This is a genomic window from Sphingobium sp. SJ10-10, assembly GCF_036038995.2.
Lineage (GTDB): Bacteria > Pseudomonadota > Alphaproteobacteria > Sphingomonadales > Sphingomonadaceae > Sphingobium.
Genome location: NZ_CP158132.1, coordinates 1 through 57,671, shown reverse-complemented (window position 1 = coordinate 57,671; position 57,671 = coordinate 1). Strand labels below are relative to the sequence as shown.

At 64.6% G+C, this 57,671-nt stretch carries 43 protein-coding genes and 1 tRNA gene (1 of these 44 running past the window's edge); 24 read left to right on the top strand and 20 right to left on the bottom strand.

The genetic code is table 11. The features are described 5' to 3' along the window. The 3 genes from VVT58_RS00220 to VVT58_RS00210 all read right to left on the bottom strand — a co-directional run. Positions 1-2,255 carry the 5' portion of a molybdopterin cofactor-binding domain-containing protein gene (locus VVT58_RS00220; protein ID WP_327752866.1) on the bottom strand. The gene continues 16 nt to the left of window position 1, outside the view, so the window shows 2,255 of its 2,271 coding nt (coding positions 1-2,255); it begins with the start codon at positions 2,253-2,255; the stop codon falls past the left edge of the window. Positions 2,256-2,294: 39 nt separating this feature from the next. After that, the gene (locus VVT58_RS00215; RefSeq protein ID WP_327752867.1) at positions 2,295-2,729 is read right to left on the bottom strand and encodes a CoA-binding protein; all 435 of its coding nucleotides are present in this window, start codon (positions 2,727-2,729) and stop codon (positions 2,295-2,297) included. Between the two features lie 173 nt (positions 2,730-2,902). Continuing rightward, positions 2,903-3,670 carry an Mrp/NBP35 family ATP-binding protein gene (locus tag VVT58_RS00210; RefSeq protein ID WP_327752992.1) on the bottom strand — a complete coding sequence of 256 codons (768 nt, stop codon included), beginning with the start codon at positions 3,668-3,670 and terminating at the stop codon, positions 2,903-2,905. A gap of 335 nt (positions 3,671-4,005) precedes the next feature. Between VVT58_RS00210 and hflK the strand changes: the two genes are divergently transcribed. The 8 genes from hflK (at position 4,006) to VVT58_RS00170 (ending at position 13,675) form a co-directional block, all read left to right on the top strand. Next, positions 4,006-5,133 carry an FtsH protease activity modulator HflK gene (gene hflK / locus VVT58_RS00205; protein WP_327752868.1) on the top strand — a complete coding sequence of 376 codons (1,128 nt, stop codon included), beginning with the start codon at positions 4,006-4,008 and terminating at the stop codon, positions 5,131-5,133. Then, entirely contained in the window at positions 5,133-5,978 is an 846-nt protein-coding gene (locus VVT58_RS00200) for a protease modulator HflC (protein WP_327752869.1), read from the top strand. The genes hflK and VVT58_RS00200 overlap by 1 nt, the downstream gene beginning before the upstream one ends. A 284-nt stretch (positions 5,979-6,262) precedes the next feature. After that, on the top strand, positions 6,263-7,783 hold the full coding sequence (locus VVT58_RS00195; RefSeq protein WP_327752870.1) for a Do family serine endopeptidase: 1,521 nt from the start codon (positions 6,263-6,265) through the stop codon (positions 7,781-7,783). A gap of 118 nt (positions 7,784-7,901) precedes the next feature. Beyond that, complete coding sequence (locus tag VVT58_RS00190) at positions 7,902-9,530, top strand: helicase HerA-like domain-containing protein (protein WP_327752871.1); 1,629 nt, start codon at positions 7,902-7,904, stop codon at positions 9,528-9,530. Positions 9,531-9,551: 21 nt separating this feature from the next. Continuing rightward, positions 9,552-9,950 (top strand): hypothetical protein, encoded by a 399-nt coding sequence (locus tag VVT58_RS00185; RefSeq protein ID WP_327752872.1) that lies wholly within the window; start codon positions 9,552-9,554, stop codon positions 9,948-9,950. Between the two features lie 131 nt (positions 9,951-10,081). Continuing rightward, positions 10,082-11,386 carry an MFS transporter gene (locus VVT58_RS00180; RefSeq protein WP_327752873.1) on the top strand — a complete coding sequence of 435 codons (1,305 nt, stop codon included), beginning with the start codon at positions 10,082-10,084 and terminating at the stop codon, positions 11,384-11,386. Continuing rightward, positions 11,383-12,300, top strand: a complete 918-nt coding sequence (gene cysK / locus VVT58_RS00175) for a cysteine synthase A (protein WP_066559863.1) — start codon at positions 11,383-11,385, stop codon at positions 12,298-12,300. The genes VVT58_RS00180 and cysK overlap by 4 nt, the downstream gene beginning before the upstream one ends. Positions 12,301-12,331: 31 nt before the next feature. After that, on the top strand, positions 12,332-13,675 hold the full coding sequence (locus VVT58_RS00170; RefSeq protein ID WP_327752874.1) for a cell wall hydrolase: 1,344 nt from the start codon (positions 12,332-12,334) through the stop codon (positions 13,673-13,675). A 9-nt stretch (positions 13,676-13,684) separates the two neighbouring features. Here the strand turns inward: VVT58_RS00170 and VVT58_RS00165 are convergent, their stop codons facing one another. Continuing rightward, positions 13,685-14,779 (bottom strand): helix-turn-helix transcriptional regulator, encoded by a 1,095-nt coding sequence (locus VVT58_RS00165; RefSeq protein ID WP_327752875.1) that lies wholly within the window; start codon positions 14,777-14,779, stop codon positions 13,685-13,687. Between the two features lie 124 nt (positions 14,780-14,903). Between VVT58_RS00165 and VVT58_RS00160 the strand changes: the two genes are divergently transcribed. Further along, positions 14,904-16,118 (top strand): MFS transporter, encoded by a 1,215-nt coding sequence (locus VVT58_RS00160; RefSeq protein WP_352000003.1) that lies wholly within the window; start codon positions 14,904-14,906, stop codon positions 16,116-16,118. Here the strand turns inward: VVT58_RS00160 and VVT58_RS00155 are convergent. Continuing rightward, the gene (locus VVT58_RS00155; RefSeq protein WP_327752877.1) at positions 16,098-18,398 is read right to left on the bottom strand and encodes a TonB-dependent receptor domain-containing protein; all 2,301 of its coding nucleotides are present in this window, start codon (positions 18,396-18,398) and stop codon (positions 16,098-16,100) included. The genes VVT58_RS00160 and VVT58_RS00155 overlap by 21 nt on opposite strands. A 419-nt stretch (positions 18,399-18,817) precedes the next feature. On the opposite strand from VVT58_RS00155, the gene rpoB reads away from it, so the two are divergent. From rpoB to VVT58_RS00140, 3 genes are all read left to right on the top strand, one after another. Beyond that, the gene (rpoB, locus tag VVT58_RS00150) at positions 18,818-22,981 is read left to right on the top strand and encodes a DNA-directed RNA polymerase subunit beta (RefSeq protein ID WP_327752878.1); all 4,164 of its coding nucleotides are present in this window, start codon (positions 18,818-18,820) and stop codon (positions 22,979-22,981) included. Positions 22,982-23,060: 79 nt separating this feature from the next. Next, positions 23,061-27,317, top strand: coding sequence for a DNA-directed RNA polymerase subunit beta' (gene rpoC / locus VVT58_RS00145; RefSeq protein ID WP_066559877.1), 4,257 nt, complete (start codon positions 23,061-23,063; stop codon positions 27,315-27,317). A gap of 235 nt (positions 27,318-27,552) precedes the next feature. After that, positions 27,553-27,626 (top strand) — tRNA-Gln (locus VVT58_RS00140). Between the two features lie 67 nt (positions 27,627-27,693). Here the strand turns inward: VVT58_RS00140 and VVT58_RS00135 are convergent. Beyond that, the gene (locus VVT58_RS00135) at positions 27,694-28,062 is read right to left on the bottom strand and encodes a thermonuclease family protein (protein ID WP_087575273.1); all 369 of its coding nucleotides are present in this window, start codon (positions 28,060-28,062) and stop codon (positions 27,694-27,696) included. Positions 28,063-28,685: 623 nt separating this feature from the next. On the opposite strand from VVT58_RS00135, the gene VVT58_RS00130 reads away from it, so the two are divergent. Next, positions 28,686-29,681: a DUF2279 domain-containing protein gene (locus VVT58_RS00130; RefSeq protein ID WP_327752879.1), complete on the top strand. Its 996-nt coding sequence runs from the start codon at positions 28,686-28,688 to the stop codon at positions 29,679-29,681. 130 nt (positions 29,682-29,811) lie between these two features. Here the strand turns inward: VVT58_RS00130 and VVT58_RS00125 are convergent, their stop codons facing one another. The 4 genes from VVT58_RS00125 to VVT58_RS00110 form a co-directional block, all read right to left on the bottom strand. After that, the gene (locus VVT58_RS00125) at positions 29,812-30,204 is read right to left on the bottom strand and encodes an energy transducer TonB (RefSeq protein ID WP_327752880.1); all 393 of its coding nucleotides are present in this window, start codon (positions 30,202-30,204) and stop codon (positions 29,812-29,814) included. Positions 30,205-30,626: 422 nt separating this feature from the next. After that, positions 30,627-32,249, bottom strand: a complete 1,623-nt coding sequence (locus tag VVT58_RS00120; RefSeq protein ID WP_327752881.1) for an NAD(P)/FAD-dependent oxidoreductase — start codon at positions 32,247-32,249, stop codon at positions 30,627-30,629. Positions 32,250-32,406: 157 nt separating this feature from the next. Beyond that, the gene (locus tag VVT58_RS00115) at positions 32,407-34,443 is read right to left on the bottom strand and encodes a TonB-dependent receptor (RefSeq protein ID WP_327752882.1); all 2,037 of its coding nucleotides are present in this window, start codon (positions 34,441-34,443) and stop codon (positions 32,407-32,409) included. 41 nt (positions 34,444-34,484) lie between these two features. Beyond that, positions 34,485-34,892, bottom strand: a complete 408-nt coding sequence (locus VVT58_RS00110) for a DUF2946 family protein (protein ID WP_066559890.1) — start codon at positions 34,890-34,892, stop codon at positions 34,485-34,487. A 370-nt stretch (positions 34,893-35,262) separates the two neighbouring features. Between VVT58_RS00110 and VVT58_RS00105 the strand changes: the two genes are divergently transcribed. The 3 genes from VVT58_RS00105 (at position 35,263) to VVT58_RS00095 (ending at position 39,168) form a co-directional block, all read left to right on the top strand. After that, positions 35,263-35,670, top strand: a complete 408-nt coding sequence (locus tag VVT58_RS00105) for a MerR family DNA-binding transcriptional regulator (protein WP_327752883.1) — start codon at positions 35,263-35,265, stop codon at positions 35,668-35,670. 36 nt (positions 35,671-35,706) lie between these two features. Further along, entirely contained in the window at positions 35,707-37,509 is a 1,803-nt protein-coding gene (locus VVT58_RS00100; RefSeq protein WP_327752884.1) for an acyl-CoA dehydrogenase C-terminal domain-containing protein, read from the top strand. Between the two features lie 366 nt (positions 37,510-37,875). Next, positions 37,876-39,168: an amino acid permease gene (locus tag VVT58_RS00095; RefSeq protein ID WP_327752885.1), complete on the top strand. Its 1,293-nt coding sequence runs from the start codon at positions 37,876-37,878 to the stop codon at positions 39,166-39,168. A 31-nt stretch (positions 39,169-39,199) separates the two neighbouring features. Here VVT58_RS00095 and dnaJ read toward each other — a convergent pair whose 3' ends face one another. Both dnaJ and dnaK read right to left on the bottom strand, forming a co-directional pair. Next, positions 39,200-40,336, bottom strand: a complete 1,137-nt coding sequence (gene dnaJ, locus VVT58_RS00090) for a molecular chaperone DnaJ (protein ID WP_327752886.1) — start codon at positions 40,334-40,336, stop codon at positions 39,200-39,202. Between the two features lie 63 nt (positions 40,337-40,399). Then, a complete protein-coding gene (gene dnaK / locus VVT58_RS00085) occupies positions 40,400-42,298 on the bottom strand; it encodes a molecular chaperone DnaK (protein ID WP_327752887.1) in 1,899 nt (632 codons plus the stop codon). A gap of 176 nt (positions 42,299-42,474) precedes the next feature. Between dnaK and VVT58_RS00080 the strand changes: the two genes are divergently transcribed. From VVT58_RS00080 to VVT58_RS00070, 3 genes are all read left to right on the top strand, one after another. Then, positions 42,475-42,942 carry a copper chaperone PCu(A)C gene (locus VVT58_RS00080; protein WP_327752888.1) on the top strand — a complete coding sequence of 156 codons (468 nt, stop codon included), beginning with the start codon at positions 42,475-42,477 and terminating at the stop codon, positions 42,940-42,942. Continuing rightward, entirely contained in the window at positions 42,939-43,403 is a 465-nt protein-coding gene (locus VVT58_RS00075; protein WP_327752889.1) for a vgr related protein, read from the top strand. The genes VVT58_RS00080 and VVT58_RS00075 overlap by 4 nt, the downstream gene beginning before the upstream one ends. 272 nt (positions 43,404-43,675) lie before the next feature. Further along, positions 43,676-44,029 carry a hypothetical protein gene (locus VVT58_RS00070; protein WP_327752993.1) on the top strand — a complete coding sequence of 118 codons (354 nt, stop codon included), beginning with the start codon at positions 43,676-43,678 and terminating at the stop codon, positions 44,027-44,029. A gap of 27 nt (positions 44,030-44,056) precedes the next feature. On the opposite strand, the gene VVT58_RS00065 is transcribed toward VVT58_RS00070, so the two are convergent. Together VVT58_RS00065 and VVT58_RS00060 are read right to left on the bottom strand one after the other, a co-directional pair. After that, positions 44,057-45,064, bottom strand: a complete 1,008-nt coding sequence (locus tag VVT58_RS00065; protein WP_327752994.1) for an LD-carboxypeptidase — start codon at positions 45,062-45,064, stop codon at positions 44,057-44,059. 20 nt (positions 45,065-45,084) lie between these two features. Next, complete coding sequence (locus VVT58_RS00060) at positions 45,085-45,528, bottom strand: cupin domain-containing protein (protein WP_066559906.1); 444 nt, start codon at positions 45,526-45,528, stop codon at positions 45,085-45,087. Positions 45,529-45,693: 165 nt separating this feature from the next. Between VVT58_RS00060 and dapE the strand changes: the two genes are divergently transcribed. Further along, positions 45,694-46,836: a succinyl-diaminopimelate desuccinylase gene (gene dapE / locus VVT58_RS00055; RefSeq protein WP_327752890.1), complete on the top strand. Its 1,143-nt coding sequence runs from the start codon at positions 45,694-45,696 to the stop codon at positions 46,834-46,836. Positions 46,837-46,864: 28 nt separating this feature from the next. Here dapE and VVT58_RS00050 read toward each other — a convergent pair whose 3' ends face one another. The 4 genes from VVT58_RS00050 to VVT58_RS00035 form a co-directional block, all read right to left on the bottom strand. Continuing rightward, positions 46,865-48,541, bottom strand: a complete 1,677-nt coding sequence (locus tag VVT58_RS00050; RefSeq protein ID WP_066559911.1) for a bifunctional diguanylate cyclase/phosphodiesterase — start codon at positions 48,539-48,541, stop codon at positions 46,865-46,867. A gap of 91 nt (positions 48,542-48,632) precedes the next feature. After that, the gene (locus VVT58_RS00045; RefSeq protein ID WP_327752891.1) at positions 48,633-49,163 is read right to left on the bottom strand and encodes a Smr/MutS family protein; all 531 of its coding nucleotides are present in this window, start codon (positions 49,161-49,163) and stop codon (positions 48,633-48,635) included. A 12-nt stretch (positions 49,164-49,175) separates the two neighbouring features. Further along, a complete protein-coding gene (locus VVT58_RS00040; RefSeq protein ID WP_327752892.1) occupies positions 49,176-50,447 on the bottom strand; it encodes a murein transglycosylase A in 1,272 nt (423 codons plus the stop codon). Continuing rightward, entirely contained in the window at positions 50,444-51,100 is a 657-nt protein-coding gene (locus tag VVT58_RS00035) for a Tim44/TimA family putative adaptor protein (RefSeq protein ID WP_066559918.1), read from the bottom strand. The genes VVT58_RS00040 and VVT58_RS00035 overlap by 4 nt, the downstream gene beginning before the upstream one ends. Positions 51,101-51,290: 190 nt before the next feature. Here VVT58_RS00035 and secB point away from each other — a divergent pair, with 190 nt between their 5' ends. The 4 genes from secB (at position 51,291) to VVT58_RS00015 (ending at position 55,392) form a co-directional block, all read left to right on the top strand. Then, positions 51,291-51,788: a protein-export chaperone SecB gene (gene secB, locus VVT58_RS00030; RefSeq protein ID WP_066561959.1), complete on the top strand. Its 498-nt coding sequence runs from the start codon at positions 51,291-51,293 to the stop codon at positions 51,786-51,788. Between the two features lie 142 nt (positions 51,789-51,930). Beyond that, positions 51,931-53,523, top strand: a complete 1,593-nt coding sequence (murJ, locus tag VVT58_RS00025; RefSeq protein ID WP_327752893.1) for a murein biosynthesis integral membrane protein MurJ — start codon at positions 51,931-51,933, stop codon at positions 53,521-53,523. A 15-nt stretch (positions 53,524-53,538) separates the two neighbouring features. Further along, positions 53,539-54,543, top strand: coding sequence for a tryptophan--tRNA ligase (gene trpS / locus VVT58_RS00020; protein ID WP_327752894.1), 1,005 nt, complete (start codon positions 53,539-53,541; stop codon positions 54,541-54,543). Between the two features lie 198 nt (positions 54,544-54,741). Further along, a complete protein-coding gene (locus tag VVT58_RS00015) occupies positions 54,742-55,392 on the top strand; it encodes a DUF4136 domain-containing protein (RefSeq protein ID WP_327752895.1) in 651 nt (216 codons plus the stop codon). Between the two features lie 225 nt (positions 55,393-55,617). Here the strand turns inward: VVT58_RS00015 and VVT58_RS00010 are convergent, their stop codons facing one another. After that, positions 55,618-56,223: a peptidylprolyl isomerase gene (locus VVT58_RS00010; RefSeq protein WP_327752896.1), complete on the bottom strand. Its 606-nt coding sequence runs from the start codon at positions 56,221-56,223 to the stop codon at positions 55,618-55,620. Between the two features lie 32 nt (positions 56,224-56,255). Continuing rightward, positions 56,256-57,671: a chromosomal replication initiator protein DnaA gene (gene dnaA / locus VVT58_RS00005; RefSeq protein ID WP_327752897.1), complete on the bottom strand. Its 1,416-nt coding sequence runs from the start codon at positions 57,669-57,671 to the stop codon at positions 56,256-56,258.

The window sequence follows — 57,671 nt, the reverse complement described above, 5'->3', positions numbered from 1 at the left end:
AGGGGCAGGGTGCGGTACCGTTGCCCAGTGGTGGTGAACAGCGCATTGGCAACCGCCGGGGCCACCAGCGGCGCGCCCAGATCGGTCAACCCGGCGGGCGGCGCGGTGCTGCGGATCAGTTCCACGGTCACTTCCCCGACATCCCCCAGGCGCGGCAAACCCATGCGGCCCAATATCGCCCGCGTGGGCATGCCCTTCGCATAGGGCACGGACGCCCCCATGGCGAGCGCCAGGCCATGGATCAGGCCACTTTCGATCTGCTGCCGGGCGATATCGGGATTGACCTGCTCCCCACCATCCACGGCGGCGATGATCCGCCCGACCTGCAACTTGCCCTCCGATATCCCCGCTTCCACCATGATCGCAATGAAGGCGCCGTTCATGACATGCGCGGCCAGCCCCTGCCCACTTCCCTCGATGCCGCCCTGCCAGCCGCCCATGGCGCCGACGGTGGTCAGGCAATGCGCAAGCCGGGGATTGCCGCCCAGCATCTGGATGCGGAAGGACATGGCCTCCATCTGCGCCTGATGCGCCAGCTCGTCCATGAAACTTTCGGTGAAGAAGGCGCCGTGCAGATGCGCGTTGCCCCGCGCAAAACCCAGCGGCAGGCCGACATCGGCGGGGAAATGATCCACCGCCCAATTGGGCACCGCATAGGGCAGTTCCATGCCCGCCACCGCCAGCCGGGTCGAAACGCCCGCAGATTCAGCGCTGGCTTCATGCGGCAGCTTGCCATGAGCGATGCGCGCCCAGCTCTGACTCATGGCGCAGGGGGCCGCGATCTTCGCGGACCACCCTTCGATCGCGCCGTTGCGGCCAAGCTTCCCTGCCATGCGCGCATGTGCGGGGGCGCTGGGGCGATCCTGGATCACATCCTCCAGCCGCGACCAGAGCAGTTGCACCGGCCGCCCCATGTCGCGGGAAAGAAGCGCCGCCTGCACGCCCGCCTCGAAATCCATCCGGCGGCCATAGCCCCCACCCGCATGCAGCGGATAGAGCGTCACCGCCTCCGCCGACAGGCCCAGCGCCTTGGCGATGGCGGCGCGGGCCAGGCCGGGCGCCTGGGTCGCCATCCACACTTCCGCGCCGTCGTCACTGATCCGCGCCGTGGCGCACATGGGCTCCAGCGCCAGATGCAGACCCGGCCCCACCCGATATTCGCTGGCAAGGATGGTCGCATCCTGAAACAGCGGCTTCAAATCCCCGCGCGCATAAAGCCGCTCCCCGGAGGAACCGGCAAAGGCCTGCTCCAGCGCCGCCTCGATCCCGGCGCTATCCACCGGCCTGCCGGATAGTTCGAACACCGGATCGGCCAGGTCCAGCGCCTTGTTCGCCGCCCACCAGTTGCTGGCGACCACCGCCACCCAGCGTTCCTGCCGGACCAGCTTCAGGAAGCCGGTGACGGATTTCGCCGCACCCTCATTGACGCTTTTCAGCACGGCGTCCCCGATCGGCCCCTGCCGGATGGAGGCGAAGACCATGTCGGGCAGGCGGATGTCGGCGGTGAAATTATGGCTGCCGTCGATCTTGGACGGGGTGTCGAGCCGCGGCAGTTCCTGCCCCGCCAGCCGGTCCACATCGCCCTGACGGAAGGGCAATATGTCGGGCAGGTCGAAGGTCGCGGCGTCCTCCACCACCTCGCCCAGCTTCAGCCTGCGCTGCCCGCCGTCGGAGATGATGCCGTTCTGGATGTCGCAGCTTTCCCACGCCACGTCCCAGCGCGCAGCCGCCGCCTTGCACAACAGCACCCGCGCCGCCGCGCCCGCTTCCCGATAGGCCTGGTGGAACATCGGGATCGAGGTGCCCGCCCCGGTCAGCATCAATGCGCGCCGGGTCGCATATTGATCGATGGTCCAGTCGCCCGCTTCGCCCGCCAGCCGGCTCCAGTCATTGGCCAGCCATTCACGCGCCAGCAGGCTATTGGCGTAAAGCGGGCTGACCGGCGCGCTCTGCACCCCCACAGTGCGCCAGTCCGCGCCCAGCTCGTCAGCCAGTATCTGCGGCAGCAGGGTGCTGATCCCCTGCCCCATCTCCGTCTGCGGCACGATGACGATGACCTGTCCGGACCGGTCGATCTTGAGGAAGGCGTTGAAGGCGGTTTCACTCGGCGCGGTGTTGAGATTGGGGCGATAGGCTCGCGGCCACACCGCCCATGCCAGCAGCAGCCCTGCCGTCGCGCCCCCGCCGATCAGCAGCGTGCGCCGGTTCAAACCCTTTTCCGTCTGCTGACCCTGCTTCCGCGGTGCGCGCCCCATAGCTCAGCTGATAAAGAGGCTTGCAAGCTCTGGAAAGCCCTATTGCGAGCCGACCGGCTCAAGCTGGAGGCGGCGTATCTCGATCGCCGGACAACGGTCCATCACCACTTTGAGGCCAGCCGCCTCCGCTCGGGCCGCCGCGGCATCATCGATCACGGCCAACTGCATCCAGACCGCCTTGGCGCCAGCGGCTATGGCATCGTCCACCGCGTCCCCAGCGGCCTCGCTGCGGCGGAAGATGTCGACCATATCGATCGGCACGCCGATGTCGGACAGTCTCGCCCAGACGAACTCGCCATGGACATGCTCCCCCGCGATCTGGGGATTGACCGGCAGGACGCGATAGCCGTGGTCCTGCAGGGTTTTCATCACGCCATAGCTCGGCCGGTCCGGTCGATCGGAAATACCGACCAGCGCTATGGTGCGGGTTTCGTTCAATAGATCGGCAATATCCTGCGCGGCGGTAAGTGGCATGTAACGGCCCTCCATATTCCTCGGACATGGGAAGGACGCGGGAGGGACACAAGCCGTTCCCTCGAAGTCCGTCATCCCAGCGAAAGCTGGGATCTCAGGCGGTAGGGCACGGAGTAGCCTCACGAGATCCCAGCTTTCGCTGGGATGACCGAAGAAGGGATGGCGGGAAGACTTCAACGCTCACCCCTCAGCCACGCCGCCACCTTCTCCGCGATCGCGCGGAAGGCGGCGCCATGCACGTCATCCCCCGCCGCCGGAGGATCGCCCGCATCCGAGCGGCGGCGAATGTCGATGGCGAGCGGAATGCGGCCCAGGAAAGGCATTCCCATCTCGCCGGCGGCGGCTTCCGCGCCGCCTTGACCGAAGGGATCGGACGACTCCCCGCAATGGGGGCAGACATAGCCCGCCATATTCTCGACCAGCCCGATCATCGGCACATGGGTCTGCTGGAACAGGCTGACCGCCCGCGTCGCATCGATCAGCGCCAGATCCTGCGGCGTCGAGACGATCACGGCCCCGGCGGGCTTATGCTTCTGAACCATCGACAACTGCACGTCGCCGGTGCCCGGCGGCATGTCGACGATCAGCACCTCCGCATCGCCCCAATCCGCCTCTATCAACTGGGCGAGCGCATTGCCCGCCATCGGCCCGCGCCAGGCCAGCGCCTTGCCCGGCTCGACCAGATGACCCATCGACAGCATCGGAATGCCGAGCGGGCTTTGGACAGGGATCAATTGCTTGTCCTTGGCCTGCGGCTTCCTGTCCTCGCTCGCCATCAGCCGCGCCTGCGAGGGGCCGTAAATATCGGCGTCGACCAGCCCGACCTTCACCCCCAGCCGCTGGAGCGCCACGGCGAGATTGGCCGACAGCGTCGATTTGCCCACCCCACCCTTGCCGGAAGCGACGGCGATGATCTTCAGCGGCTTGCGCTCCGCGGTCATGGCGATGCGCACGTCGCTGACGCCCGGCACGGTCAGCGCGCCTTCGCGGATGGCGGCGGCCACGGCATCGCGCCGCTCGGGCGACAGGCCCGCCACGTCCAGCGCCAGCGTCATCACGCCATCCTTGACACGCGGCGCACTGGCGCGGCCATCGGTCAGCGTTTTCAGGCGGGCGGCGAAATCTTCAAGCTCGGTCATGGGAGCGCCATCTAATGGCTTTCGACATCCGGCGAAACCGGCCCAACCCCTTTTTTGTGCCGCAGCGACATCATTCGAAACAATAATCGTTGCGAAGGGCACTGTTTTTCGCCGGAAAGCCTTCCTATAGAGGAGCGATGAAGAGAATTTTCGGGTGGATGCCGGGCATTGCGAGCGCCATGGCCCAGGGTCCCTGGGGCGGCAAGAGCGACGGGCCGGACGGCAATGACGGCCAAGGCAAAGGGGGCGATGGCGGACGCGAAGGCGGCCCGCGCAATCCCTGGACGCAACCCGGACGCCCCGGCGCCAAGGGGCCTTCCGCGATCGAGGAACTGCTCCGCCGCAGCAAGGAAAGCTTCGGCCAGGGCGGCGGCGGCTTCGGCAACCTGCCACCCCGCCCCTCCGGCAAGGCGCTGTGGCCCGCCGCGATCGGCATATTGGTCGTGCTGTGGCTGGTGCTGACCTGCTTCCACCGCGTCGGCCCGCAAGAGCGCGGCGTCGTCACCCTGCTCGGCAAATATAGCCGCACCCTCTCGCCGGGCATCAGCCTGACCCTGCCCGCGCCGCTGGAAAATGTGACGACCGTCGACGTGGAGGAAATCCGCACCATCGATGTCGGCTCGACCCGCGCGGAAAGCGAGAATCTGGTGCTGACCGGGGACCAGAACATCATCGACCTCGCTTATTCGGTGCGCTGGAACATCCGCAGCCCGGAACTCTACCTGTTCCAGTTATCCGATCCCGACGCCTCGGTCCGTGAAGTCGCGGAAAGCGCGATGCGATCGGTCGTCGCCAGCGTCAGCCTGGAGGATGCGCTGGGCGCGGGCCGCACCGAGATCGAGCAGCAGGTCGAACAGCGGATGCAGGAAATCCTCGACGGCTACAGGTCGGGCATCCGCGTGCAGGGCGTCGCGATCAAGCAGGCCGACCCGCCCACCGCCGTCAACGACGCGTTCAAGGCCGTGTCCGCCGCGCAGCAGACCGCCCAGACCTATCTCAACGAAGCCCGCGCCGCCGCGCAGCAGGTGACGGCCAAGGCACAGGGCGAAGCCGCCGCCTTCGACAAGGTCTATGAACAGTATAAGCTCTCGCCCGACGTGACCCGCCGCCGCATGTATTATGAAACCATGGAGGGCGTCCTGTCGAACGTCGACAAGACCATCGTCGAAAGCGGCAATGTGACGCCGTTCCTGCCGCTGCCCGAACTCAAGCGCCGGGCGCAGGCCAGCACCGCGCAGGGCACCACCACCGGGGAGGGCCAGTGATGCAGGGTCTGATCCGCCATCCCGTCGCGCTCGCGCTGCTCGCCATCGCCGCGCTGCTGCTGATCGGCAGCACCATCGCCATCGTGCCCGAAACCAAGCAGGGCGTGATCGTGCGCTTCGGTGATCCCAAGAAGATCATCAACCGCTACCGCCCGAACGAGGATTTCGGCAAGACCGGCGCGGGCGTCATCCTGCGCTGGCCGTTCATCGACCAGGTGGTGTGGATCGACAAGCGCGTGCTGTCGGTGGAGATGGAGCGCCAGCAAGTCCTCTCCACCGACCAGTTGCGCTTGCAGGTCGACGCCTTCGCCCGTTACCGCATCGTCGATCCGCTGCGCATGTATATCGCGGCGGGCAGCGAGGAACGCGTGTCCGACGCGCTGCGGCCCATTCTCGGCTCCGCGCTGCGCAACGAATTGGGCAAGCGGCCCTTCGCGGCGCTGCTCAGCCCGGAGCGCGGGCAGGTGATGGACAATATCGAGGCGGGCCTGAACCGCGTCGCCCGCCAATATGGCGCGCAGATCGTCGACGTGCGGATCAAGCGCGCCGACCTGCCCGACGGCGCGCCGCTGGAAAGCGCCTTCACCCGCATGCGCACCGCGCGCGAGCAGGAAGCGCTCACCATCCGCGCCCAGGGAGCCAAGCAGGCCCAGATCATCCGCGCCGAAGCCGACGCCAACGCCGCGCGCATCTATTCGGACAGTTTCGGCAAGGATCCGCAATTTTACGATTTCTATCGCGCCATGCAGGCTTATCGCTATACTTTCTCGCCTGACAAGCAGGGGTCGACCTCCATGGTCCTCTCCCGCGACAATGATTTCCTGAAACAGTTTCAGGGACGTTGATGACTATTTCGCTTCCCATCCAAATGAACCATCGGTCGGGCGGGGCGCCATTTCGTCCAGATGGAGCCGAGAAGGGTGATATTCGAGCACCGGAGCGCAGCGTACTTCAGTACGTGAGCACCGGAGCGCAGAATATCGCGCTTCGCAGGCCCATATGGGCGGAATGGCGGCCTGCCCGACAGGAACCAGCGCCATTCAAAGTCGGTTAAGGCAAGGCGGCGCATCCCGCTCTCTTCGCAGAGTCCCGCCTTTCCTTCGCCCAGTTCATGAGAGGACCGTCACGAGTGCGTTACGCTTATGCCATTACCGGCGCCCTGCTGCTCGGCGGCACCGCCATCGCCGTCACGACCAGCTCCAATGTCGGCGCGCAAGTCGCGCAAAATGAAGGCATGCAGGCCGCCGCCCCCGCTGGCGCCCCGGCCAGCCTGGCCGACATGGTCGAAAAGCTGCAGCCCGCCGTGGTCAACATCTCGACCCGGCAGCGGGTGCAGGTGCAGAATCCCTTCGCGGGCACGCCCTTTGGCGACCTGTTCGGCCAGGGCCAGGCACCGGGCGGCAAGCCCCAGACCCGGCAGGCCCAGTCGCTGGGGTCCGGCTTCATCATTTCGGCCGACGGCTATATCGTCACCAACAATCATGTGGTGTCGGCGGGCGCGGAAGGCGCATCGGTGGATTCGATCACCGTCACGCTGACCAACCGCGAGGAATATCCGGCCAAGCTGATCGGCCGCGATCCGGCGACCGACATCGCCGTGCTGAAGATCGAGCCAAAAAAGGCCCTGCCCTTCGTGAAGTTCGGTGACAGCACCAAGGCGCGCGTGGGCGACTGGGTGATCGCCATCGGCAACCCCTTCGCCCTGTCGGGCACGGTGACGGCGGGCATCATCTCCGCCGTGCATCGCGGCACCGGCGGCACCTACGACAAGTTCATCCAGACCGACGCGTCGATCAACCAGGGCAACTCCGGCGGCCCGATGTTCGACATGCGCGGCAATGTGATCGGCATCAACAGCCAGATCCTCTCGCCTTCAGGCGGCAATGTCGGCATCGGCTTCGCTATCCCGTCGGAACAGGCCGCGCCGATCGTGGACACGCTGCGCAAGGGACAGGCCGTCAAGCGCGGCTATCTGGGCATCCAGATCAGCCCACTGGGCGAAGATCTGGCCGATTCGCTAGGCCTTGCCAAGAATCGCGGCGAGTTCGTCCAGGGCGTCGAGCCCGGCAAGGGCGCCGACAAGGCCGGGATCAAGGCAGGCGACGTGATCGTCAGCGTGGCGGGCCAGGAAGTGACGCCGGACCAGAATCTCTCGTCCATCGTCGCCAACCAGCCCATCGGTGGGCGCGTCCCCATCGTGCTGCTGCGCAACGGCCAGCGCCAGACGGTGACCGCCATAGTCGGGGAGCGTCCTTCCGAGGACGAACTGAATGCCTTCGCCCAGCAGCAGGATGACGATTTCAGCCAGCAGCAGCAGGACGACCAGTCCAGCAGCGGCCAGGCGACGCAACAATCGCTCGGCATTTCCGCCATCCCGCTGACCTCGACCATCATCCGCCAGCTCGGCATCGCGGCCGACACGCGCGGCATCGTGATCACGGCGGTGGACGGCTCGACCGATGCGGGCGCCAAGGGGCTGCGCCGTGGCGACGTCATCATCACCGCCAACAATCGTCCGGTCGCCACCCAGGCGGAACTCGACGCGCAGGTCAAGGCCGTGTCCTCGCAAGGCCGCAGTGCGATCCTGCTCCAGGTGCTGCGTCGCGGCCAGCCTGCGGTGTTCCTGCCGGTGCGGCTGCGCGACAAATAAACCGCTGATAATCAGCGGATCGTTACGGGCCGCGCTTGCCGGGAACCCTGCCTCCCCTCTACACTGAGGCGACAGACTCCGGCGGGCGTGGCCCGAAGCTTTTGGGGAGCATGACGGAATGAGCGACGGCATTTTCATCGGCCTTGGCGCACCGGACAAGGATGGCGGCATCCCCCAGACGCTGAACCTGCGCAGGGCCAATCGCCATGGCCTGATCGCGGGCGCGACCGGCACAGGCAAGACCGTAACGTTACAGGGCATTGCAGAGAGCTTTTCGGCGCTCGGCGTCCCCGTCTTCCTTGCGGATGTGAAGGGCGACCTGTCGGGCATTTCCATGGCCGGCTCCCCCACCGCGAAAAATGCCGACAAGCTGGTCGCCCGCGCCAAGGAGATCGGCCTCGAAAATTACAGCTATGGCGATAATCCCGCCATTTTCTGGGATCTGTACGGCGAGCAGGGCCATCCCATCCGCACCACCGTCAGCGAAATGGGACCGCTGCTGCTCTCCCGCCTGATGGACCTCAACGAAACGCAGGAGGGCGTGCTCTCCATCGCCTTCAAATATGCCGATGAGCAGGGGCTGCTGCTGCTCGACCTGGGTGACTTGCAGGCGATGCTGGCCTATTGCGCGGAAAATGCCGACAGCCTGTCCGCCCAATATGGCAATGTGACCAAGGCCAGCGTCGGCGCGATCCAGCGGCAACTGCTCCAGCTCGAAAGCCAGGGCGGCGCGCATTTCTTCGGTGAACCCGCGCTCGACATTCACGACATGCTGCAGGTCGACGACAAGGGGCGCGGCTATGTCAACGTGCTGGCCGCCGACAAGCTGATGCAGAGCCCCAAGCTCTACGCCACCTTCCTGCTCTGGCTGCTGTCCGAACTATTCGAGACGCTGCCCGAAGTGGGCGATCCGGACAAGCCGGTGCTCGTCTTCTTCTTCGACGAGGCGCATCTGCTGTTCGACGACGCGCCCAAGGCGCTGACCGACAAGATCGAGCAGGTCGTCCGCCTGATCCGTTCCAAGGGCGTCGGCGTCTATTTCGTGACCCAGAACCCGATAGACATTCCGGAGGATGTGGCGGGCCAGCTCGGCAACCGCGTCCAGCATGCCCTGCGCGCCTTCACGCCCCGCGATCAGAAGGCGATCAAGGCGGCGGCCGACACTTTCCGTGTCAATCCCGACCTCGACGTCGAAACCGCCATCACCGAACTCAAGGTCGGTGAAGCGCTGGTATCGCTGTTGCAGGAGGACGGCTCGCCCGGCATCGTCCAGCGCACGCTGATCGCCCCGCCCCGCTCCCGCCTCGGCCCGGTCGATGCCAAGGAGCGGGCGATCATCCAGTCCATTTCGCCCTGCGCGGGCAAATATGACACGACCGTAGACCGCGAATCCGCCGAGGAAATCCTCGCCGCGCGCGGACAGGCTGCCGCTGCCGCCGCGCAGGCGTCCAAGGCGCAGGCGGAAGCCGACAAGGCGGCCGCCGCCCAGGCCAAGATCGAGGCCAAGCAGCGCGAAGCGCAACTCAAGGAACAGGCCCGGCAGGACGCCGCGGCGGCCCGTGACGCCGCCAGGCCATCCGGCATCGACAAGGCGATCCAGTCCGCCACCCGTTCCGCCGCCTCATCGGTCGGCCGTCAGGTCGCCAATGAACTGGGCCGGGCGGTGTTCGGCGGGTCCAGCCGCAAAAGCTCGGGCGGGATCGCGGGGCAGTTGGTGCGGGGCATATTGGGCAGCCTGTTCAAATAGGCTGCGGGAGAGGAGAAGGTCATGCAAAAGGCGCTTATCGCCACTCTGGGTCTGGCGCTTGCCATTCCCGCTCATGCGCAGGATTATCGCGACCTCCACCGCGCCGCCGATGCCGCAATCGCCAGCGACATCGCCAGCGACCGCCAGGCCGAGCGAGACGCCAAGCGCCAGCCCTATGCCTCGCCCGGCTATGGCCCAATCCATACAGTCACGGCGGCCCGCAACGCCTGCGCCGCCAAGGCACGGGAAGAGGCTGGGCCCGGCACGAAAATCCTCGGGCGGATCGCCGCCAGCACCATGTCCACCGGCTGGGAAGTGGAAGGCGAAGTCGGCCCCTTTGGCAACCAGCGCTCCGTGCCCTTCGTCTGCTCGGTTCGCAACGGGTCGGTGAGCGGGATCATGTTGCAGCCCGATCGCTAGGGATTACTCACACGGCGCAATTCCATCTGCGATCCAACGTAAAGCCAGACCATCAACACCCCAAATATTGCTGCGCCTTTTCTCTACCGATCAGATTGCGAGAGTCATTGTGCAGGCGCTAAGGAGGGCCGATGCATAGCCCTTCCATCCCCAGCCATCCTCTGCGCTTCGGCAATTTCCGGGCCTATCTGCTGGGGCGGCTGACGGCGGTGCTGGCGCAGTACAGCATGATGATCGTCCTCGCGTGGCAAGCCTATAATGTCGCCCGCGAGACGATGAGCACGGGCGCCGCCTCGGCCCAGCTCGGCCTCATCGGCCTGGCCCAGTTCCTGCCCCTCTTCTTCCTGACCCCGGTAACGGGCTGGGTGGCCGACCATTTCGACCGGCGCAAGATCACTCGCTTCACCCTGATGCTGCTGGTGCTGGCGTCAGGAACGCTCGCCTTTGCGACCTATGAAGGCCGGGTCAGCTTGCCGCTGATCTTCGGCATCGCCGCCATCGTCGGCATTGCCCGCGCCTTCAACGGCCCGGCCTATAGCGCGCTCGCCCCCAATCTGGTGCCGCGCGAAGTGCTGCCCAACGCCATCGCCATTTCCAGCGTCGTCTGGCAGACGGGGATGATCGCAGGCCCGGCGCTGGGCGGCTATGCTTATGCGATCCAGCCCTGGGGCGCCTATGCGCTGGCATCGGGCCTGTTCGCCGTGGCGTTCCTTTGCATGCTGCTGATCGGCCCGGTGCCTCAGCCGCCCCGTGACACCAGCCGCCATCCGGTGCGTCAGATGATCGACGGCCTCACCTATGTCCGCGGCAATCGGCTCGTTCTGGCGACCATCACGCTCGACCTGTTCGCGGTGCTGCTGGCCGGAGCGACAGTGCTTCTGCCGGTCTATGCCCGCGACATATTGCATGTGGGATCGGCGGGGCTTGGCCATCTCGCCGCCTCCCCCGGCATCGGCGCGGGCATCACCGCCCTCTTCTTCTCCTTCCGTCCGATGAAGACCGAGGTCGGCCTCAAGATGCTGGGCGCGGTCATCCTGTTCGGCATCGCCACCATCATCTTCGGCGCCACCGCCTTCCTGCCGCGCAGCATCGCGCCGGAAGTCGGCATCGGCGCGCTGATCCTGCTGGGATCGGCGGATATGGTTTCCGTCTATGTCCGCCAGTCGCTGATCCAGCTCCACACCCCCGATGAGATGCGAGGCCGCGTATCCAGCCTGTCGCAGCTCACCATTTCCGCCTCCAATGAACTGGGCGAGGCGGAATCCGGCTTCCTCGCCGCGCTGGTCGGGCCTGTCGCAGCGGTGATCGGCGGCGGCATCGGCGCCATCGTGATAACCCTAATCTGGGCACGGCTCTTTCCAGAACTCCGCCTTGCCCGTACCTTCGACCCACCCGAAAACAGGGCGGCCGAGCCCATGCAGGAGAAAGCGCAATGAAGGCATCCAGCATTTTGGAAACCATCGGCAATACGCCGCATATCCGCGTCAACCGGCTGTTCGGTGATGCCGAAGTGTGGATCAAGTCCGAACGTTCCAACCCCGGCGGGTCGATCAAGGACCGAATCGCCCTGTCCATGATCGAAGCGGCCGAAGCCTCCGGCGATCTGAAACCCGGCGGCACCATCATCGAGCCGACATCGGGCAATACCGGCGTGGGCCTGGCCATGGTCGCGGCGGTCAAGGGTTACAAGCTGGTTCTGGTCATGCCCGAGAGCATGAGCCTGGAGCGCCGACGCCTGATGCTGGCCTATGGCGCCAGCTTCGACCTGACGCCACGCGAAAAGGGCATGAAGGGCGCGATCGAGCGCGCCTTGGAACTGGTCGAGCAGACGCCCAATAGCTGGATGCCGCAGCAGTTCGAGAACCCGGCCAATATCGATGTCCATGTCCGCACCACCGCGCAGGAAATCGCGGTCGACTTCGCGGACAGCCCGATCGACGCGCTGATCACCGGCGTCGGCACCGGCGGCCATATCACCGGCGTGGCGCAGGTGCTTAAAACACTCTGGCCCCACCTCAAGGTCTATGCGGTCGAGCCCACCCTGTCCCATGTCATCAGCGGCGGCCAGCCCGGCCCTCATCCGATCCAGGGCATCGGCGCGGGCTTCATCCCGGCGAACCTCCATACCCAGTTGCTGGACGGCGTGATCCAGGTCGATCCCGCCGACGCCAAGGAGTTCGCTCGTCGGGCGGCGCGGGAGGAAGGCGTGCTGGTCGGCATCTCCTCCGGCGCGACACTGGCGGCGATCGCGCAGAAGCTGCCGGAACTTGCCGAGGGTAGCCGCGTTCTGGGTTTCAACTATGACACCGGCGAACGCTATCTGTCGGTACCCGATTTCCTGCCCGAATAAGGCCCAGAAACAGGCAAGAGCCGGACCGGGCATGACCGACGAAACCTCCAATGGCCAGCCGCATCGCGCGATGTGGCTGCTGTGGCTCGCGCTGTTCGTCGGCCTGCCCGCTCTGGTCGCTGCATGGGAGGCGCGGGCGCCTTCAGGCAAGCCGCAACTCGACGCCGTCGCCGCCGCCCGGTTCAAGCGCCCGACGACCCCGCCCCCGGCGGTCGCGCCCGTCCGGATCTATGCGCTCGACCGCAGTGAGGCGGAGGCGTTCAACGCCGCCATTCCCTTTTCCCGCCTGCCCAATCCGGCGGCGCGACCCTTCATCTTTTCGGGGTCGCAAACCGACCTCGCCCGCGCCACGGACTGCCTGGCCGCAGCGCAGATCTATGAGGCGGGCGACGATGCCGTGGGCGAGCGGGCCGTGGCGCAGGTGGTGCTGAACCGGGTGCGGCATCCGGCCTTCCCCAAGACCGTCTGCGGCGTCGTCTTCCAGGGGCAGGAACGCGCGACCGGGTGCCAGTTCACCTTCACCTGCGACGGCGCGCTCACCCGCACGCCGACCCAGGCGGCGTGGGAAAGGGCGCGGGACATCGCGAAATCGGCGCTGGCGGGCAAGGTCTACAAGCCGGTCGGCTATGCCACCCATTATCATACCGACTGGGTCGTGCCCTATTGGAGCAGCAGCCTGGACAAGATCTCTTCCGTCGGCACGCATCTCTTCTTCCGCTGGCGGGGCTGGTGGGGGACGCCGCCCGCTTTCCGCCGGACGGGGGAGAATGGCGAACCGCTGGTCGAGCGCATCGCGCGCCTGTCAGCCGCGCATCAGGGTGGAGCGGACGGCGCCGCCGGTCTGTCGCCGCTGACCCTGGCCGGCGGCACGGTGGCCGATCTCGCCGCCCGGCCGCAGCAGATGATCGGCGCGGATTCCCTGGGCCATATGATGGCGGGCGTGCGGCTGATCGCCATCGCGCCGGGGGCGAAGAGTTTCCTCGTCGAGCTGGGCCGGACCACCATGCCCGACAATTGGCCGGCGATGGCGCAGACCTTCTGCGCCGGGCGGCCCGAATGCCGGATCATGGCATGGCGAGCCGGAACCGCACCGGCCGGCCTGCCACTGTCGGGCGATCAGATGGAAAGCATGGCCTTCGCCTATATCCACAACAGCGCGACGGGGTTGCAGCGGTCGCTGTGGAACTGCATCCAGACACCGCGAGCCAACAAGGACGAATGCATGCGCCAGCGGATTCCGGCGGCGACCGCCACTGCGCCGCCCGCTGCCGCTCCGGAGTTGGCCGGAGTCCGGCGTAAGGAGCGGTTCGAGGTGGTGAAGATCGCGCCGCCTGCAACGCCACCCCAAGTCATGGTGCCGCCGGTCAAGCCGTAAGAGGGGAGTCTATTCCTCCTCGAACCCGCTCAAACGCGGCAGCGCGCCGATCCGGGCGACCAGTTCGGACTGGCGGCTGCAATCCAGCTTCACATAGATATTCTTGATCTGGGTCCGCACCGTATTGAGCGCCACGCCGCGTTCCTGCGACAGCTCCTCCAGGCCGCGACCCGCGCAAAGCGCTTCGGCCACCTCCGCCTCCGCCCGGGTAAGGCCGTAGAGCGCGCGGATGCGGCTGGTAAGGCTCAGATCCCGGTCAGCCGGATCGGTCACGATCACGACGATCTGCCGTTCCATGCCGACGCGCACCGAAGCGATCGACAGCACATAGGGCAGACCCTGTTCGCGATGGACGAAGATCGCGCTCGCCTGCCCGCCCTGCCGCGCCGCCGCTCCCCTCAGCGCAGTCTGCAAGGCTTCATCCTCGCGCGGCTCGCGCGCCTTCAATTGCCGCTGCCGCAAGCTCAGCGCATCGGCACGGCGCAAGAGCGCGTCCGCCAGATGATTGCAGTCGATCAGCACGCCGTTGGGGCGGAGAGTGAAGACCGCATGGCCCACCATGTCGAGCGTCGCATGCAGCGACCGGCCATAATGATTGGCGCGGTCCAGCTTGCTGCGGATCGCGAACATGCGGCCGATATGGTCGATGCTGTCCTGTACCGCCCGCACCTCACCCTCGCTGAAGGGCTTTTGCGTGCGCCCGCGGTGCAGGCCGATATGGCCCGTCGTCCCATCCTTTTGAATCATGCCGCCCAGGCAGCGAAAGGTGTCGTCACCCATCCCCTTGATCCACTCATTGTAGATCCGGCTGCCTTCATAGGTCTGGGCTGGCACGAAGGCTTCGATATTCCAGGCGCGATTGATCGCTTCGGCCCGGTCCAGCGCCACGCCCCAGATATCGTCATCCTGAAATTGCTGGTCGTAAACCGCCATCTGCGCATCGGAAAAATAGCCGGAATAGGATATTTCCGCGACATGTTGGGGCGCTCGACCCCAATGCAGGACGCCCGAGCGCGCGCCGACCGCATCCGCCAGCGTCGAAGCCAGCCGGTCGAACACTGCATCATCGGTCGCCGCGTCGTAGATTTCCTCCGTACGGATCACAATCCTGCCCCAACTCCCCATGCCATCTGGCAATAGGGGAATATACGCAGCTTCCGCTTGCCGCATTGCACAAATCGGACATCAGCCCATTCAAATCGCTGAAAAAACGGATAATGCTGCTGCCATGTTCCGCCGGTTCTCCCCTTTGCCCCCGGTTTCTGCGGATAGTGAGGCGCAAAACGCCTGGCTTCCAGTCGTCGCATTGTCTGCGATCACCCTGCTGATCCAGGGCTGCACGCTGATGTCGCTGGGCGTGTTCCTGCCTGCCCTCGCGGCCGATTTCGGGGGTCAGGCAGGCGGCGCGGCCACCGCCTTCTTGCTGGCGATGAGCCTTGCCAGCCTGGCGGTCGGCTGGGCCTTGGGGAAGGTGGGCGCCCGGTCGGTTCTGCTGATCGGCATCGCGCTCAGCGCCGCCGGATATGGGCTTGCCGCCATGGCGCAGGACCGGCTGGCCCTGACAGCCGCCATGGCCTTGTCGGGCCTGGGCGTCGGCGCATCGACCATCGTGCCCGGCATCGCCGTCATCACCCGGCATCATGTGGCGCGGCGGGGCATGGCGCTGGCGATCTTTCTGGGCGCGGCGGTCGTGGCGGGCGCGTTGGTGCCGCCCTTTGTGGGGGCGGCCATGGCGATCTGGTCGTGGCGCACGGCCATGCTGCTCTGCGCGGCGGTCATGGCGTTGGCCTGCCCGCCGCTGGTCCTGATGGTGCCCGGCAGCCGGATCGACAGCGGCCAGCCGACGGCCGGTCCGGACGCGACAAGAGCCGCGCTGCGCAGCGCGAATTTCTGCCGCATCGTGCTGGCGATGACCCTGTTGCAACTCTCCATCAACGGCGTGCTGTTCGCGGCGGTGGACAGCCTGATGGCGCAGGGACTGACGCAATCCAGCGCGGTGCTTGCCTATAGCAGCGCCAATCTGCTGGGTCTGCCCGCACTGTTGATGGGCGGCATGCTGGCCGACCGGCTCGGCGCGGGGCGCAGCCTGATCGCGACGGCCCTGCTGCTGACGATGGGGACGATGGCGCTGCTGGGGGTTCGCGCCCTGGATATGGCCGGGGTCTGGCTGTTCGTCCTGATCTGGGGCGTCGCGAGCGCGCTGCCCGGCCAGTCGGGATCGATGCTGCTGGCCGATGTGGTGGAGGCGGAGGCGTTCCCCAGGCTGCTTGGCCTCAATACCGCGATCATCAGCCTGGTCGGCGCGCTGGCGCCGCTCTTGACCGACCAGATGCGGGCGGCGGGCGGCGGCTATGGCTTGCCCATATTGGTCTATGCCGCGCTCGCGCTGATAGCCGCGCCGGTCATCGCGCTGGTGCGCCCGTCAAAGGCCGATGCTGGCTGACAGGCCGATGGTGCGCGGGCGCTGCGCCATTTCGCGCAGCGGCGATCCGGTGACCGGCACCAGCTCCGCATTGCGATAGAGAACCGCCCGGCTGTCCAGCAGATTGTCGGCAAAGGCGGACAATTGCCAGCCATCCCGGCCAAGCCCCACGCGCAGGAACAGCAGATCGCTCCCCTCCCCTGCATAGACACGGGGATCATAAGCGACCGACCGGGGCGAAGGCGCCCGGCGATAGCGGCCCGCATGCCGCCATTCGGACCGGATGAAGCCGTCCACCCGGCCCGGCAGCACGAAGCCATATTCCGCGGCCAGCGTCCCCGACCAGCGGGGCACATAGGGAATGCGGTCCCCGGCGGCAACGATGCTGCCCGCTCCGGCAAGCCCGACATTGCGGCGAAAGCGCGCATCGACAAAGCCCAGCGAAAAGTCGAGCTTCAGCGCACGCAACGGCTTGGCCTGCACCGCCAGCTCGACGCCCCGGTTGCGCGCCGTGCCCAGATTGTCGACATAGGAAAAGCCGCAATTGGGCAAGGAGACCGATTGCTGGATGCGTTCCCAATCGATGCGGAAGGCGGCCAGCGACAGATGAAGTCCCTGCGCGGGAAATCCAGCCTTCGCCCCTGCCTCAAAGCTCCAGAGTGAATCCGAATCATAGCTGTCCGGCGCGGCGATGCGTCCCATTGCGGACAGATCGGCGGCGCAACTCGCCGCCGGGACCGCCCCATTGGTGCCACCGCTGCGAAAGCCCTTCCCCGCGCTCAGATAGACCAGACTGTCGTTCGCCGGACGCCAGGACAGGCTGGCATGTGGCGTGACGGGCGTGCCGCTCTGGCGGCGGGGGCCGACGGCGTTGCTCCCGCCCGCGAACGGCCCCTCCGACATCAGGCGGAAGGTCAGCGGATTATGCGACACGCGCAGCCCCGCCGTCACCTCCCAGCGGGGCGCCAGCGCCCAGCTCGCCTGCCCGAAAGCGGCCAGCGTGCGCTCGCCAATCTGCTGACGGCTATGATAGCTCTGGCCGCCGGGCAGCAGCGGCAGGCCGAAAATCTCCTCGATCGACAGGCCGAGCTGCGATTGCGCGAGATCAGCGATCCCCGGTTCGACCACGCGCTGTTCCATGACGATCCGCGACCGGCCGTAAAAGCCCCCGATCAACCAGCGGACCGGCCCCTCCGCGCCGGAAGCGAGCCGCACTTCCTGCGTGAAATTGCGCTGGTCGACGGTGGTGCGGCTATAGCTGCCGCCCGGCGTACGGATGCCGGGCACGGCGCCGCCCAGCACGATCTCGCCAAAGAAGCCGGAATAATCGACGATCTGGCGGTTCCGGCGATCCAGCCAAGCGGTGACGCTGGTCAGCGTGGCCCCACCCAGATCCAGCCGGGCGGTCAGGCTGGGCAGCAGGAAGCGGTCGCGGCCGGGCTGGCGCAGGGTTGCGGACTGGCGGAATCGGCCAAGGGTGCTTTCGTGGAAAGGCAGGTCGCCTCGCTCCGTCCTCTGGTAGAAAAGCGACGGCGTCAGTTCCAGACGCTCGCTCGGGGCCGCCTTGACCGCCAGGCGCAGGCCCAGCGCCGCGCCATGATCGACATTCTTCGTCAAAAGCGCGCCGGAAGCGGGGTCGAACCGGTCGATGACGCCGGCATCGCGCCGATAATAGGCGCTGACCCGCGCGCCGATCCGGCCCGGCAGGATGGCGCTGCCCAACGCCCCCTGCACCTCGCGGGTAAGGCCGCCGCCCCTGACCGCCGCCGCCTCGCCGCCGAGCTGCGCGTCCATCCCCTCCAGTTGCGGCTGACGGGTCAGGGTGCGGATGGTGCCGCCCATGGAATCGGCGCCGAACAGCGTCCCCTGCGGTCCGCGCAACACCTCCACCCGCTCCAGGTCGAAACGGCGCAGGTCAGGATTGCCCGCCACCTCCAGCGAACGGATCTGCACCGGCACATCGTCGACATAGAGGCCGACGGTGGACGCCCCGATGGGCGAAAAGACCCCGCGAATGATCGGCTGCCGCGCCCCGAAGGCGCCGACCGTCGGCATGGTCAAATTGGGCACCGCCCCCGCCAGATCGGCCAGCGTGTCGATGCCCCGCCGCTCCAGACCGTTCCGGTCGAGGCGGACGAGGCTGATCGGCACCTTGTCCTGCGCTTCGGGAACCCGGCGCGCGGTGACGACGACGATCCTTTGGCCCGCCAACTGGCCATAGGCTTCATCCTCTTCCTGGCCGAAAGCAGGCAAAGCGATCGCCAGCACAGACGCGCTGCACAGACGCGCCCACCCCTTCACGCAAGGCGCGCCATCGGCGGAAGGGATTGAATGACCGAGAGAATCATTCCATCTCTCTACAGCAACGCCCCGAAGCGGCAACTAAACTGGATCAGGCGAGCTGCCCCCTTCACAAAGGAAGGCGCGGCGCCTATATGGGTCGTTCAAATTCGGTTCGTGCCGAGCCTTCGGGCAAGGCGGGAACCGTCCCCCGGATCGCCCGGGGACCGGCTTCGTTTAGCGCACGAAACCGGCGGGATTGGGCGAAAACGGCGGGTCACCAGACGCTGACAGTGCGGATCGGACAGTCCCGGCCCGCACTTTTTTGCGTGACGATAGAGGGGCGAATCACCCCCGAAATCGACAGGCCAGGCTGAATTTTCGCTGCGATGCGAAAAAATGCGACGAATAACACGCTTAGGCAACAGGCAGGATACGCAATGGCGACCAAAGCTCTCCCCACGATCAGCAATACCGGCGCGAAGAAGCGCATCAGGAAGGTGTTCGGTGACATCCACGAAGTGGTGCAGATGCCGAACCTGATCGAAGTTCAGCGGGAGAGCTATGAGCAATTTCTCCGTTCGAACCCGGCCATCGGCTATGTGTCGGGCCTGGAAAAGACCCTGCGCTCGGTCTTCCCGATCCGCGATTTCGCCGGCACCGCGGAGATGGACTTCGTTCACTACGAACTCGAAGACCCGAAATATGATGTCGAGGAATGCCGTCAGCGCGGCATCACCTATGCGGCGCCGATGCGCGTCACTCTGCGCCTGATCGTGTTCGAGGTCGATCAGGACACCGAAACCCGCTCCGTGCTCGATATCAAGGAGCAGGACGTCTACATGGGCGACATGCCGCTCATGACCGGCAACGGCACCTTCATCGTCAACGGAACCGAGCGCGTCATCGTGTCGCAGATGCACCGCTCGCCGGGCGTGCTGTTCGATCATGACCGGGGCAAGACCCATTCGTCGGGCAAATATCTGTTCGCTGCCCGCGTCATCCCCTATCGCGGTTCCTGGCTCGACTTCGAATTCGACGCCAAGGACATCGTCAACGTCCGCATCGACCGCAAGCGCAAGCTGCCGGTCACCGCGCTGCTCTATGCGCTGGGCCTGACGCCCGAGGACATGCTCGGCTATTTCTACAACAAGGTGGTCTTCGTCCGTGGCGAAGGCGGCTGGCAGATCCCCTATCTCGCCGAAGCATGGCGCGGCCAGAAGCCGGCTTTCGACATCGTCGACGCCAAGTCGGGCGAAGTGGTGTTCGCCGCCGGTCACAAGATTTCGCCCCGCGCCGCCAACAAGGCGGAGAAGGACGGGCTTGAGACGCTGTTGATCCCGACCGAGGAAGTCTATGGCCGCTACAGCGCCTATGACCTCATCAACGAGACGACCGGCGAGATCTATATCGAGGCCGGTGACGAAGTGTCGCCCGACAATCTCGAAAAGCTCGACAAGGCGGGCATCGACCGTCTCGAACTGCTCGACATCGACCATGTCACCACCGGTCCGTGGATCCGCAACACGCTCAAGGCCGACAAGGCCGAGGAACGCGACCAGGCGCTGTCCGACATTTATCGCGTCATGCGCCCCGGCGAACCGCCGACGAAGGAAACCGCCGAAGCCCTCTTCGCCGGTCTGTTCTTCGATCCGGAACGCTATGACCTGTCCGCCGTTGGCCGCGTGAAGCTCAACATGCGCCTCGACCTCGATGCCGAGGATACCGTCACCACCCTGCGCGTCGAGGACATCCTCGCCGTGGTCAAGGAACTGGTGAACCTGAAGGACGGCAAGGGCGAGATCGACGATATCGACAATCTCGGCAACCGTCGCGTGCGTTCGGTGGGCGAGCTGCTGGAAAACCAGTATCGCGTCGGCCTGCTGCGCATGGAGCGCGCCGTCAAGGAGCGCATGAGCAGCGTCGACGTGTCGACCGTGATGCCGAACGACCTCATCAACGCCAAGCCCGCCGTGGCTGCCGTGCGCGAGTTCTTCGGCTCCTCGCAGCTCTCGCAGTTCATGGACCAGACCAACCCGCTGTCGGAAGTCACCCACAAGCGCCGCGTGTCGGCGCTTGGGCCGGGCGGTCTGACCCGTGAGCGCGCCGGCTTCGAAGTCCGCGACGTTCACCCGACCCATTATGGCCGTATCTGCCCGATCGAAACGCCGGAAGGCCCGAACATCGGTCTGATCAATTCGCTCGCGACCTTCAGTCGCGTGAATAAATATGGCTTCATCGAGACGCCTTATCGCAAGGTGATCGACGGCAAGGTGACCAATGAGGTCGTCTATCTGTCCGCGATGGAAGAGGCCAAGCACACCATCGCACAGGCGAACGCCGAACTGAACGCCGACGGCACGCTGGCCGAAGACCTGATTTCGGCGCGTGAAGCGGGCGAATTCCTGATGGCGCCCAAAGACCATATCACCCTGATGGACGTCAGCCCCAAGCAGCTCGTCTCGGTCGCGGCTTCGCTCATTCCGTTCCTGGAAAATGACGACGCCAACCGCGCGCTCATGGGATCGAACATGCAGCGTCAGGCCGTGCCGCTGGTCAGTGCCGAAGCGCCGTTCGTCGGCACTGGCATGGAAGGCACCGTGGCGCGCGATTCCGGCGCGGCCATCGCAGCCAAGCGGGCGGGCATCGTCGATCAGGTCGATGCGACCCGTATCGTCATCCGCGCCACCGGCGACATCGCGCCGGGCCAGTCGGGCGTCGACATCTACACGCTGCAGAAGTTCCAGCGTTCGAACCAGGACACCTGCATCAACCAGCGTCCGCTGGTGAAGGTAGGCGACCTGATCGAAGCCGGCGACGTGATCGCGGACGGCCCATCCACCGAATTCGGTGAACTGGCGCTGGGCCGCAACACGCTGGTCGCGTTCATGCCCTGGAACGGCTACAATTACGAAGATTCCATCCTGATCTCCGAGCGGATCGTGAAGGATGACGTCTTCACCTCGATCCATATCGAGGAGTTCGAGGTCATGGCCCGCGACACCAAGCTGGGGCCGGAAGACATCACTCGCGACATCCCGAATGTCGGTGAGGAAGCGCTACGCAACCTCGACGAGGCGGGCATCGTTTATATCGGCGCCGAAGTGGAGCCGGGCGACATTCTGGTCGGCAAGATCACCCCCAAGGGTGAATCGCCAATGACCCCGGAAGAAAAGCTGCTCCGCGCGATCTTCGGTGAAAAGGCGAGCGACGTGCGCGACACGTCTCTGCGCCTGCCGCCAGGCGTCGCCGGTACGGTCGTCGAGGTGCGCGTGTTCAACCGCCACGGCATCGACAAGGACGAACGCGCCATGGCGATCGAGCGGGAGGAAATCGACCGCCTCGCCAAGGACCGCGAGGACGAGCGCGCCATCCTCAACCGCGCGACCTTCAACCGCTTGCAGGAAATGCTGCTCGGTCAGACCGCCACGGCCGCGCCCAAGGGCGTGCGCAAGGGCGTCGAGATCGACGAAGCCCTGCTGGGCGAAGTCGAGCGTCATGAATGGTGGAAGTTCGCCGTTGCGGACGACACCCGTCAGGCCGGCATCGAAGCCGTCAAGGCGCAGTATGACGAAGCGGTAAAGCTGATCGTCGAGAAGTTCGAGGATCGCGTCGACAAGCTGCAGCGCGGCGACGAGCTGCCCCCGGGCGTGCTCAAGATGGTCAAGGTGTTCGTCGCGGTGAAGCGCAAGCTCCAGCCGGGCGACAAGATGGCCGGCCGTCACGGCAACAAGGGCGTCATCTCGCGCATCCTGCCGATCGAGGACATGCCGTTCCTCGAAGACGGCACCCATGTCGACATCGTGCTGAACCCGCTGGGCGTGCCGTCGCGCATGAACGTCGGGCAGATTTTCGAAACGCATCTGGGCTGGGCCGCGCGCGGTCTGGGCCAGCAGCTCAAGCATGCGCTGGAGGACTGGCGGGAAGCCAATCCGAACGCGCAGGCCGGTGAGATGCCGGATGCGGTCAAGACCCGCCTGCTGGAAACCTATGGCGAGCATTATGCCGACCAGATCAACGGCCGCACTGCGGAACAGATCGTCGACCTTGCCGAGCATCTTGCACGAGGCGTGCCGATGGCGACCCCGGTGTTCGACGGCGCCCGCGAAGCCGACGTGTCGGCGATGCTGGAGCTGGCGGGGCTGCATACATCGGGTCAGTCGGACCTGTACGATGGCCGCACTGGCGACCGGTTCGACCGCAAGGTGACCGTTGGCATCATCTATATGCTCAAGCTGCACCATCTGGTCGACGACAAGATCCACGCCCGTTCCATCGGCCCCTACAGCCTCGTCACCCAGCAGCCGCTGGGCGGTAAGGCGCAGTTCGGTGGCCAGCGCTTCGGTGAAATGGAGGTGTGGGCGCTCCAGGCCTATGGCGCCGCCTACACCTTGCAGGAAATGCTGACGGTGAAGTCGGACGATGTGGTCGGCCGTACCAAGGTCTACGAGGCGATCGTCAAGGGCGACGACACGTTCGAAGCCGGCATCCCCGAAAGCTTCAACGTGCTGGTCAAGGAAATGCGCTCGCTGGGCCTCAACGTCGAACTCGCCGCGATGGACGAGGTCGAGGATGACGACGGCTTCGCGCAGGCGGCGGAATAAGGGTTGTCGGGCGCTGCCTGTCGGCGGCGCCCCTCCCCTTCTTCACCCGGAAATTTTACCCTCTAGAGGGACATGAAATATGAACGAACTGACCAATTTCGCCAATCCGGTCCAGAAGCCGGAAACCTTCGACCAGATCCAGATCGGCCTCGCCTCCCCGGAACGCATCCGCAGCTGGTCCTTCGGTGAGATCAAGAAGCCGGAAACCATCAACTACCGCACGTTCAAGCCCGAGCGTGACGGCTTGTTCTGCGCGCGCATCTTCGGTCCGATCAAGGATTATGAATGCCTGTGCGGCAAGTATAAGCGCATGAAATATAAGGGCATCGTCTGCGAAAAGTGCGGCGTGGAAGTGACCGTGTCGAAGGTCCGCCGCGAGCGCATGGGCCATATCGAACTGGCCGCCCCGGTTGCGCACATCTGGTTTCTGAAGTCGCTGCCCTCGCGCATCGGCCTGCTGCTCGACATGCAGTTGAAGCAGCTTGAGCGGGTGCTGTATTTCGAATCCTACATCGTCACCGAGCCGGGCCTGACCCCGCTCGAAAAGTTCCAGCTTCTGACCGAAGACGAACTGCTGGACGCGCAGGACGAATATGGCGAGGACGCCTTCTCGGCCGGCATCGGCGCGGAAGCGGTCAAGCAGATGCTGATGGACCTCGACCTTGAGGGCGAGAAGCAGGCGCTACTGGACGAGTTGGCGGTCACCAAGTCGGAACTCAAGCCCAAGAAGATCATCAAGCGGCTGAAGGTCGTCGAGAGCTTCCTGGAATCGGGCAACCGCCCCGAATGGATGATCCTCGACGTCGTGCCAGTCATCCCGCCGGAACTGCGCCCGCTGGTGCCGCTGGACGGCGGTCGTTTCGCGACGTCGGACCTCAACGACCTCTATCGTCGCGTGATCAACCGCAACAACCGCTTGAAGCGGCTGATGGAGCTGCGCGCGCCGGATATCATCGTCCGCAACGAAAAGCGCATGTTGCAGGAAGCCGTCGACGCCCTGTTCGACAATGGCCGCCGCGGCCGCGTCATCACCGGCGCCAACAAGCGTCCGCTCAAGTCGCTGTCCGACATGCTCAAGGGCAAGCAGGGCCGCTTCCGTCAGAACCTGCTCGGCAAGCGCGTCGACTATTCGGGCCGTTCGGTCATCGTGACCGGCCCGGAACTCAAGCTGCACCAGTGCGGCCTGCCCAAGAAGATGGCGCTCGAACTGTTCAAGCCCTTCATCTACGCCCGCCTCGACGCCAAGGGTCTGTCCATGACCCTGAAGCAGGCGAAAAAGTGGGTCGAGAAGGAGCGCAAGGAGGTCTGGGACATCCTGGACGAAGTGATCCGCGAGCATCCGGTCATGCTGAACCGCGCGCCGACGCTTCACCGCCTCGGCATCCAGGCGTTCGAGCCCGTGCTGATCGAGGGCAAGGCGATCCAGCTTCACCCGCTGGTCTGCTCGGCCTTCAACGCCGACTTCGACGGTGACCAGATGGCCGTCCACGTGCCGCTCTCGCTGGAAGCCCAGTTGGAAGCCCGCGTGCTGATGATGTCGACCAACAACATCCTCAGCCCCGCGAACGGCAAGCCGATCATCGTTCCGTCGCAGGACATGGTGCTGGGTATCTATTATCTGTCCATGGAACGTGAAGGCGAGCCGGGCGAAGGCATGCTGCTGTCCGACATGCAGGAAGTCCATCAGGCTCTCTATGCCAAGGCTGTGACGCTGCACTCGAAGATCACCAGCCGCGTGCCGCAGACCGACGAAGCCGGCAATCAGTATATGAAGCGCTTCGAAACGACGCCGGGCCGCATGCTGCTGGGCGAATGTCTGCCCAAGAGCCACAAGGTGCCCTTCGACGTCGTCAACCGCCTTCTCACCAAGAAGGAAATCGGGGACGTCATCGATCAGGTCTATCGTCACACCGGTCAGAAGGACACGGTGCTGTTCGCGGACGCCATCATGGCGCTGGGCTTCCGTCACGCCTTCCAGGCCGGCATCAGCTTCGGCAAGGACGACATGGTGATCCCGGACTCGAAGGAAGGCACCGTTGCCGAAACCAAGGCACTGGTGGCCGACTATGAGCAGCAATATCAGGACGGCCTGATCACCCAGCAGGAAAAGTACAACAAGGTGATCGACGCCTGGAGCCGTTGCGGCGACGTGGTGGCGAACGCCATGATGGACGAGATCCGCGCCCAGCCCAAGGATCCGGCGACCGGCCGCATGGCCCAGATCAACTCGATCTACATGATGGCGCACTCCGGTGCCCGTGGTTCGCAGGCCCAGATGAAGCAGCTTGCCGGTATGCGCGGCCTGATGGCCAAGCCGTCGGGCGAAATCATCGAAACGCCGATCATCTCGAACTTCAAGGAAGGTCTGACCGTCCTTGAATATTTCAACTCCACCCACGGCGCCCGAAAAGGGCTTGCCGACACCGCGCTCAAGACGGCGAACTCGGGTTATCTGACCCGCCGTCTGGTCGACGTGTCGCAGGATTGCACCATCGTCGAGGAAGATTGCGGCACCGAAAAGGCGCTGGAGATGAAGGCGATCGTCCAGGGCGGTTCGGTCATCGCCTCGCTTGGCGAGCGCATCCTGGGCCGCACCACGGCGCAGGATATCGTCGACAGCAAGGACGGCACCGTCATCGTGCCGATCGGCACGCTGCTCGACGAAGCGCTGGTGGCGCAAATCGAGGCCATCGGCACGCAGGCCGTGAAGATCCGCAGCCCGCTGATCTGCGAAAGCAAGATGGGCGTCTGCGGCAAGTGCTACGGCCGTGACCTCGCCCGTGGTACGCCGGTCAATATCGGTGAAGCGGTCGGCGTCATCGCGGCGCAGTCCATCGGTGAACCGGGCACGCAGCTGACCATGCGTACCTTCCACATCGGCGGCGCGGCGAACTTCAACGAAACGTCGAACCTGGAAGCCATGTCGGACGGCACGATCGAGCTGCGCGACATGCCGACCATCATGGACAAGAATGGCCGTCGCCTGTCGCTCGCCCGCAACGGCGAGATCGCGATCATCGATAGCGAAGGCCGCGAGCGCGAAACCCACCGCCTGCCTTACGGCGCCACCGTCCTGATTGCCGATGGTGACCCCGTGGCGAAGGGCGAGCGCTTTGCCGAGTGGGATCCGTTCACCATGCCGGTGATCACCGAAAAGCCGGGTATCGTGAAATATGTCGACCTGATCGACGGCAAGACGCTGGCCGAACAGACCGACGAAGCCACCGGCATCGCGCAACGCGTGGTGACGGAGCATCGCGGTGCCGCCCGTACCAAGGAGGATCTGCGCCCGCGCCTGACCCTGCTGGACGACGGCTCGGGCGAAGCCGCCCGCTACATGCTGGCGGTCGGCGCGACCCTTTCGGTCGACGATGGCGCTCAGGTGCAGGCCGGTGACGTGCTGGCGCGTGTCTCCCGCGAAGCGGCCAAGACCCGCGACATCACCGGCGGTCTGCCGCGCGTTGCCGAACTGTTCGAAGCCCGCAAGCCCAAGGACAATGCGATCATTGCCAAGGTGTCGGGCCGCGTTCAGTTCCTCAAGGATTACAAGGCGAAGCGCAAGATCGCCATCAATCCCGAGGATGGCGGCGAGCCGGTCGAATATCTGATCCCCAAGAGCAAGGTGATCGACGTTCAGGAAGGCGACTTCGTGAAGCGCGGCGACAACCTGATCGGCGGTTCGCCCGATCCGCACGACATTCTGGAAGTGCTCGGCATCGAGCCGCTGGCCGAATATCTGGTCGCGGAAATCCAGGAAGTCTATCGCTTGCAGGGCGTGAAGATCAACGACAAGCACATCGAAACGATCGTTCGTCAGATGCTGCAAAAGGTCGAGATCATCGAGTCCGGCGACACCACACTGCTGGTGGGCGAGCAGATCGACCGCGAGGAAATGGACGAGATCAACAGCAAGCTCCAGCCGGGTTTCGCGCCCGCCGCGGGCAAGCCGGTGCTGCTCGGTATCACCAAGGCCTCGCTCCAGACGCGTTCCTTCATCTCGGCGGCGTCCTTCCAGGAAACCACCCGCGTCCTCACCGAAGCGGCGGTTCAGGGCAAGAAGGACACGCTCGTCGGTCTGAAGGAAAACGTCATCGTCGGCCGCCTCATCCCGGCGGGTACTGGTGCGGGCATGAACCGCATGCGCGTCGCCGCCTCGTCACGTGACGCGGCGATGCGGGCCGCGCTGCGTGCTTCCAGCCAGGTCGACCTGATCGCGCCCAAGACGGCCGCGCAAGAGCATGCCGCCGAACTGGCGCAGGGTCCGGAAGCCGCCATCGGGGACGATCCGCTGGCTGCTGTTCAGGGTGAGGATTTCACCACCGAGGACATGGAATAAGCGCTTTGAAATAAAGGGAGTCGCTTCCTATCTGGGAGGCGGCTCCCAGCCCTTCGTACCCTATAAGGGGTCGATGAAGAGCCCGCCGGAAGCGACAGCCTGTCCGGCGGGTTTTCTTTTGGGGTGGCACCCGGCAAGCCATGAAATTGTCCGGCAAGCCTGTCGCAAACCCTCTTGACCAATCCGGAATCGCCGCCTATTTGCGCCTCTCCGGTGAGCCACTGGCCCACCCTGATGCCCGATCCTCTAATGGTAAGAGAGCGGACTCTGACTCCGTCAATCAAGGTTCGAATCCTTGTCGGGCATCCAGATTTTCCTCGAAAAGCGCGCATCGCCGGCGAAACGCGCTGCGCCGGGATTCTCTAGGCAAGCCCGGTCATCGCCTCGACAGGAAACGGCATTCCTTCGCCAGACGGCGGCCCATATCCCAGGCGGGCTTATAAACGGCCATGCCCTTTCGAATCTGCTCGCAGGACATGTTGAGCCCCCCGGCATAGACGATCGCGACGGTTCGGCCATTGGCGTCGCGGGCCACCGGAACGATGGTGATGGGATCCCGCAACGCGTGCTTCAGGCTTTCCTTGCTCTGCCGGGGACTGATGGGCGCGCAAGTCCCGCGCTTGGCGCAACGGCTGGCGACGTCCGGGGCGTCGATGCCCAAAAGCCGGATACGCTCGCCATTCACGCGCAACATGCCACCATCGACCACAGTCAAGGCGGATGCGAAGAACAGGGCGGCGATCACTCTTCCACCCCCGCAATGGCCGACGCGGCGTCCAGGCTAAAGATCATGCCCTCTCCCCATCATCGCCGCTCCCTGCCATTGGGTGCCGACGCGGCTCTCGCTTGCTTGCACCCCAGTCCACCAGCATTCTTGCCTCGGTTCAATTTTCAGCCAGTAAATCTATCTGTAAATTCTATTTTGATCTCTTCACCCAATTTTTCATGATATTTAACGATAATCGACAGATATGTATCGCTTTGATACGAATGAATTAATTTCACTCGCCTATCCTCTGTCTTTGGATATACCCATCCTCTGCCTGAAACGGATGCGAGGCCCGGTCACCCTCCGCATTTCATCATTGGGGGATGGGGTTGGCGGCCGGGAGGCGGATGCCACCTTCCACGCCCTTCGCAATCCCTTTTTCCGAATTTGCTTCGGGTGTCAGAGGCTGTCGTCGCGACTAAGACCAAAGCAATATGGCTTTGCATATCCCACGATCCGACCGACGAAATAAGCATTAATGGGCAGCCATTACCCATTATCGCAAATTGTCCTGAACCATCCGGCAGGGGTAAATTATCCCGATAAATCAAATAGCTCATATGAAATATGAAATGGGCATGGTTTATTGGGGAGATAAGATGCACCCAGCATGGACCGTCCTGCCCGCGCTGTCCCTGTGCATCGGCTCCACCTCCGCTGCCGCGCAAAGTGGCGATGATCCAGGCCTTCGATCTGACGCTCCCAGCCAGTTGGCCCTCATGGACACCCCCTTCGACCTGGGTGCCATGACACTCCGCCCCCCGCCAGCCAATCCTGTCGTGCAAGGGCCAGCCGATCTGCAAAGCCCGGCGGCTCCGGATGCCGATACCGACAGTCGCTATCATTCGCTTGGCAGCCGCATCGGCGCCGCCAAATGGGAAACCATCGGCCTCTTCGCCTATATCAGCGCGACGCAGGCCTATTGGACGGACGGCACGACTCATTTCCATTTCAAGGATGAAGGCTGGTTCGGCAAGGACACCAACAATCTGGGCATCGACAAGCTGACCCATGCCTTCAACGCCTATCTGTTCGCGGAATTTCTCGGCGCGCGGATAGCCCGCAAAACCCATGACCGGGCCAGGGCGGCTGCCCCGGCCGCGCTGCTTTCCATGGGACTGATGCTCTATGGCGAAATGTGGGACGCGCATAAGAAGGATAGCGGCTTTTCGCCACAGGATCTCCTCTTCAATACCGGCGGCGCGGCCTTTTCGGTGCTGCGCCATACGGTGCCGGGACTGGAGGAGAAGCTGGATTTCCGCCTGCTGATGATGCCCAATTCAGAAGTCTACAGCTTCAAGGGCAAGCGCCATTATGAACAGCAGCGCTTTCTGCTTTCGCTTGAACTCGCCGGTTTCGCAAGGTTGCGCGACAGCCCGTTGCGCCTGGTCGAATTGCAACTCGGATATCGCGGCAAGAATTTCACCAATGCCGACCGCGCCGCCGGCATAAGGCCGGAACGCGACATCTTCTTCGGCGTCGGCCTCAACATCAAGCAGTTGTTCTTCCGCAACAGCCGATCGCGCCTGGGTCGCGCGATCGGCAGCGGGCTCGACTATTTTCAGCTCCCCTACACCGCCGCCTATGTCCATTGAAGGAGAGCGGAAGCTGGAAGAGCGAAGGAGGCAGATGCGCGCCGGCTGAACCGCGCGCATCGGGTCGCCAACCCGGCCGCTCCTCCAGACTCCGCATCGGGCCAACGCCATCCGGGGGGAAGGGCGGCGTTCAGCGCGACGCAATCAGAACGGGCTGATCGGCGCCTGCCTGCGCCAGCGTCTGTGCCCGATGGTCCGTACGAAGCCGGTTCAGCATATCGTCCCGTTCCCAGGCATCGTTGGCGACGATGATCCACGCCTCGAACCTGGAAGCCGCGCCGATTTGCGGCGGCAACGGCGTCAACCGCCCCATGGTCTTGACCGCCCGCATCGATATCCGGTCGATGGAACGAGACGACGAAGGCTGGGCAAGGGCGATGGCCTGGGGCCGCCCCTCATCATCCAGACGGAACTGAACCCGGGCATAGCCGGTCGCGCTATGGTCGGAAGCCAGATTGGCGGTCCGGCGAATGCTGCTGGTCAGCCGGTTCGCGGTCCGATCCTGCCATTTCTCGTACGTCATTTCCTTTTCCGGCGACGCCACTACGGTCAGTTGGTCGCCTGGCTGTCTGGCACTAACCCCTGTTGACAGCAGCAGGGACGAGCAAAGCGCCAAAATCAAGGGCTTGGCATGCATGAGAGCCTCCTCTGCGATGATGTAGGATTATGATTGGAGCGGCTGCGGCGGCATCTGGCCGGCCGAAAAGCTGCGGGACTTTATATATTACAAAGGCGATCGATTGAGTAACCAATATAAATGAATGATCTCATCGGCATACATAATATTTCAAACGTGAGCCATCCTGTCCCATTTTGAAGCATCGTTTCCGCGCCGTCGCAGCACCCTTCGGCAAGTCGTTTCAATCAAGGCATTTTGCGAGGGCAGCCGGTAACGCTCCAGCGCATCGACTCGGGCTTCAGAGGAACGGTGCGTGACGGAAGGAGTCAGCCCGCCGCGATGCTCAGGCCCACCGCCTCCGCCACCTTGATCCCGTCGATCGCGGCGGAGAGAATGCCGCCCGCATAGCCCGCCCCCTCCCCGGCGGGATAAAGGCCCGCGACATTGAGGCTCTGATGATCCTTGCCCCGCGTGATGCGGATCGGGGAAGAGGTGCGGGTTTCCACCCCCGTCATCACGGCGTCGGGATGGTCGTAATTGGCGATCTGCCGCCCGAAGACGGGAATCGCCTCATGGAATGCCTCCAGCACGAATTCGGGCAGGCAGCGCGAGAGGTCGGTCAGGGTCACGCCCGGCTTGTAGGACGGAATGACCTCGCCCAACTCGCTCGAAGCGCGGCCCTCAAGGAAATCCCCCACCTTCTGTCCCGGCGCATGGTAGGAGGAACCGCCCGCGACAAAGGCCATGCTTTCCCAATGACGCTGCAATTCGATCCCCGCCAGCGGCCCGCCGGGATAGTCCCGCTCCGGATCGATGCCGACCACCAGGCCAGAATTGGCGTTGAACTCGGCCCGTGAATATTGGCTCATGCCGTTGGTGACGACGCGCCCCTCCTCCGAAGTCGCCGCAACCACCCGTCCACCAGGACACATGCAGAAGCTGTAGACCGTCCGCCCATTGGCGCAATGATGGGCAAGGCTATAGGCCGCCGCGCCCAACACCGGATGCCCCGCACAATTGCCGTAGCGCGCGCGGTCGATCCAGCTTTGCGGATGCTCGATGCGCACGCCGATGGAAAAGGGTTTCGGCTCGATATGCACGCCGCGCCGGTGCAGCATCTCGAAGGTCGGGCGGGCGCTGTGGCCCACCGCCAGCACGACATGGTCCGTTTCGATGAAGCCGCCGTCCGCCAGATGCAGCCCGCGCAGCTTCTGCATGCGGTCGCCCTGCCGTTCCAGTTCCAGTTCATCAACCCGGTGCTGCCAGCGATATTCGCCGCCCAGCCCCTCGATCTGGCGGCGCATGGATTCCACCATGGAGACGAGGCGGAAAGTGCCGATATGCGGATGCGCTTCGGTCAATATGTCATCGGGCGCACCCGCGGCGACGAATTCCTCCAGCACCTTGCGGCCCAGAAAGCGCGGATCCTTCACCCGGCAATAAAGCTTGCCGTCGGAGAAGGTGCCCGCCCCGCCCTCCCCGAACTGCACATTGCTGTCGGGATTGAGTTCGGCGCGGCGCCACAGACCCCAAGTATCCTTGGTCCGCTCCCGCACCACCTTGCCCCGGTCGAGGATGATCGGGCGAAAGCCCATTTGCGCGAGGATCAGTCCCGCAAACAGTCCGCACGGTCCCGCGCCGATCACGACGGGCCGCTTGCCCGACCAGCCCTGCGGCGCCCTCGCCACGAATTTATAATCGGTGTCCGGGCGCGGACGGACGTCATGATCCTTGGCGAAGCGCTCCAGCACCTCCGCCTCGTCCGTCACCTCGACATCAACGGTGTAGACGAGCTGGATCGCATTTTTGCGTCGCGCATCATTGCCCCGGCGCACCACGGCATGGCTCAACAGTTGCTGCGGCGCGAGATCCAGCCGCTCACAAATGGCGACAGGCATCGCCTCGGCGGGATGGTCGAGGGGCAGTTTCAATCCGGAAAGGCGCAACATTCGCCTGCCCCTAAACCTATTAGCGAGTCGGCTCCAGTCCTCCTTGGATCATCTCTCCCATCGTCGTTCCCGCTGGGGCGGGAACCCATCTCCCATAAGAATAGACTTGATGCAGCGTCGGAGATGGATTCCCGCCTTCGCAGGAATGACGATTAAATTAGAACCGGGCGCGCACCCCGCCATAGAAGGCCCGCCGCTCGACAGGATAAAAGGCGACGCTACCTTCATTCACCAGAGTGGCCGGATTGTCCTGCACATAGCGAACCAGAGCGCTGATATCCCCCACGGCCCGCTCGCCGGTCAGATTGCGGGCATCGAGGAACAGGGTGACACCCGGCTTCACCTCTGCCTGCGCGCCCAGGTTCAGCGTGGCGTAATCGCCCACCCGTTTCGTGTTGGCATAGTCCACCCAGGCACCCTGCGGCAGCCATTCGACGGCCGGCGAGACGCTGAACCGCTCCGTCCCCAGTTTCAGCTCCGCCCGGTAGAAATGGCGCGGCACCACCGGCAGGCGGTTATTGCCGAACTGCGCATCGTTGCGAAAGCGGAAATCACTATATTGATAGACCTGCCGCAGCGTCGCCCAGGGCGTGAGCGCAAGGTCCAGCCCCGCCTCGATCCCCTGATGCCGCGTCCGATCCGCATTGAAGGTCGCAGCCGGATAAAGCCCCGCCACCACATTATATTGCAGCAGCTCGCCTTTCAGGTCGGCGCGGTAGAGGCTGACATCCCAATGCGCGATGTCCAATGTGCCCCGCGTCCCGATCTCCGCCGTCCAGGCCTTTTGCGTGCCCAGTGGCGTAAAGCCCGGCACGCCGCCCGCAGGAGCCTGCCCCAATTCGATAAAGCCCGGCAGTTCCGCCGACCGGCTGTAATTCGCATAGAATTGCACCGTCTGCGCTGGCTCGAACAACAGTCCGAATTTCGGGGCGAAGGCATCGAACGACGCATCCCCGCTCCTTGCCGGGGCGAAACGATTGTCGAGCCGCCGCTCGCCATGGGTGTAGATGCCGCCCGCGATCAGCCACAGCCCTGCAATCGGTGCGATCCGCGCCTCGCCATAGCTGTTGATCGTCTGCGCCCGCGCCTTCTGATAGGATCTGGGCGCGCCCGCCCTGCCGTTCAGATTGTCGAACTGCCGGAATTTGCCCTGCCCGAAGCGCGCCTGGCCGCCCAGCGTCAGCTCGACCGGCAGCCCGCCCAGATCCCCTGCGAGATCAAGGCTGGCGAAGACGCCGCGATCCTCCGACTTCTGGTCGACGAGCTGATAGATCGGATGGTTGAGCGCCTTGGCATTATAATAGACCCCGAAGGCCAGCTCGCCGCCGTCAAGCTGAACCGTGGTGCGGTTCTGCAAGCGGATCGAATCGATATTGCGCGCCTGATCGCCAGCGAAATTGCCCTTGGCCGGATGGTTCAGCGCGTCGCTTTCATTGAGCGCGCCCGACAGCTTCTGCCGGATCGTTTGCGCGCTGGCGTAGAAGCGCGTCTCCACCCGGTCATTGAGCTTTAACCCGACATTGCCGTTGAAGCGCAGCGCCTTGCGCCGCCCATGATCGCGATCGCCATCGGACCGATCGGCGGTGACGGCCGCCCAGGCATCGCCCCGCGCATCGGCATAGCCATAGGCCGCCTTGGCCCGCAGCGTATCGAACGACCCGCCATCGACCCGCAACTCCGCCCCCGGCGCCGTCCGCCCCGTCGGCGTCACCGCATTGATCGCCCCGCCCAGCGTCGACCCGCCCCGCCGCAGCGCATTGCCGCCGCGATAAACCTCCAGATGCTGGAAGATCTGCGGGTCCAGCTCCTGAAAATCGCCATTGTCGTCGGCCATGTTGATGGGGATGCCGTCCTGCAACAGCGTCAGCCCGCGCATATGATAGCCGCGCGACAGGCCGGACCCGCGAATGGAAATCCGCACCTCCTGCCCGAAGCGCGGCTGGGTATAGACGCCGGGCGAAAAGCTCAGCGCATCGCGCAGAGAGACGGCCAGCTTGCCACCAAAATCCTCGGCAGGAACGACATCGATCCCGCCGGGCGTGCGGGCGACTTTCGCCGCGGCCTCCTCAACCACGGGGCTGGCGGTGACGATGATCCGGCTTTGCTCGGCCACCTCATCGGCCAGAGCGGGAGAAGATAGCGAGCAGGCAAGCGCGCACAGCGAAACGCCGCGCGAAATGGAAAAAACGGACATGAAAAAACAACCTTGCTGAAAAAGCACGAGAAACAGCGGATTCAGAAGGTGGCGGGCGGTCCGGAAGAAGGCGGCGGCGGTGCGGCCAGCCGCGCGATCAGCCCAGTCTTGAGCGCGAAGGCGATCGGCCCGAAGCCAAGCTGCCAGACCGGCAGCGGCAGGTCGGCCAGCGCGAGCGGCGGCACCACCGGCTGAACGGACGCGGCAAAGGGGCAATGCTGCTGCCCCGCCATGCCGTCATCCGGCGCGTGATCCTTGGCGGGAGCCTGCCCCCGGTCGACCACAATATTGACCGCGCCCTGCCCCGTGCAAAGCGTCACCACGACGCCCCGATCGGTCCGCACCGGCATGAAGCCCGAGGGCGCAACAAGCTGAATCGCCAGCACGAGCAGAGCCAGCGCGGCCAGCAGGCCTTTCGCCAATTCCGATCGTCTTACTGCCCCCATCATGGCGCCAAGCCCTAGCGGCGACGGCCCGCCCTGTCACTAGGCCGTAAACTCATAAATATCGCGTTCGAGGCGCCAAAATGGCGAACATATCGGGCCGAAATGCGCGCGGCGAAGGTTGGACACCTTTGCAAGCGCATTTCGGTTCGAGATGGAAGCCATTTTGGCGTCCTGCGGATTTGACCAAAAAGGCCCATCCCGGCGTCGAGAGGGCTTGAAATATCGACATATGCCTGCGCCCTCTCTCCTTGTGCTGGGCCTTTTTGCCTCAAACCTCGAGCGCGACATTTATGAGTTTACGGCCTAGGACAAAAGGGCCACGGGCCGCTCACTCACCTTGACGTAAACGTAAAGCAGCGTTACATCACCCGGCATGGACAAACGCACCAGCATCGCCGGCATCGAACTCCCCGATCACAGCGACCGGCAATCTTACACCATCACCGACCTGTCCGAGGAGTTCGGCGTCACCGCCCGCGCCCTGCGCTTCTACGAGGATGAAGGGCTGATCGCGCCGGAACGGCAAGGCCTGGCCCGCATCTATTCGCGCCGCGACCGCGCCCGGCTGGCGTGGATATTGCGCGGCAAGCGGGTGGGCTTCAGCCTGTCCGACATTCGCGAGATGATCGACCTCTACGATGCCGACGAGGGGCATGAGGAACAGCGCCGCGTCACCGTCGCCAAGTGCAAGGCGCGCATCGATCTTCTGACCCGCCAGAAAGACGATATCGATGCCGCCATCGCGGAACTCTCCCAGTTCGTGACCGTCCTCGACAGATAATCCCCCTCACCAGAACAGAATCGTCCGGAGAAGATCATGCCCAGCTATACCGCCCCCGTCCGCGACACCCGCTTCGTGCTCGACCATGTGCTGGGGCTGGACCGGTACACCAATCTGCCCGGTTTCGAAAATGCGACTGCCGATCTGGTGGAGGCGATCCTGACCGAAGGCGGCAAGATCGCCGCCGAAGTCCTCTTCCCCTTGAACGCCGTGGGCGACAAGGAAGGCTGCACCCGTCATCCCGACGGCAGCGTCACCACGCCGACCGGCTTCAAGGCGGCCTATGACGCCTATGTCGAGGGCGGCTGGACCACGCTGCACGCGCCGGTCGAATATGGCGGGCAGGGTCTGCCCCATGTCGTGGCGACTGCGGTCAGCGAATATATACTCTCGGCCAATCACAGTTTCGAAATGTATCATGGCCTGACCAGCGGCGCCGTGGCCGCCCTGATCGCCAAGGGCAGCGAGGAGCAGAAGCAGACCTACCTCCCCAATATGGTGTCGGGCCGATGGACCGGGACGATGAACCTGACGGAACCGCATTGCGGCACCGATCTCGGCCTCATCAAGACCAAGGCCGTGCCCCGGCAGGACGGCAGCTTCACGATCAGCGGCACGAAAATCTTCATTTCGGCGGGCGAGCATGACCTGGCGGAAAACATCATCCACCTCGTCCTTGCCAAGACTCCCGACGCGCCGGAGGGCAGCAAGGGAATCTCGCTGTTCGTCGTCCCGAAATTCCTCGTGAAGGAGGACGGATTGCTGGGCGAACGCAATGCGGTTTCCTGCGGATCGCTGGAACATAAGATGGGCATTCACGGCAATGCCACCTGCGTCATGAACTATGACGGCGCGACCGGCTGGCTGGTGGGCGAGGAGAATAAGGGTCTGGCCGCCATGTTCATCATGATGAACGCGGCGCGGCTGGGGGTTGGTCTCCAGGGTCTGGGTCAAGCGGAAATCGCCTATCAGAACGCCGCCGCCTATGCGCATGACCGGCGCCAGGGCCGGGCGCTGACCGGCCCCAAGGAGCCGGAGGAAAAGGCCGACACCCTGTTCGTCCACCCCGATGTGCGCCGGATGTTGATGGAGGGCAAGGCGCTGACCGAAGGGCTGCGCGCGCTGATGCTTTGGGGCGCGCTCCAGGTCGACCTTTCCCACCATGCCGCCACGGAAGAAGAGCGTCAGGCGGCGGACGACCTCGTTCAACTGCTGACCCCGGTGATCAAGGGCTATGGCACGGACAAGGGCTTCGATGTCGCGGTGACGGCGCAGCAGGTGTTCGGCGGCCATGGCTACATCTGGGAAAATGGCGTCGAACAATATGTCCGCGACGCCCGCATCGCCCAGATTTACGAAGGCACCAACGGCATACAGGCGATGGACCTTGTCGGGCGCAAGCTGCCCATGAACGGCGGCCGGGCGCTCCAGGCCTTCCTCAAGATCATCGCGGATGAGGTGGCGGCAGCCAAGGCCGACGAAAAACTCGCACCCCTGGCCGAAGCGCTGGAAAAGGCGAGCGGCCAGCTTGGTGCGGCGACCATGTGGCTGATGCAGAATGCGATGAAGAATCCTGACAATGCCGGTGCGGGCGCGGTGCACTATATGCACATATTGGGGATCGTCGCGACGGGCCTGATGTGGCTGCGCATGGCCAGGGCGGCGGCGGCCCAGATCGCGGCAGGCTCGGAGGATGCCAAATTCCATGAAGCCAAGCTGGTGACGGCCCGCTTCTTTGCGGAACGCATCATGCCCGACGCCGGCGCGCTCCGCCGCAAGATCGAGGGCGGCGCGGACAGCCTGATGGCGCTGGACCCGGAGATGTTCCTGGCGGCTTGAAGCGTCGCAGGATGCAGGACGCTCCGCTCGGCCATCCGCCGACCGGAGCGTTCTTTTTCGGCACGCCAAAGAGCGGGAATTGGGTGAAAGGCGGACCTTCAGTTTCCGTTCGCCCTGAGCTTGTCGAAGGGTCTTGCTGAGCGAAGGCGAAGCATGGGAGCCTCGCTCCGCTCGGCAAAGGGCTTCGACTTGCCGAAGGCAAGTTTATCCTGAGCGCCTGCCTTGGCAGGCAGACGAAGGGCTCAGCACGAACGGATCTCTCTCGTCCCCTATTGGCCATTCGCAGCCATCTCCCTTGCCTCTTCGTTTCGCCTCCCACTCCATGCCCCATTGCACCCAGCGCCGCATAAGCCCATCAAACGGCACATGATCCAGCCAGCCACGGCCCCTCCCTCCACCAGCCGCACGTTGGGCCTTGCCGCCTGCATCGCGCTGGTCATGGGCAATATGATCGGCTCCGGCGTGTTCCTGCTCCCCGCCTCGCTCGCGCCCTTCGGCTGGGATGCGGTGGCGGGATGGGTGTTCACCATCGCCGGATCGCTCATCCTCGCCTATGTCATCGCGCGGCTGACGGTGTTGATGCCCGATGCCGGCGGCACGGCACAGTTCATCACCCGCGCCTATGGGCCGCTCGCCGGTTTCGCGATCGGCTGGATCTACTGGATTTCAGTGATCTTCACCAATGTCACCATCGCGGTCGCCGCCACCGCCAATCTCAGCAGCATCCTGCCCGCGCTCAATCGCCCCGGCATGGGGGCGCTCGTCTCGATCGCCTTTCTTTGGCTAACCACTGGCATCAACCTGATCGGCGCGCGGGCCGCGGGCGTGACCCAACTCGCCACCACCGCGATCAAGCTGATACCGATCATCCTGGTCTTCCTCCTGCTCGCCCTGATGCTGGGCAGTGGCAAGGCGGAGGTCGCGCCCTTTCCCGCCCAAGGCTTCACCAGCGCCGGCATCACCGCCTCGGCGGCGTTGACGCTCTGGGCGCTGCTGGGCTTTGAATCCGCCAGCGTCGCCGCCGACAAGGTGCGCGATCCCGCCCGGACCATCCCCCGCGCCACGCTGATCGGCACGGCGGTGACGGGCCTCATCTATCTGCTGGTCTGCTCCGGCATAGCGCTTACCCTGCCCGCGGCGGAAAGCCAGTCCGGCTCGCCCTTCGCCGCCTTCGTCGCTCATTATTGGTCGCCCGGCCCGGCGCATTTCATCGCCGCCTTCGCCACGATCAGTTGCCTTGGCGCGCTCAACGGCTGGACGCTGCTGCAAGGCGAAGTGCCGCTCGCCATGGCACGGGGCGGCGAATTGCCGTGCTGGCTGGCCGGGACCAACCGCCAAGGCACGCCGGTCCGCGCATTATTGCTGTCCTGCGTGCTGGGAACATTGATGCTGATCGCCAACAGCCTGCAAGGACTGGTCGCGCTGTTCACCACCATGGCGCTGCTGTCGACATCGGCCACGCTCTGGCTGTATGTCGGCTGCGCCCTGGCGGCGCTGCGGTTCCGGCTGGTGGTGCTGGCGGCGCTGGTGGGGCTGGCTTATGCGCTCTGGACGCTCTGGGGCGCGGGATTGGTGCCGAGCGGGGCGAGTTTTCTGCTGATGGCGGGGGGTTTTCCCTTCTACGCCTGGGCGAGATGGGAAGCGAAGAATACCGCTTAACTATGCGATCCACGCTCCCGCCCCCAGAGCCTCAATCCCCCCACATTTCCTTGAGCTTGCTGAAAAATCCGGTCGACTGCGGGCATTCCTCGCCGGTTTCCGTCTCGCGGAAGGCTTCCAGCAACTCCCGCTGCTTCGCGGTCAATCTAGTCGGGGTTTCTACATCGACCTGAATCACCAGATCGCCCTGCCCCCGCCCGTTGAGCACGGGCATGCCCGCCCCACGCTGGCGGATCTGCTTGCCTGACTGAATACCGCTTGGGATCTTGATCTCATGCCGCTGGCCGTCGAGACCGGGCACTTCGATCACGCCTCCCAGCGCCGCAGTGGTGATGCTGACCGGCGCGCGGGCGAACAGGGTCGTCCCGTCCCGCTCGAAGATCGCATGCCGCTTCACATGCAGGAAAATATAGAGATCGCCCGCAGGCGCCCCGCGCGCGCCCGCCTCGCCCTCGCCCGACAGGCGGATGCGCGTGCCCTCATCGACACCGGCGGGGATGCTGACGGAAAGCGTCTTGGGCTTGTCCACCCGCCCTTCGCCCCGGCACGAACGGCAGGGGCTTTCGATCACCTGTCCCGCGCCATGGCAGGACGGACAGGTCCGCTCGACCACGAAAAAGCCCTGCTGCGCCCGCACCTGGCCATGACCATGACAGGTGCCGCAGCCCTTGACGCCCGTACCCGGCTGCGCGCCGGAACCGTCGCAGCTTTCGCAGGCCGCCGAAACCTCGATCTCGATCTCGGTCTTCTTGCCATGATAGGCATCGTCCAGCGTGATCTCCAGGTCATAGCGCAGGTCCGCTCCGCGCCGCTGGGCCTGCCGCCCACCGCCGCCGAAACCGCCTGCGGCCTGACCGAAAATCGTCTCGAAAATATCACCCAGATCGGAAAAACCGCCCGCGCCGCCGCGTCCGCCGCCAAAGCCGCCCGGACCGCCATTCTGGAACGCCGCATGACCGAAACGGTCATAGGCCGCGCGCTTCTGCGGGTCTTTCAGGCACTCATAGGCTTCGGAAACGGCCTTGAACTTGGCCTCGCTGTCGGTGCAGCCCCCGGTCTTGTCCGGGTGATATTTCATCGCCAGCTTGCGATAGGCGCTCTTGATAGCCCCGGCATCCGCCGTGCGTTCGACTTCAAGCAGTTCGTAATAATCGATTTCGGTGCTCATTTCGCCCCCGGCGTCCCTGCCCCATCATGACCACAGCAGCCATGACGGGGCAAGCACATCAGCTTACGCCTTGTTGTCGTCCACTTCGGAGAATTCGGCATCGACGACATCATCGTCCGCCTTAGGCCCGTCCGCACCCGGAGCAGCCGCAGCCGCCTGCTCCTTCTCATAGATCGCCTGGCCCAGCTTCATGGCGACCTGCGCCAGTTCCTGCGCCTTGGTCTTCATGGCTTCCGCATCGCCGCTCTCGACCGCCGACTTGGTGGCGGCAATCGCGGTCTCGATTTCCGACTTCAGGCCAGCGTCCACCTTGTCGCCATGCTCGGAAAGCTGCTGCTCGGTGGTGTGGATCAGGCTCTCGGCATTGTTCTTCGCTTCGGCCGATTCGCGCTTCTTCTTGTCTTCCTCTGCGAAACGCTCGGCATCCTTGACCATCTGGTCGATGTCGGCGTCCGAAAGACCGCCAGAAGCCTGAATGCGGATCTGCTGTTCCTTGCCGGTGCCCTTGTCCTTGGCATGGACGTTGACGAGGCCGTTGGCGTCAATGTCGAAGGTGACTTCGATCTGCGGCACGCCGCGCGGCGCGGGCGGGATCCCGACCAGGTCGAACTGGCCGAGCAGCTTGTTGTCCGCCGCCATTTCACGCTCGCCCTGGAACACGCGAATCGTCACCGCCTGCTGATTGTCGTCAGCGGTCGAATAGACCTGCGACTTCTTGGCGGGGATGGTGGTGTTGCGGTCGATCATGCGGGTGAACACGCCGCCCAGCGTCTCGATGCCGAGGCTCAGCGGGGTGACGTCGAGCAGCAGCACGTCCTTGACGTCGCCCTGCAACACGCCCGCCTGAATCGCGGCGCCCATGGCGACCACTTCGTCCGGGTTGACGCCGGTGTGCGGTTCCTTGCCGAAGAAGTCCTTCACGGCCTCGCGCACCTTAGGCATGCGGGTCATGCCGCCGACGAGGACGACTTCGCTGATCTCCGCCGCCGAAACGCCCGCATCGGCCAGAGCCTTCTTGCACGGCTCCATGGTCCGCTTGATCAGGTCGGCCACCAGACGCTCCAGATCGGCGCGGGTGATGTTCTTCACCAGATGCTTGGGACCATTCTGGTCAGCGGTGATGAAGGGCAGGTTGACTTCGGTCGACTGGGCCGAGGACAGCTCGATCTTCGCCTTTTCAGCGGCTTCCTTCAGACGCTGGAGCGCCAGCTTGTCCTTGGTGAGGTCGATGCCCTCTTCCTTCTTGAAGTCGGCAGCCAGATATTCGACCAGCTTGGCGTCGAAATCCTCACCGCCCAGGAAAGTGTCGCCATTGGTCGACTTCACCTCGAACACGCCATCGCCGATCTCCAGGATCGAGATGTCGAAGGTGCCGCCGCCAAGGTCATAGACCGCAATGGTCTTGCCGTCCTGCTTTTCGAGGCCATAGGCGAGCGCAGCCGCAGTCGGCTCGTTGATGATGCGCAGCACTTCCAGGCCAGCGATCTGGCCGGCGTCCTTGGTCGCCTGACGCTGGGCGTCGTTGAAATAGGCCGGAACGGTGATGACCGCCTGCGTGACCGTCTCGCCCAGATAGCTCTCGGCGGTTTCCTTCATCTTCTGGAGCGTGAAGGCGGAAATCTGCGAAGGCGAATAATCCTTGCCGCCGGCATTGACCCAGGCGTCGCCGTTCGGACCCTTGGCGATGCTGTAGGGCACCAGCTCCATGTCCTTCTTGGTCATCGGATCATCGAAGCGGCGGCCGATCAGGCGCTTCACCGCGAAAACCGTATTGTCCGGATTGGTCACGGCCTGACGCTTTGCAGGCTGACCGATCAGGCGCTCGCCATCCTTGGTGAAGGCGACGATCGACGGCGTGGTCCGCGCGCCTTCCGCATTTTCGATGACCTTGGGCTTGCCGCCGTCCATCACGGCGACGCAGCTATTGGTGGTGCCAAGGTCGATACCGATTACTTTTGCCATCTTGTCCTCTTTGAACCCCAAATCACATTCAGCGGTTGACGGCCCCATACCTCACGAAAGCGCCAAGGCAAGGCCGTTTGCGAAAGGGATATAGGCGCGCTTTCGCTTGGCACAAGAAGCTGCCAGCATTAGCTAGTCAATCGACCGGAAACGAGACAGTCACGAAGGCCTTCCCCATGCGCGCTTATTTCTCCCTTATCACCCTCGCTCCCCTTGCACTGTCGGCCTGCGGCGATCCAGCGCCCACCTATGTCGATCAGGCCTGGGTACGCCTCAGCCCCAATAAGGACACCCCCTCGTCCGGTTATTTCGTCGCCCATGGTGGCGATGCGGACACGGCCCTGCGCGGCGTGCTGACCGACTATGCCCTGAAGGTGGAGATGCATGAGAGCATGAGCGAGGGCGGCAAGATGACGATGAAGCCGCTCGACAGCGTCCCCATCCCCGCCAAGTCGAAGGTCGCCTTCGCGCCCGGCGGCAAGCATCTGATGCTCTGGGGCGTGAACGACACGGCGATCAGCCGGGGCAAGATGACGCTGACCTTCCTGCTCGCCAATGGCGACCGCCTACTGGTCGACGCGATTATCCAGAAGCCCGGCGCGGTCACCCCTGCGGCCAAGCCAGAGGAGCATAAGGCGCATTGACCGGCCGGCCGCTGACGGCGGCGGAAACCGCCCTTGCCCGTTCGGTTTTCGGAGACGCGATCGATTATGGGCGGGTGCGGGTGCATAATCGCAAATGGTGGCCCTTTCAGCCCAGGGGTGTGACCATGGCGCCTGACGGCCACCTCTGGTTCCATCCGGCTGGCGGCCTGTTCTGCGCGGATTTCTGCGACAGTCCCCTGCATATCCAGGGCCATTTCATCCATGAGATGACCCATGTCTGGCAGGCGCAGCGGGGCGGCAAATGGTATCTGCCGCTGATGCGCCACCCCTTCTGCCGCTACGGCTATGAGATCGTGCCGGGGCGGCCCTTCCACCGTTATGGGCTGGAACAGCAGGCGGAAATCGCGCGCCATGCCTTTCTGCTGCGGCAGGGGAGTCGCGTGGAAGGCAAGCCGCCCCTGCCGGTCTATGAGGCGCTGCTGCCCTTCACGACGGTTTAGGGTGGATTCCAGTCGTTCCCCCTCCCGCAAGCGGGAGGGGGCCAGGGGGCTGGCGCGACACTGGCGGCGATTTTCAACGGCTAACCCGGAAGCTCGCTTCGCTCGCGCCCACCCCTAACCCTTCAAACGAGGCACGTGACTCGTTTGAACGCCTGCGGGAGGGGAATGTCTTGGAATGGCCAAAACCCGCCACCATTTCCCTCATCTTAACTGCACGGCCCCCATGCCTGGCACACCTGTTCCCCCGCGCCATCCTGTGCCATCATCGCCGGATGCGCGTGCTCACCGCCCTTCTGCCTCTCGTCGCCTTCCTGGCCAGCCCCGCATGGGCGCAGAACCCCGAACGCGTGGGCCATTATTATCTGCGCGGGGTGATGGAGACAGGCTCCGAACTGATGCTCCATCCGAACGGCCGTTTTCAATGGTATCTGGTCTATGGCGCTCTCGACCTCTTTGCAGAGGGCAAATGGAGCGAGAAGGACGGCACCGTCATCCTCACCGCCGAAAAGACCAGGGACGTGCCCGAACCCGGCTTCCAGACCCTCGCTTTGACCATCAAGGACAAGGCGCTGGTGCCGCCGGACGGGCATGGCGCCTATATCCGTCCGGCGGACGACAAGGATTGAACCGCTACCGCCTCTGAGCGATCGGCTTTACCGGACGGCAGCCTCCAGCAACCGGATCGTCCCCGCATCGGCGTCGATCTCCGCCCGGCACCCGACCGGCAGGCTGAACTGGCTGGCGACATGCCCGAACAGCGCGCCCTGAAAAACCGGCACCCCAAGCGCGCCCAAATGCTGCTGCAACACCTCCGACAGCGTAAAGCCACCGTAAGACGCCCCGCTCGGGCCGCAATCGGTGCACTGCCCGAACACCACGCCCGCTACCTTGCCCAGCACCCCGGCAAGCGACAACTGCGTCAGCATCCGGTCGATCCGGTAAGGCTGCTCGCTCACATCCTCGATAAACAGGATCGCGCCCTCGAAATCCGGCACCCAGGGCGTTCCCATCAGCGTCGAGAGCACGGTCAGGTTCCCGCCCAGCAACCGCCCGATCGCCTTCCCGCCCCGGAAGGTCCGAATCCGCCCGCTCCTCTGCACCAGCCGGTCTTCATGCCCCTCCGGATTGGCGAGCAAGGGCGTCGCCCCGTCGAAAGCAATGGCCCGAAAAGCATCCCAGGAAAAGCGCGGCCAACTGCTCGCCGCATTGGGCCCATGGATGGTGACGAACCCCGCCCGCGCGGCGAAGGCCAGATGCAGGGCAGTGATGTCGGAAAAGCCGATCAGCAGCTTGGGATTGGCCCTGATCGTCTTGAAATCGAGATAGGGCAGAACCCGCGCGCAGCCCCATCCACCCCGCGTCGCGAACACGGCCCGCACCTGCGGATCGGCAAACATCGCGTTGATATCCGCCGCCCGGTCCGCATCCGTCCCCGCCAGATAGCCGTAGCGTTCGACCAGATGCTTCGCCGGTTTCGGCACCAGCCCCATGGCGACGATCGTCTCCTTGACCAGATCGAGGTCGAAGGCGTCATCGGTGAAGCCCGCCGGCTCGACCAGCCCCACCGTGTCGCCGGGACGCAGCCGGGGCGGCTTCACCACCCCGGCCGGAGCCGCCGCCAAAGCCCTGGGCGCCGCCATCGCCGCCCCCAGCAAGGCCATCGACATCCGCCGGTCCAGCTTCAAAAGCCGCTTCCATTCTTGCGGCGATAGGCTCCCTTGACCCATTGCATGTCGATATCGGGATAGTGCGCATCCCCCAGCGGAACGCGCCCTACCGCCACGAAAACGCAATCTTCGCCGCTCTCGTTGACCAGATGGTGACCATTGGGATCACCCTTCGCGAAAGACGCCATGTCGCCGCCGCGCAGCGTGGTCCGGCTCCCCTCCTCGACCAGAACCGCCTCGCCACTCAACATGACGACGAACTCGTCCTCATCCTCGTGCCAATGCCGCTGGGAGGATGCCGCGCCAGGCTTCAGCACCACATGGCTGACGCCGAAATCGGCAAGGCCGGTCGCGGGACCGAGCTTGCGCACCCAACGTTCCGCCACTGCATCCGCATATTCCGGCGGATAGCCGGTCCGATTGGTCTGTTCGATGGCCGCAAGGTCGATCTTGGGCATGATACGTCCTCCTGCTGGCAAAGCCGCTTCGCTTTTGTGCCGCCTTCCGCCGCATTTTGCGAGCCGTCGGCTGTCCAGCCGGCTTCAAAATGCTTTGCCTTTTCTGCCGCATTTTGCGAGCCGCCGGCTGTTCCAGCCGGCTTCAAAATGCTCTAACGCAACCCCATGACCAAGACCAGCACCGATGCCGACCCGATCGCCATAGCCGAGAAGCTGATCGCCTGCCCGTCCGTCACGCCTGCCACGGGCGAGGTCTTCGTGGTGCTGGAGGCGATGCTGAAACCCCTGGGCTTCACCGTCGACCGCTTCGTGACCGGCGAGGCGCCCGACGGCCCGGTGGAAAATCTGCTGGCCTGGCGGACGACCGGGCCGGGCAGGCATTTCGCCTTCGCCGGGCATCTGGACGTGGTCCCGCCGGGCAATGGCTGGACCAGCGATCCCTTCCAGCCGGAAAGGCGCGGCGAGTTGCTCTACGGCCGCGGCGCGGTGGATATGAAGGGCGCCATCGCCGCCTATGTCGCCGCGCTGCATGACCTGCCCGAAGACCTGCCCGGCACGATCAGCCTGATCATCACCGGCGATGAGGAAGGCGCGGCGGTCTACGGCACGCTCGCCCTGATGGATCGCATGGCCGCCCATGGCCTGCGCCCCGATCTCTGCCTGGTGGGCGAGCCGACTTCCTCGCAGCGGCTGGGCGACGTCATCAAGATCGGCCGTCGCGGCTCGGTCAATATGTGGATCAATGTGCAGGGCGTGCAGGGCCATGTCGCCTATCCCCACCTGGCCGACAATCCGGTCCCGCGCCTCGTCCGCATCCTGTCAGCCATCGACGCCATCGTGCTGGACGAAGGCAATGACTGGTTCCAGGCCAGCAATATCGAGGTCACCAATCTCGACGTCGGCAACCCGACCACCAACGTCATCCCCGCCGCCGCGCAGGCGCGCATCTCGATCCGCTTCAACAATGAACATAGCGGTGCGGAACTGGTGGAACGCATCACCGCGCTCGCCGCAACCGAAGGCGGCACGGTGGAAGCCAAGATCAGCGGCGAACCCTTCCTGACCGAACCGGGCACGCTGTCGGATCTGGTCGCAGGCGCCATCCGCGAAGTGACCGGCGTGGAGGCGGAACTGTCGACCACCGGCGGCACGTCCGATGCCCGTTTCCTTTCACGCCTTTGCCCGGTGGTGGAATTCGGCCTCAACAATGCGACCATGCACAAGCTGGATGAAGCCGTGGCCCTGGCCGATCTGCGCGACCTTACGGAAATCTATCGGCTGGCGACTGTGCGGGCCTTGGGGGGTTAAGAACCTGTCCTGAACACAAATATCGGATTTAGACCGACCGGCGCTCGACCATCGGTACAAAGGCAAAGCGGGCGAGATAATCCTCCTCGCCCGTAGGCCGCGCCAGATGATAGCCCTGGAACAGGGTGCAGCCGATCACGCGCAGCATCTCCATCTGCGCCTCGGTCTCCACGCCCTCGACCACCACCTCCATGCCCAGACCCTGAATCAGTCCGACGACCGCGCTGCAAATCGTGCGCGCTTCGGCCGAAACGGCAATGTCGCGGACCAGCGAACGGTCGATCTTCACCCGGTCGACGGGCAATTCCCGCAATCGCGACAGGTTGGAATAGCCCGTCCCGAAATCGTCGATGGCCACGCGCACGCCATCGCGCCTCAGGGCGCTCAACTGATCGAGCGTCCACGCCTTCATGTCCATCGCCAGCGATTCGGTGATTTCCAGTTCCAGCATGATCGCCGGAGTCTGATGCGCGTCCATGGCGTGGCGCAGGCGCAGGAAGAAATCCGCCTGTCCCAGTTCCCGCGAAGAGATGTTGATCGCGATACGCTGCGCGATCCCGCTCCGCGCCCAGCGCGCCGCCGTTTCGCATACCCGGCCCATGACCCAGTCGCCCAGCGCCACGATCGCGCCGCTTTCCTCGGCAACGGGCACGAAAGAACTGGGCATGACCAGATCGCGTTCCGGATGCACCCATCGGACCAGCGCTTCGGCGCTGACCGCCCGGCCGCTGCCGATCTCGATCTGCGGCTGGAATTCCAGCAGGAACTCGTCGCGTTGCAGACCCAGCAACAAATCGCGCTCCAGTTCGGCGCGATCGGCGGCTTCCAGCGCCAGCTCTGTGGTGAACATCTCGGCCCGATTACGGCCCTGATGCTTGGCATGATACATGGCGATGTCAGCCGAGCGCAGCAGCGCGGGCAGCGTGTCGCCATGTTCGGGATAGCAGGCGATGCCGATCGACGCGCCCAGGTCGACATGCTGGCTGCCCAGGTCGAAACGCTCGCGCAGCGCGAACTGGATGGCGCGGGCAATCCGGCCGGCGGTTTCCAGATCGGGCAGGGCAGGCACGAACAGGGTGAATTCATCCCCCGCCAGACGGCCGATCAGGCAGTCGCCGGTCCCCGCGCTGGCCTGCGCCATGGCGACTTCACGCAAACGCCCGGCGACGCGCGCAAGCAACTGGTCGCCCGCCGCATGGCCCAGCGTGTCGTTGACACCCTTGAACCCGTCAAGGTCGATGAAGAACAGGGCCGCCAACCCCTCTTCGCTGCGCTCGGCAAGCAGCCGTTCGACCTGCCGGCAAAAATTGGCGCGGTTGGCAAGGCCGGTCACCTGATCGAACAGGGCCAGTGCCTGGACATGGTCCAGATTGGTCCGCACCTGGCTGAACAGGCTTTCCATAGCCACGGAGAGGTCGGGCAGTTCCTGGCCGATGTCGGCAGGCACGGCGGATTGCAGGTCGCCATGCGCCGCCGCCAGCAGCCGCTCGGTCGCCCCGTCTATGGCGCTGGCCGTCGTCGCCACGGTTCGGCGCGCCGAAGCCCAGCTCAAAGTGCCGCACAGGATCGCGATGATGAGGGACCGGCCTATGCCGTCAATGTCGGTGGCCTGCCCCTGGCCCAGCACCAGCGACAGGATGAACACCAGCGCCCCCGCGGCGCAGGCGAAGGCAGTGGCGCGGCTCGTCAATGTCACGCCCTGCATGTGCCTCCCTACCCGTGCAGCCCGATCTCGGATCAGCCGGATATGAAGGACAGTGGTTAAGAAAAGGTCAGTGCATTGCTCAAAAAAGGGCTTATTTCTTGCGCCGCATTATCACGTAGAGCGCGCCGTCGCCGCCGTGGCGCTGATGCGCGATCCGCACGCTGGCGATGCGGTCCGCATAGCTGCTGGTTTCCAGCCAATGGCCGATCTCGCCGCGAATAGCCCCGCGACGCGATCCGCCTGAAGATGTGGTTTTTGGCGGTTTGCCGGTGACCACCAGCAATATACGCGCGTCCCGTGCCCAGGCCGTGGCCAGCGCCTGGTTAAGCTGGGCATGGGCCGCCGCCAGGCTATGCCCGTGCAGATCTATGGCCATATCAGGCGCCAGATTTCCGCTACGGATTCTGCGCTCCCAGCTCGAATCCAATGTCGTCGCCGGGGTACGAACCGGGGCCGCGGCAATGGTCTGAACGGAGGGAGGCGTTAACCTTGTTGTGCCCGTCGCCTCGACCGCCACCGCCGGAAGAGCGGGCGTCCGCGCGCCGGGCCGCATCGGCCTTACCGACCGGGTCAGCGCCGTCCAGAGCGCCTGTTCTTCAGAGGTGAGATTGCGCCGGGCCATCGCAGCATGACGTCAGGGCTGGCCGAGCCGCGCCGCCGACCCGAGCGGCAGCAGGATCAACGCGCTGCCGCGCGCCGACATGCCGCCCGCGATCATCCGGGCATTGCTGCCCGCGCCCCAGAAGCTGTCGAAGCGATTGGCGCCCTTGATCGCGCCGCCGGTATCCTGCGCGATCCAAATGCCATTGGGTTCGGCCCGGTCGAGCGACAGGAGAACTGGCGCGCCCAGCGGCACATATTTGGGATCGGCCGCCACCGTCGCCTCCGGCGTCACCGGCACGCCCAGGGCTCCCAGCGGGCCAGCGCCAGTCAGTTCACGAAAGAAGACGAAGCTCTTATTCTCGTCCATGATCGCCGCGCCCTCGGCGGGATTGGCGCGTAAATAGGCCATGATGTCCTGCATCGATCCTGCCTGGATCAGGCCACGATCCTTCATCAGCTTGCCGATGCCGGTATAGTCGCGGCCATTCTGCCCGTCATAGCCGATGCGCATCACGCCGCCATCGGGCAGGATCAGCCGCCCGCTGCCCTGCACCTGAAGGAAGAACAATTCGACCGGATCGGCGGCCCAGGCCAGTTCCAGCCCCCTGCCCGCCAGCGATCCCGAAACGATCTGCGACCGATCGTCGAAGGGGACGAAATTGCTGCCATCCACCTTGCCTCTGATGGTCTTGCCCTTCAGGCTGTCGCTGAACAGGCCGAGATTGACGTCGACCAGATTGGGCGGGCGGCGGTAGATCGGCACCTGATAGCCGGGCTGGCGCGTCCGCGATCCGGCGATCTCCGGCTCATAATAGCCGGTGACGAAGGCCTTTCCCTCGCCCACCTGCACCGCTTCGAAATGGCGGGAGAAAAATTCATTGGCCGATGCTTCGGGCCAGCTTGAAGCGGCAGCGCAGGCGCTGTTCCAATCCGCACCCTGCGTCAGCCCGCTCTGGTCGCCCCGCTTCATCAGCGAGGGACAGGACAGGCGGAAAGCCTGGAGCGCCTTGCGCGAACGCTCGCCCGAGGGAATGAGATCGGCAATATCGGGGCCACGCGTGACGCCAGCACTGACTGCATTGGCCGTATCGACGGGCACCGTCACCGGCGGCGTCGTCGGCAAGGTCGGCCGGGGCGTGGAAGGAATGGGGCGTGTTACAGTCTCGCCACCGCCACGGGGCGGACGCGACGGCGCGGGGCCGCCCGCGCCCGGCGGAATCACGCCGCCCGCGCAAGCGGACAAGAGCAACGCTACGGCCAGCGCGCAACCCGCCCGCACTCCACCCAAGGACGGCAGGCTCATGCCGCCTCGTCGGTCTCGCTGAGCCTCCAATTGGGATCGGTGCTGCGCAGGTCGCGCGAGAAGGTCCAGATATCGTTGGTGCCGACCGCGTCGGTCAGCGAACCGGCCACCACATGGCCGTCCTTGTCCCTGGTGACGGCGGCGATATCCGCCTCGAACCGCAGCGATACCTCCGCCATGCGGCCCGTGACGCTGGCGTCGATGATCTGCGCCTTTTCGATACGGACCAGACGGTTGTCGAGGACGTGACCCTCCGCCTGACGCGCGGCGATCGCCTCCTCGAAAGAGGCCAGCACATCGGCGTCGCAAAGCCATTCCAGCTCCTGCCGGTCGCCCCGCCAAAAGGCTTCCAGCACCATCTTGTAAGCGGCCTTGGCGCCCTCGACGAACTGGGGCACGTCGAAACTACGGTCCGCCGCGATCAATGCGCGCACGCCCGCTTCGCCGCCAGGGGCGATCAGGCCATCGGAAAGGCGCACCGAATCGCCCGCCATTTCCGCAACCGGCCGCGGCTGCACGATCGTCACTTTCGCGCGCTCGTCCGCCGGGCGCAGGGCAGGCTCCTGCTCATGCCCGGTGCGCTTGCCGAGCACGGAATAGAGCCGCAGCGCCAGAAAACCGGCAATCATGGCGAGGATGACGATCACATACACGGGGTCACGTACCCTTTGGACTGAATCTGAAAAACTGTAACGCTGCCAACATAAGCATGTTTCCCCGCATATTCAAATGGCCGCTTTTCATGTGCCGCATTGCTCAGCCCTGCCGCCCCTGCTAAGCGCGCGGATCAACAAGCGCGGGCATTCTGCCCGCCAGACGAACCTTAAACCCCAGGGAAATAAGATGGCCGAGGAAGCCGATATCATTCAGACCACCGGCAATGGCGCCGACACCGGCCCGCAAATTGCGCTGATCAGCCAATATGTGAAGGATTTGTCGTTCGAGAACCCGAACGCCCCGGCCGTCTACCAGTGGCAGGATCAGCCGCAGATCGATGTCCAGTTCAACATCGGCGCCGACAAGGTGGGCGAGGAAGTCGTGGAGGTTTCGCTGAAGGTCGAGGTCAAGGCGACCGCGCCGCAGGGCACCGCCTTTGCCGTCGAGCTGGTCTATGCCGCGATCTTCGGTATGCGCAACGTGCCCGAGGACCAGATGCAGCCCTTCATGCTGGCCGAAGCGCCGCGCCTGCTCTTCCCCTTCGCCCGCCGCGTGCTGGCCGATGCGATCCGCGACGGCGGCTTCCCGCCGCTGCTGCTCGATCCGATCGATTTCGGCGGCCTCTACGTCCAGCAGGCCAATGCCATGGCACAGACCACGGGCGAACCGGCCGGTCACGCCTGAGCCTTGAAATGACCTCTATTTCCGTTCGCCCTGTTCGAACGGGTCACTTGCCCCGTTCGAATGTCGATGGGCAGTCCTTTTCTTCTTCAAGAAAGAACAGGGCTTCGACAGGCTCAGGGCGAACGGGTGGAGGGATCGTGCGATGAAACTCGCCAAAGCCCTCGGTTCCGTCGGCGGGCTGACGCTCGCCAGCCGGGTGCTCGCGCTGGTGCGCGATTCGCTCGCGGCGCGCTATGTCGGCGCGGGCTTCGCGTCGGACGCCTTTAACGGCGTCGCCTTCCGCCTGCCCAACATGTTCCGCGCCCTCTTTGCCGAGGGCGCCTTTTCCGCCGCTTTCATCCCGATGTTCAACCGCAAGGCGGCGGGACCGGGCGGAATCGCGGAAGGCTATCATTTTGCCGAGCGGGCGCTGGCGGTGCTGCTCCCGGTGCTGCTGGTCTTTACCGCGCTGCTGATCGCGGCGGCCTGGCCGATCACCTGGGCGCTCTCCGGCGGCTTTTCGCGCCAGCATCCGACACCGGAGCAATTTGCCTTCGCGGTCATGCTGTCGCGCATCACCTTGCCCTATCTGGCGCTGATCAGCCTGGCCTCGCTGCTGGGCGGAATATTGAACTCGCTCGACAAATTCTGGGTGAATGCCGCCGCGCCCATCCTGCTCAACGTCGCCATGATCGCAGGGCTGTGGCTGTTCCATGGCGCCAATGAATATGAAACGGCGCGGGTGCAGGCGATTTCCGTCACTGTGGGCGGCGCGCTGCAATTGCTCTGGCTGGTCTGGGCATGCCGCCGGGCGGGCGTGTCGATGAAGCTCAAGCGGCCGCGTTTCGACGCGGATGTGAAGGCGTTGCTCCGCCTGATCGTTCCGGCAGCGGCGGGCGCGGGCGCGTCGCAGATCAACCTGCTGATCTCCACCGCCTTGTCGGGCTGGCTGCTCGCTTCGGGATCGATCACCTATATTTATTATGCCGACCGGCTGAACCAGTTGCCGCTGGGGCTGATCGGCATCGGGCTTGGGACCATCCTGCTGCCGACGATCTCCCGCCTGCTGTCGACGGGACAGGAGCAAGTGGCGATGGACACGCAGAATCGCGGCATCGAACTGGCGCTGTTCCTGACGCTGCCCGCCACCGTCGCCTTCATCACCGTGGCCGAGCCGATCGTGCGCGGGCTGTTTCAATATGGCCGCTTCACCGTGGAGGACGCGCAGCGCTGCGGCTGGGCCTTGTCGGCCTTCTCCATCGGCCTGCCCTCCTATGTGCTCGTGAAGGTGCTGACGCCGGGCTATTATGCGCGCGGCGACACCCGGACGCCGGTGCGCTATGCGATGCTGTCGATCATCATCAACATCGTCGGCAATTTCGTGCTGATCCCGCTGCTTGGTCAGGCAGGCATGGGCCATGTCGGCCCGCCGCTGGCGACGGCGCTGTCCTCAACCGTCAATGTCGCGATGCTCTATTCGACGCTGGTGAAGCGCGGGCACTTCGCCGCCGACGCGCAATTGCGGCGGCGTTTGCCCCGGCTGGCCGTAGCTGCTGTCGCCATGGGCGCAGCGCTTTATGCGGGCGAAGGGCTGCTCGACCCCTGGCTCGGCGGGGTGATGATCCAGCGTTATGTCGCGCTGGCCGCGCTTGTCGGCGTGGGGATCGCGCTGTACGGGGTGGCCTGCTTCGTCACGGGCGCCTATCGGCTGTCCGACCTCAAGGCGCTGATGCGCCGCAAAAGTGCAACCTCATAAAGAACGGATCAAGACATGCGCGTCCTTTCCGGCATCCAGCCGACCGGCAATCTGCACCTGGGCAATTATCTGGGCGCGATCCGCAACTGGGTGCGGATGCAGGATGAGATGGACAGCGACAGCCAGTGCTTCTTCTTTCTGGCCGACATGCATTCGATCACCGTGCATGAGGGGCGCGAGCAGCGCATCCGCAACGTCCGCGACATGGCCGCCGCGCTGGTCGCCGCCGGGATCGATCCCGACCGCTCGGTCCTCTTCAACCAGGCGCGGGTGCCCGCTCATGCGGAACTCTGCTGGCTGCTGAACGGCACGGCGCGGATCGGCTGGCTGAACCGCATGACCCAGTTCAAGGACAAGGTGGGCAAGGACCGCGAGGGCGCCTCAATCGGCCTGTTCGTCTATCCGGTGCTCCAGGCCGCCGACATCCTCGTCTACAACGCCACCCATGTGCCGGTGGGCGAGGATCAGAAGCAGCATCTGGAACTGGCCCGCGACATCGCCACCAAGTTCAACACCGATTTCGGCGTGGAACTCTTCACCCTGCCCGACCCGATCATTCCCAAGGAATCGGCGCGCATCATGTCTTTCCGCGACGGCACGGCCAAGATGTCGAAGTCCGACCCCTCCGACATGAGCCGCATCAACCTCACCGACGATGACGATGCCATCATGCAGAAGGTGAAGAAGGCCAAGACTGATCCCGAACCGCTGCCCGAAACGGCCGAGGGGCTGGCCGGGCGGCCGGAAGCGAACAATCTGGTCGGCATCTATGCGACGCTGGCGGGCACCACTGCCGACGCCGTCTGCGCCGAGTTTGCGGGCAAGGGCTTCGGCGCGTTCAAGCCCGCGCTGGGCGAGTTGTTGGTAGAAACGCTCCGCCCGATCCGGTCGCGCTTCATGGAACTACGCACGGATGACGCCGCCCTCGACGCCATCCTGGAAAAAGGCGCGGCCAAGGCGCGCGCTGCCGCCAAACCGACATTGCGCGCCGCTTATGACGCCATGGGGCTGATGCGCTGATGCCACAGGGGTCGCCAAAGCGGCGGCCTCTTCCCTGCCCGCGACGGAATAATCCTGCCCGCGCCGTCGTAGAGATGGCAGGACATGGTTTGCGCCCATTCGCCCGTTACGCGCGTTCAAACGATGTTCAGTTGCGTTTTGCTATGGCAAGACGCAAGATGTTTGGCAGGCGTAGTGCCTGATACAGGACGCAGAAAAATGACCCGTTTCAAAAAGATCGGCCTGATCGCGGCGCCCGCTTTGGCGCTCGTGGCTCTGTCGGGCTGTGCAACTTCCTTCAAGGCGGATGTCGCCCGCTTCCAGCAGCTCCCGGCGCCCGCCGGGCAGAGCTTCACCATCGTTGCGGACGATCCGCGTCTCGCCGGTGGTCTTGAATTTTCGCACTATGCCGATCTCGTCGGCCAGCGCCTGATCCAGACCGGCTATGTCGCGGCCGGTGACCCGGCGCGGGCCGACCTGATCGTCAGGGTGTCCTACGGCGTCGACAATGGGCGCGAGAAGGTGCGCTCGACCGGCATCGGCGCGCCCGATCCCTTCTTCTACGGCGGCTGGGGATGGCGCGGGCGCTGGGGCCGTCCCTGGGGCTATGGCTTTTATGATCCGTGGCTGTTCGGCCCCGGCGGCTATAACGACATCAGCAGCTATACGGTCTATACCAGCGACCTCAGCATGAAGATCGACCGCGCCGCCGACAATCGCCGCCTGTTCGAAGGCAAGGCGCAGGCCCAGTCATTGTCGAACAAGCTGACCTATCTGGTGCCGAACTTGATCGACGCCATGTTCACCGGCTTCCCAGGGCAAAATGGGGAGAATGTGAAGATCACCCTGCCGCCCGAAAAGAAGGGCTGAACGGCATTTTGGAAGGGCGGCTCCCAGCCATGCCCCTTTGCCCGGCGGTCGATGATCGCCGGGTTTTCTTTGGGGGGGTGTTGGCCAATTGCTGACGTTGATAATATCGTCATCCCAGCGAAGGCTGGGATCTCGTGAGGCTAGACCGTGCGCTGTCGCCTGAGATCCCAGCTTTCGCTGGGATGACGGAAATGGGGTCCGCAACCCACCCTAAACCACCATCCTTCAGGGTATGCGCCGCGCCGTCAGAATCTTCACCGGCTGCTCCAGCATCTGCCCCTTCATCACGCCCTCGCCAGCCGTGGGCGATTTAGGCGCCGCCAGGATCGCCTTCACCACGTCCATGCCTTCGACAATATGGGCGAAGACGGCGAAGCCCTGATTGTCTCCCGCCGCCTCCGGATGCGCGTCCATGCCCGGCATCTTGCCCAGCACGATGAAGAAATCGCCGGTTGCGCTGCCCGGCGCATAGCGCGCCATGGACAGCGCGCCGTCATCATGGGTCAGGCCGGTCTGGCTTGTCGGTTCATGCTTGATCGGTGGCAGGATGCGCTTGGGGTCGTTCTGCGCCCCGCCCTGCACGAAGCCATAGTCAGCCGAGCCGACACCGCGATAGAATAGCGTGCCGTCCAGCCGCTTCTGATCGACATAACGCAGGAAGTTCGTGACCGTGACGGGCGCCTTGGCGACATGCACGGCTACAACAATGCGCCCGACGCTGGTTTCGAGCGCGACCCGCACATCGGCGGGTGACGGCGCGGCAGCGGTCTGCGCGAAGGCAGGGCCAAGACAGAAAAAAGCGGCGAGGAAAAGAGCAAGCTGTCGGATCATGGCGTGAAGCCTAATCCAAAGCCCCGCCCCTGTCAGCCTTCCAACTGGCGCTGCAAAGCGCGGATATCGGCGTCGATATCCGGATTGCTCTGCCGCAATTCCTCGATCGTGCGCACGGCATGGATAACGGTGCTATGGTCGCGTCCGCCGAAGATGCGGCCGATCTCCGGCAGGGAGCGCGGCGTCATCTTCTTGGCGAGATACATCGCCACCTGGCGGGGACGCGCCACCGCGCGCGCCCGGCGCTTGGAGCGCATTTCCGCTGCGTCGATCTTGTAATGCGCGGCGCAGGCCTTCTGAATTTCGTCGACAGTGATCCGGCGGGCATTGGCGCGCACCGCGTCGGCCAGCATCCCCTGCGCGAACTCAAGGTCGATCGACCGGCCGGTGAGCTGGCCGTATGCGATGAGCTTGTTGAAGGCGCCCTCCAGCTCGCGGACATTGGAGCGGATCGAGCGCGCCAGGAAATCCACCACGGCGTCGGGGACCGGAGGGTCGCCGGCAATGGCGCGCTTGGCCTCCAGGATCGCGAGGCGCAGGTCCAGCCCGGCCGGGCGGATGTCCGCGACCAGCCCGCCCGCCAGGCGCGAGAGAATCCGCGGATCGATCGCGTCCAGCATCTGCGGCGCGCGGTCGGCGGTGACGACGATGCGGGCGCCGGCATCGATAAGGTCGTTGATCGTGTGCAGGAACTCTTCCTGCGTCGACCCCTTGCCGGCGATGAACTGGATGTCGTCGATCAGCAGCAGCCGCGCCGCGCGCAGCCGCGCCTTGAACATCATGGTCTCATTGGCGCGCATCGCGTTCACAAATTCCATCATGAACCGCTCGGCCGACATGTAGAGCACCGGGGCCGAGGGCGAATGGCTTGAGAAAAGCTGAGCGATGGCATGGAGCAGATGCGTCTTGCCCTGGCCGGTGCCGCCATGGATGAAGAGAGGGCTGAAACGCGGCTGGCTCTTGCCGGCCATGGCCTGGGCTGCCGAAAAGGCGAGATGATTGGTGTCGCCCGTCACGAACTCGTCGAAGCTGTGGCGCGGCTGAAAGTTCGAAGCGGGCCCCTGGGCATCCGCAACGGCGTGATCGGGACTGACAGCCGCTTCCGCCTGATGCAGTTCCAGAATGCGGGGACCGATCGCATTGGGCGCACGCCGAAGGCGCACTTCGCGCACGCTGGCTCCTGCACAACGCCATGCCATCCGCAACCGGTCGCCAAACTGACCCGAGACGAAGTTCGCCGTGAAGTCGGAGGCGAACAGCAAATCGAGCGTCTGCGACTCCGGGCAATAATCGCCCAGTTGCGCAGCCTTCAGCCACTGATCGAACATGCGCGCGCCGATGTCGCGGCGCAGACCGGCGCGAATGGTCGCCCAGGCCGTCTCCAGGCGCGCAGTCTGCTGCGTGTCGAGACCGCTGAAACTTCCAATCACTGCCGTAATATCCTTCAT

Excerpts from the sequence above, each read along its gene's own strand:
- murJ (WP_327752893.1), top strand. The coding sequence starts at position 51,931 with ATGAAACTCGCCAAAGCCCTCGGTTCCGTCGGCGGGCTGACGCTCGCC.
- VVT58_RS00180 (WP_327752873.1), top strand. The coding sequence starts at position 10,082 with ATGCATAGCCCTTCCATCCCCAGCCATCCTCTGCGCTTCGGCAATTTC.
- VVT58_RS00160 (WP_352000003.1), top strand. The coding sequence starts at position 14,904 with ATGTTCCGCCGGTTCTCCCCTTTGCCCCCGGTTTCTGCGGATAGTGAG.
- dapE (WP_327752890.1), top strand. The coding sequence starts at position 45,694 with ATGACCAAGACCAGCACCGATGCCGACCCGATCGCCATAGCCGAGAAG.
- cysK (WP_066559863.1), top strand. The coding sequence starts at position 11,383 with ATGAAGGCATCCAGCATTTTGGAAACCATCGGCAATACGCCGCATATC.
- VVT58_RS00110 (WP_066559890.1), bottom strand. The coding sequence starts at position 34,892 with ATGATGGGGGCAGTAAGACGATCGGAATTGGCGAAAGGCCTGCTGGCC.
- VVT58_RS00115 (WP_327752882.1), bottom strand. The coding sequence starts at position 34,443 with ATGTCCGTTTTTTCCATTTCGCGCGGCGTTTCGCTGTGCGCGCTTGCC.
- secB (WP_066561959.1), top strand. The coding sequence starts at position 51,291 with ATGGCCGAGGAAGCCGATATCATTCAGACCACCGGCAATGGCGCCGAC.
- VVT58_RS00215 (WP_327752867.1), bottom strand. The coding sequence starts at position 2,729 with ATGCCACTTACCGCCGCGCAGGATATTGCCGATCTATTGAACGAAACC.
- VVT58_RS00200 (WP_327752869.1), top strand. The coding sequence starts at position 5,133 with ATGCAGGGTCTGATCCGCCATCCCGTCGCGCTCGCGCTGCTCGCCATC.
- VVT58_RS00070 (WP_327752993.1), top strand. The coding sequence starts at position 43,676 with ATGCGCGTGCTCACCGCCCTTCTGCCTCTCGTCGCCTTCCTGGCCAGC.
- VVT58_RS00065 (WP_327752994.1), bottom strand. The coding sequence starts at position 45,064 with ATGGCCTTGCTGGGGGCGGCGATGGCGGCGCCCAGGGCTTTGGCGGCG.
- VVT58_RS00170 (WP_327752874.1), top strand. The coding sequence starts at position 12,332 with ATGACCGACGAAACCTCCAATGGCCAGCCGCATCGCGCGATGTGGCTG.
- VVT58_RS00010 (WP_327752896.1), bottom strand. The coding sequence starts at position 56,223 with ATGATCCGACAGCTTGCTCTTTTCCTCGCCGCTTTTTTCTGTCTTGGC.
- VVT58_RS00050 (WP_066559911.1), bottom strand. The coding sequence starts at position 48,541 with ATGCAGGGCGTGACATTGACGAGCCGCGCCACTGCCTTCGCCTGCGCC.
- dnaJ (WP_327752886.1), bottom strand. The coding sequence starts at position 40,336 with ATGAGCACCGAAATCGATTATTACGAACTGCTTGAAGTCGAACGCACG.
- VVT58_RS00040 (WP_327752892.1), bottom strand. The coding sequence starts at position 50,447 with ATGAGCCTGCCGTCCTTGGGTGGAGTGCGGGCGGGTTGCGCGCTGGCC.
- VVT58_RS00015 (WP_327752895.1), top strand. The coding sequence starts at position 54,742 with ATGACCCGTTTCAAAAAGATCGGCCTGATCGCGGCGCCCGCTTTGGCG.
- VVT58_RS00125 (WP_327752880.1), bottom strand. The coding sequence starts at position 30,204 with ATGACGTACGAGAAATGGCAGGATCGGACCGCGAACCGGCTGACCAGC.
- dnaA (WP_327752897.1), bottom strand. The coding sequence starts at position 57,671 with ATGAAGGATATTACGGCAGTGATTGGAAGTTTCAGCGGTCTCGACACG.
- VVT58_RS00210 (WP_327752992.1), bottom strand. The coding sequence starts at position 3,670 with ATGACCGCGGAGCGCAAGCCGCTGAAGATCATCGCCGTCGCTTCCGGC.
- VVT58_RS00060 (WP_066559906.1), bottom strand. The coding sequence starts at position 45,528 with ATGCCCAAGATCGACCTTGCGGCCATCGAACAGACCAATCGGACCGGC.
- rpoC (WP_066559877.1), top strand. The coding sequence starts at position 23,061 with ATGAACGAACTGACCAATTTCGCCAATCCGGTCCAGAAGCCGGAAACC.
- VVT58_RS00185 (WP_327752872.1), top strand. The coding sequence starts at position 9,552 with ATGCAAAAGGCGCTTATCGCCACTCTGGGTCTGGCGCTTGCCATTCCC.
- VVT58_RS00105 (WP_327752883.1), top strand. The coding sequence starts at position 35,263 with ATGGACAAACGCACCAGCATCGCCGGCATCGAACTCCCCGATCACAGC.
- VVT58_RS00130 (WP_327752879.1), top strand. The coding sequence starts at position 28,686 with ATGCACCCAGCATGGACCGTCCTGCCCGCGCTGTCCCTGTGCATCGGC.
- trpS (WP_327752894.1), top strand. The coding sequence starts at position 53,539 with ATGCGCGTCCTTTCCGGCATCCAGCCGACCGGCAATCTGCACCTGGGC.
- VVT58_RS00095 (WP_327752885.1), top strand. The coding sequence starts at position 37,876 with ATGATCCAGCCAGCCACGGCCCCTCCCTCCACCAGCCGCACGTTGGGC.
- VVT58_RS00100 (WP_327752884.1), top strand. The coding sequence starts at position 35,707 with ATGCCCAGCTATACCGCCCCCGTCCGCGACACCCGCTTCGTGCTCGAC.
- hflK (WP_327752868.1), top strand. The coding sequence starts at position 4,006 with ATGAAGAGAATTTTCGGGTGGATGCCGGGCATTGCGAGCGCCATGGCC.
- VVT58_RS00190 (WP_327752871.1), top strand. The coding sequence starts at position 7,902 with ATGAGCGACGGCATTTTCATCGGCCTTGGCGCACCGGACAAGGATGGC.
- dnaK (WP_327752887.1), bottom strand. The coding sequence starts at position 42,298 with ATGGCAAAAGTAATCGGTATCGACCTTGGCACCACCAATAGCTGCGTC.
- VVT58_RS00080 (WP_327752888.1), top strand. The coding sequence starts at position 42,475 with ATGCGCGCTTATTTCTCCCTTATCACCCTCGCTCCCCTTGCACTGTCG.
- VVT58_RS00045 (WP_327752891.1), bottom strand. The coding sequence starts at position 49,163 with ATGGCCCGGCGCAATCTCACCTCTGAAGAACAGGCGCTCTGGACGGCG.
- rpoB (WP_327752878.1), top strand. The coding sequence starts at position 18,818 with ATGGCGACCAAAGCTCTCCCCACGATCAGCAATACCGGCGCGAAGAAG.
- VVT58_RS00120 (WP_327752881.1), bottom strand. The coding sequence starts at position 32,249 with ATGTTGCGCCTTTCCGGATTGAAACTGCCCCTCGACCATCCCGCCGAG.